Genomic DNA, 56,537 nt, shown 5'->3' with positions numbered 1-56,537 from the left:
AGAACATCTCCATTTCTGGCGGCGGCCTCGTCCATCAACCGCATTATGCGGATCTGCTTGCCTTCATGCAGGCAGCGGACTGATCGATGCCCAAAACCCGCATTCGGACCAGGAAGCTTCTACCGGGCAGTCCGATGGAAGTATCTGATAGCCAACCGGCCGCCGGCAACTTTGTAGGTCTCGAGGCTGGTCAATCTGACCGTGCCGCTATCGGTCTGAAGGTGATTGGCGACATAGGCGGCGCCTTCCGTTCCATTGACTATCACATCAAGAAGTTCGGTGGTGCATTTGCCCCCGTATTCCTTCCACATGGCGGCCATCGCGGTGGGGCCTTCGACTGCGGAGGATCCGACATATTCGATCGTGAAACCGTGGGGCCCGAGCGAGCGAAAAAGCGCATCGAGCTCTTCGCGCTTGCCTTCGTTCCACAACCGGTAGTTGTCCCTGATCGCCTGCTCAAGATCCGGAGTGATTGCGTCGCCCATTTGCGTGGCCTCCATTGGCTGCGGATATTCCGCCCCGCCGCATTCGCATCCGGGCAGCGGGCGACGCACCCATCTTTGGCAAGGGTTGCCACTTTCCGTTGAGCTCTGGAGAATACCATGACTTCACTCGCCAAATCTTCGCTCCCCGCCCATGTTCCGGCCGAATTGGCGTTCACGCTGCCTCTCTTTGCGCGCAAGGTCGTCTATGAAAATCCGCAGGAAGTTCTGATCCCGGCAATGCACGCCGAGCTTCCGCCCGTCTCTTACGTCACTAACATTTTTCCGGGGGATCAACCCGGCTGGCTGCTGAAAAACGCCGAAGATGTTCAGGCAATGCTCCGCGATCCGGACAACTTCACCAAAAACGGCATGGGAAAATGGGCTCAGAATATTGGTGAAGACTGGCTCGTGATCCCAACGGAAGCCGATCCGCCGATCCATACCCAGTACCGCAAGGCGCTGAACGGCCATTTCGCGCCGCAGAAGATGTTTGCAATGAAGGAACAGGTCCGTGAACGCGCGCGGTCTCTCATCGGCGCCTTGCGAGAGCGGGGACAATGCGACTTCATTGCCGACTTCTCGGAGAAGTTTCCCATCTACATCGTCCTCGACCTTTTGGGCCTGCCGCAGGGACGAATGACCGAGTTCCTGAAATGGGAAAAGGAACTGCTCCATTCCAACGACTGGGAAGTGCGCGGAAATGCCGTGCGAAAGGTAAAGGCCTACCTGCTCGAGGAAATTGCAGCGAGGCGTGAGCAGCCACGCGACGATTACATCACCAAGGTGCTCGACTTCGAAGTAGACGGGCGGCCCTGGAATGATGACGAGGTCTTGGGGCACTGCTTCAACCTCTACATCGGCGGCCTGGATACGGTCACGTCTCTGCTGGGCAACATCTTCAACTATCTGGCATCGCATCCGGAAAAGCAGAACGAACTCCGAGCCGATCCTTCGCTCATTGTTTTGGCTGTTGAGGAGTTCCTGCGCGCCTTCGCACCTGTCACCGTGTTTCGCATCGCGACCAAGGAGATCGAAATTCACGGCCAAAAGATCATGCCTGGAGACTATGTGGCCTTCAGTTCGCCGGTCGTGGGTCGCGATCCGGTATTTTACGATGAACCGCAGGAAATCCGGTTCGACCGCAAGGCGGCGCACATGTCATTGGGAAGCGGCATCCACAAATGCCTGGGCATGCATCTCGCCCGACTGGAGTTGCAGATAGCAGTGGAGGAGTTTGTGACGACGCTGCCCGAATTCAGAATCAAGGACGGCTTCAAAGTCCCCTATTACGTCGGCAACATCTTGCACGTGCCCGATCTTCAACTTCAATGGGATAGCGCGGCCTGACAGTTGAGCGTCCGGGAAGCCCTGTTGGGCCTCCCGGACGCTCAGGAGTATCAGCCATAAAGCCTAATACTCTGCGCGTTCCGATAGCGAATTTTCCAGCCTAGAACGGTTGATCCGACTGCATCGGATCAACCGCTCTAGGCTGTAGACTCATAAACGCGAAGCCACAGCCGTATTGAAGCGAGTTGAACCATGGCAAGGAAGTTCTCGGCCAGTTTGTCGTAGCGGGTTGCGACGCGTCTGAAGTGCTTCAGCTTGGAGAAGAAGCGCTCGATGAGGTTGCGCTCGCGATAGAGCCATGTGCTGAAGTAAGGTTTCGAGCGCCGATTGACCTTGGGTGGGATGTTGGCGAACGCGCCTTTGTCGCGGAGCGATCCGCGGATGCGATCGGAGTCATAGGCCTTGTCCGCCAGCATGATCGTTCCAGCCCCGACATGATCAAGTAGATCGTCAGCGGCTTGGCCGTCATGGCTTTGCCCTGCAGTCAGGCTCAGCCGGATCGGGAGGCCTTGCCCATCGACGACCGCATGGATTTTCGTCGTGAGTCCGCCTCGGGAACGACCGAGACAATGATCTCGATCCCCCTTTTTGCGGTCGCAGCCTGTTGATGGGCGCGAACGGAGGTGCTGTCGATCATCTGGAGTTCGCTATCATGTGCGGCGGTGATGGCGTCCATCATTCGGTCCCAGACGCCCGCTTTTCGCCACCGCGCAAAGCGATTGTAGCAGGTAGTGCGCGGGCCGTAACGCTCGGGCAGGTCGCGCCATGGAGCGCCAGATCGCAGCACCCAGAATATCCCGTTCAGAACGCGTCGATCATCGACGCGCGGCACGCCCCGCGGCTTGTTGGGTAACAACGGTTCGATCACGCGCCATTCAAAGTCGGTCAAATCATATCGGCTCATGCTGACGCTGAATCAGAGTAGACGCTGAAATGGAATGGGAAATCGCCGAAATCAGTCTTCCCAGATCAAGAACGTCACCGTCGCAGCCTGATCTGTCCAATCCACTTTATGGGAGACGTGGAAGCCTTCATAGATCGAAGCCTGTAGCCAGCGAAATCCTTGATCTCGGCCCACAGGCTCCCACCCCGGAATGCGAAAACTTACGGCTTTGGCCGACGAAAGCTCGCCCCCGAGCGTGTCGCGGTACTGTTCCCAGCGCGCTTGAACTGTCGGTTGTTCCATACTTGCCTGAACATGCCCGCAGGCTGCGCCATCGACAACCATTTATGGGTTCACGGCCTAAACTTCTGGTTTGGCGCGTTTTCCGAGTCATCAGGTGGTTCCACGTGATTAGAAAACGCTCTAGCGACCGATTGGGTAGAACACGGATTTCTGGTTCTGGTATTCGTGCAGCCAATCCGGACCATACTCGCGGCCGATACCTGACCTTTTGTAACCCCCGATCGGCGCATAAGTCATCCGCCCGGTCCCGCCATTCAGCATGACGCTGCCTGCGCGAATCTGCATTGCCATCTCATACCCTTTGGCAGCGTCAGCCGTCTCGATGCCGCCGTTGAGACCGTATCTGGAATCGTTGGCGATGCGGATGGCCTCGTCATCACTGTCAAAACCGATCACGCAGCCGACGGGCCCGAAGACTTCCTCCTGCGCGATGTTCATCTGGTTGTCGACATCATCGAAGATCGTGATCTCCGTAAAATAGCCCTTGTCGAGCCCCGCCGGCCGTCCGCCGCCGTGAACGAGCCTTGCGCCTTGATCGCGGGCCTGGGCGATCATGTGTTCGACCTTGCTGCGCTGGCTCTCGCGGATCAGCGGGCCCATCGTCACCGTTGGATCGCTGGGGTCGCCGATCCTGAACTCGCGGGCGACAGCGCAGACGGCCTCGACGAATTTGGCCCGCACACTGTTGTGCACCAGAAGCCGCGTCAGCAGAGCGCATCCTTGTCCAGCATTGACCGACAAGACAGCGGCGGCCATTGCCGCGGTTCGGGCAATATCGGCATCATGCCTGACGATCAGCGCCGACTTGCCGCCTAGTTCCAGATGAACGCGCTTCAAGGTCGGGGCCGCCTGCGCCATGATCGCAGCGCCCACGGTTTCTGATCCCGTGAAACTGACAAGATCGACGCGCGGGTCGGTAGTCAACAGCGACCCCACGTCTGGTCCGCCGGTAACGATATTCAGCACGCCCTTGGGCAACCCGATTTCTTGCGCGATCTCACCGAACAGCAGAGCGGAAAAGGGCGTAAATGGGGACGGCTTGAGCACCAGCGTGTTGCCTGCCAGCAAGGCAGGTACGATTTTCGCCAGGTTGAGCAGGAAAGGGAAATTGTAGCCGGTAATCCCTGCAACGACGCCAACCGGTTCGCGGACTACCGTCGTGCCGCCGATTTTCTTTGGGCCCTGGGGATCAAATGGATCGGGGGTCACGTCGATCGGTAACCGGACACTATCGTCCCGTGCCGAGTGGTTCAGCGCAGCAAGCAGATGGTCGAGCGGGTTGCCGACCTGCATCGTATGGGTGACGCCTTGCGAACAGCCGACCTCTGCCACGATTAGCGTCGCGATCTGGGCTCGCCGACCATCCAATGCGGCATGCATCTTGCGAAGGTATTCCGCGCGCTCGGCCATCGCCAAGCGAGGCCAGACACCGTTATCGAATGCATCTCGCGCTGCGGCGATGGCTGCGTGTGCCGCGATGCTATCGCCCACGGGTGCCCGGCCGATTACCGCCTCGGTTGCCGGATTGAGGATGTCGTCCCGATCGCCGGCGGCTTCGGCCCAGGCGCCGTCGATGTAAAGACCATCGAAACTGGTGAAGGGAATAGTCAAAGTCCATCATCCTGCTGGGGCCGCAAAATCATTTCCGCGGCGTTGAGAGCGATCGCCATGGCCGGCGCGTTGGTATTGCCCGACACAATGGTCGGCATGATCGATGTGTCCACGACCCGTAGACCGGTGACGCCGCGAACGCGCAGCTGCGGGTCGAGCACCGCACCCGTATCGCTTCCCATCCGGCAGGTCCCGCAGATGTGGAACGATGTGCCGCCAAGCCCGATGGCATTCGCGAGGATGTCCTCGTCGGTTTCGAGGCCCGCCGTGGCGCCGGTTTCCTCGACGATCCAATCCCGTAAGGCCGGCTGCCGGGCAAGGTTGCGCAGCCACCTGAACAGAGCCAGGAACCGCTCACGATCGTTGACGGTCGCAAGGTGATTGGCATCGATGGCAGGCGCAGCATCGGGATCTGCCGAGGTAATCCTCACTTCGCCCAGACTGTCGGGCCTCATGTAGTAGGCGATCACCGTCAGGCCGGGGAATGGGTCGAGAACGACCGCGCCCTTTTCATCGGTATGAAACGAATAGAGACCCATGCCCACTTGTGCGTCGGGCCGCTCGAGCTGCGGTTCTGTCTTGATGAAGCCGCCAACTTCGTGTGCCGAATGGGTGAGGGGACCGTTCGAGGCGAACAGGTAGCGAAGGAACGATGCGACCAGACCAGCGCCCGACAGTCGCTGGTTCAGACTCTGGCCGCGAACCTGGAAAGTGAAACCCAGATAGCGGTGCTCTTGCAGGTTCGCGCCCACCCCGGGTGCATCGACCAGGACCGGAATACCCAGCTCCTCCAACAGGCGGCGTGGGCCGATACCCGAGAGCTGCAGAAGTTTCGGACTCTGGATCGCACCCGCACATACGATTACTTCGCGCCGTGCCCGCACCTCGAAAGTCTGGCCGGCCTTGCGCGCGACAATCCCGCAGGCCCGTTTGCCTTCAAACAGGATGCGCAGGACATCGGTGCTGGGCGTAACGTCGAGATTGCCTCTCCCACGCACGGGTTTCAGAAATGCGCGCGCAGCCGAGAAGCGTTTGCCATTATGCGTCGTGGTCGGCTGATAACCCATACCGCCTTCGGTGACCGAAGGGATGTCGTTCATGTCTGCGACCCGAGGAATTCCGGCTTGCTCACTGGCGTCCAGGAACGCTTCGCAAAGTGGATCGCCCGCGGGATGAACACTGACCTTCAGTGGACCGCCGGTGCCGCGCCATTCATTGGCACCAAGCGCGTGGTCCTCGAGTTCGACGAAATGCCGGCCCATTTCCGACCAGCCCCAGCCATGACAGCCCGCCCGCTCCCACGCATCATAGTCGGCCGGAGCGCCCCGGACATAGACCATACCGTTGACGGAACTTGAACCGCCAATCGCTCGGCCCTTGAGCCACACTTCGTGTAATGCGTTCCCGCCCGGGGATACCTGATAGTCCCAGACATGCGGGTTTCCCGGGGCAAGCAGTTTGCCGATGCCGCGCGGCATCTTGATCAGAGGACTCTTGTCGTCAGGGCCCGCCTCGACCAGCAGCACCGAAACGTCTGGATCGGCAGACAGCCTGTTTGCCAGAACGCAGCCGGAGGATCCGGCGCCGACAATGATGTAATCAAAGATTTTTTGCTGCATGCTGCGGAGTGAACATGCTGGCACGCTACGCCCACCTGTCTGAAGGAAGGTCGGCGCACCTTCTGTCCAAGAAGCTGAACGGTTGCGGGCTAATTTCCTGGCAGTCGCCATATCGGGGCGTCTACATTGGCGTAAGTCGCCTCCCGCCGCCAAAGTGGAGAGGGCTGGGCCGGGCAACATGTTCCAGGCCACGATCCTGCATTGGCATTCGCGGGAAATCTGACGAAATGGGGTGCACACCGATTCCCTGCGCCAGTGCGCAGGTCACGGTCTGAACGGCCCAAGTGGCTGGTTTAAAACGGCTATCAAACACTGACCGGAATGGCAATATAGGCCATTCCGGTTTGCTGCAGTTCGCATGCGTTGCGTCAGCTTGAGGCGGGCTTCGTAACTGGAACGGGTTCCACGCCCCGATAGTGCGTCAAGAACGCACAGCGTCTCTTAGTCCCACTGAAGTTCGAGGCGGGGCACGAAAGTGATATTGCCCACGAAATATTTCGGTTCGAAACCGTCTTTGAATCGAAATTGCGGAATTTCTTTCAGAAACAGTTCCAAGGCAGTCTGCAGTTCGAGCCGGGCGAGATGCATGCCGAGGCACTTGTGGATACCACCGCCGAGCGCCACATGCGCGGCCTTGCGATCGAAACGGACCTCCGCTGGGTCTTCATGGATCTTCGGATCCTGGTTCACGACGGGCGTGCTGACCGAAACATATTCGCCCGGCATGATCTTCTGCCCGTGAATCTCGATTTCGCGCGAAGCGATACGGAATGCCGTAACCGGCCCGTAGACCCGAAGAAACTCCTCGACCGCCAGGACCATTCGATCCGGATTGTCGCGCAGTTCCTGCTGCTGATCAGGATGGCGTGCGAGATGTGCGAAGATATTGCCCAGCATGGTCGTGACCGTGTCGAGACCGCCGAGAAAAAGATTGAAGCAATGGCCAAGGACCTCTTCGTTATTCCACTTGCGGCCGTCTTCGGCTTCGAAGTCGAATATCTTGGTGATGTAGTCGTCCTGAGGAGTACGGCGGCGAGCATCGATCTCGGACTGCAGATACGCCACGACCTGGCGCACCGCGTTGCTGCGCACCTGCCAGTCATTGGTGTGCAACATCTCCTTCTCCCAGACCAGAAATTCGGCCATCCGTTCCTGCGGAAGTCCCAGGAGGTCGAGAACGATGAAGATCGGGTAGCGTTCGGAAAATTCGTTCACGAAATCGCAGTGGCCGCGGTCTTTGAATGCCGCGATGAGGTCGCTTGCGCGCCGCCGCAGCTCGTCTTTCATCGCGGCCATCTTCTGCGGCGAGAATTGGGGGTTCAGGGCCTTGCGGTAGAAACTGTGCATCGGAGGGTCAACCTCGGTGGGCACGACCAACCAGTCTGCGCCGATGCTCTGGGACCACTGGCCCATGCCGTTCTTGGTGAAATTGTCGGGATCGCGCAGCATGGCCATGGTGTCATCATAGCCGGTGAGCAGCCAGCCGGGCTTGTCTCCGGGGAAGATGTTGGTGACATACGTAATGGGTCCCAGGGTGCGGTGCATCTCGGGAATGAGCGTTTCCTGAGGGCAGTCCTTCACTTCCTCACGAGCGAAATAGGGCAACCACTTTGCCATCTCGGCCGGTACGTGGGGAGGAATTTCCTGTGTGGGTGCGCTCGCCATCAAATCTTCTCCGAATCCTCTTTGCCCCGCTGGCCAGACCGCTCGCCTGTGCGCTGCCATTCTGGTTTACCGAAGCGTCTAGTCCTGTTTCGCGCTGCGATCAGACGATGGGAAATGCGTCAACGCCTGGCCTGCGCAACCTTCCATAAGATAGGCGCCGGGCCGCCGTTCGCTGCCAACCGGCGCCTTGTCGCGTCGCAGTCACGTCAGAGCGGTTTGGCCGGTTGTTGAGGTAATACCGCCGGCTCGCATTCACAGGGGTCGTCGATGAAAGACATTGGCCGCGCCCCTGGTGGCCGAGGGTACCTGCGCGGCGGCGCCGGACGAAATCTGCGAAAGCATCTCGCTTCACTGCTTCCGGCGCCTTGCGTGTCGGCACTTCGGCTACCCCTATCAGACCGCGCGACGACTATGGCGAATGGGCTGAGCCATATCCGATTGGTCGCCCGCGGCCTGGTTAGGGACACTCAGGCGCCGATTGGTTGGCCGAGCGGATATTCCAGTCCTGATGTGGAAGCGGCGTTCTCCCGGATCAGTTCTACCATGGGAAGACGGACGCCGAAGCGAGCCGCCTCGGCAATCGCGACCTCCAGATCCTTCACCATGAGCATCTGGAAATATTCGCGTAGCTTCGTCTCGTCGGCATTCCCAGCCGCTTCGGGACGTTTCGCCATGGCAAGGGCGCCCTCAAGCCCGCCGCCAGCGGTCGGGTCGCCTGACAACGCGAGAGTAAGCTGATCGAGGCTGACGCCATAATTGCGCGCAATAACTGCCCCTTCATAACCCGCTCTCATGCAGCCGAAGTACGTGGTGTTGCGAGCGATCTTGGCGGCCATGCCGGCACCCGGGCCGCCCATGTGAAGGACCTGCTGCGCGAATCCGTCGAATACGGGTTTGGCGGCCGCTAGATCACCGTCTTCGCCGCCGGCCATACAAATAAGGCCGTTTTCGGCAGATTTCGGTCCGTTCGTGACCCCGCAGTCGATGAGGATAACGCCGGCATCCTTGCACATCGCCTGCGCTCCGGCGAGATCTGCCATATTGATCGTCGACAACAGAATGACCGTCTGGCCGGGTTTGTTTGCCGCGAGCACTCCGTCCGGTCCGGAGAGGACTGCAAGGGTCTGCTCCCCGTTGAGGACCGCAATCAGCACGCAGTCCGAAGCCTCGGCCAAGGCACGGGGGTTAGAGGAAATTGGGGGCGCACCCTTAACGCGATCCGCAGCTGCCGCATGAACGTCATAGATTGCTGCAAGCTGGCCGGATCGCTGAAGGCATATGGCGACGCCTCCGCCAATCGATCCCAACCCGATAACGCCGCCGGTCTTCATCACTATTCTCCTGTATCGGAAAAACACTGGTGCTGCCGAGGGGGGCTCGACGCTTCCAGGATAATTCAAAGTCAAAAAGGGGCGGATCGCCTCCGCCCCTTCATGGTTGTTCTGGCTATCAGAACCTGTAGGTCGCCTCGACGCCCCAGGTGCGCGGAGGGCCGAGATAGAGGCTGTTATATGGGGCATTCGGCAAAATGACCGAAACGCCCGCCTGATATTGAACGTCAAACAGGTTCTTGACGTAGAAGCCCAGGTCCAGCCCCGTGCCGGCAATTCCCTTGACATCGATACGCCCGTTGGCGAGGGAATAGCCCTTCAGCTGGTAGCCTTGCTGGCCGCCGTAATCGGCGGTCATGTAAAGATCGCCGCTGATGATGACATCTGCATTTGCCGGATGGACAGGCGTAATCCAGCTGGCCGTGACGGTACCGGAAAATGTCGGTGTCAGCCTGTTGATCTGATCTGCGCCGAAGGATCCTACATTTGGTCCGAGTTCGCCATTCGTATTGATGGGAAGCAGCTTTGCCACGTCCGTTTTTGTGATGGCGCCGTTAAAGCCCAGAGTCAGGTTGCGATCAGGCGACACACTGGCATCGATTTCCACACCGTAGATGTTGAGATCGGCTGCATTGATGATGATCGAGGAGGGCGGCGCGTCCAGGGTTCCGCGAGGAAACAGGAAGTTGCCGGAATTCGACAGGAACTGTGTGGCATTGTCGTAGCGCGAATAAAACGCCGCGACATTGAGCCGTCCTTGTGCACCGGCCACATTGAAGCTCAGCTTCTCGCCGATCTCGACATCGGTTACCCGTTCCTGCTTGATCGTCTGGTACCCACGCAGATCCACGCAGGACATCGAGTACGCTTGGGATGGGCAGGTCACCGGAGGAGACTCGAACAGCGGGAAATTGAGGTTCTTGGGGCGAACGCCGCGGCGGCTCGTGATATAGACCATGAAATCCGGGCTGATCTTGTAGTCAAACCCAACGGTCCATGTCGGATAGTTGTCTTTGACCGATGCCTGTCCGAAACCGTCGCTGAATTCGGTCGGCGTTCCCACCCGATCGGCGATATTCTGCTTGCACTGCGAGAAGTCAACAGATGCGAAGGTGGCCGTATTGCCAGGATTGTAGCAAAATTCCGACTTGTCCCAGCTGTAGCGACCGCCGATGTTGAAATTCAGCTTATCCGTGAGCGGAATGCCAAATTGCCCGTATACCGCGAGACTCTGGTTTTTCACATGGGTAGTCGTGGGCGGGACGCGGCCAAGCGAAGAGAACACGGTAAATTGGTCGCCGGAGGGCCCTGCCGGGCCGTCCACACTGTAGTAGACGCCGAGAATACCGTTCAGTCCGCCCGAACCCTTGTAGATGAACTGGAAGTCGTTATCGATATAGTCGCGAACATAGCGTTGTTCGGCGTAGTAGGTAATGAACGGCTGGGTAACAAGGCCGCCCAGGAACGGATTCGCTACGCCTCCCTGATCCAGCACCGGCACGGCAGCAGTGTTGATCGACTGGTCATTCGTATTCTTGCGATAGCCGAAAATGTTCCGGAGAGAGAAGCTGTCGCTCAGCTCAACGTCGGTCGTGTTGACGACCGCGATCGACTTTCGATAAGCCCGGCCTCCGTCGATCCCGCCGTCGAACGCGCCGCGAGGATGCGCCTGCGCGTAAGCCTCGGCGAGGCTTGCAAGCTGGACGGCGGTGGCAGCCCGACTGGCGCTGCCAAGGAGCGGCAGGAAAACGGCCGACTGGAGTGGCGCGAAATCTGCCTTGTAAAGGTAGAGACCGGATGCCAGTTCGTCGGCCTTGAAATATTCGGCGACCGTCGTGTTCGTGATCCCCTCGGTCGGGGCGATTGTAAGCGACACACGAACGCTGTCGTTCTTGATGTTCTCGAAGCCGGGATAGCTGTTGGCTTTCGGATCCGTAGCGCCCAGAGCCTTCACTTCAGGCAGCGCGAAGAAGTCTGCGTCAAGAGAGCGGATCCTGGGGTCCTGGCGCCGTATCTGGCCAGCAATGCGCAACGCGATCTTTTCCGACACGATCGGGACGTTGACCGCCCCTTCGATCGCCCAGTAGTTCCAGCGGCCATACGTGCCTTTCACGTAGCCTCCGAAATCGTACAGGTCCGGTTGAACGGTATTGACGAGGATCGCGCCGCCGAGCGTCGATTTACCGAACAGAGTGCCCTGCGGTCCCTTGAGAACCTGCACATTCGCGATGTCGTAGGTAGGAATGCTCGACCCAAGGCTGGGAATCGCGATGTTGTTGAAATAGGTTACAACGCCTGGGGTCGTAAGCCCAACGGGAAGCTGGCCTACGCCGCGCAAGCTCACATTCGTCGTGCTTTTCCCGCCCTCCGAATTGAAGTTCAGGCCGGAGGCGATTGTCCTGACATCCGAGAGTTCCTGTACGGTCGAGCGCTGGAGAGCGCTGCTGTCAAATGCCGCGACCGCAACCGGAACATCCTGCAATCGCTCGGCGGTTCGCCGAGCCGTAACGATAATTTCCCCGGTACTTTGTGCGCCGGCGGTGTTTGCCGGAGCATTGTCTTCTTCCGCCCAGGCCTGGCCCGAACAGATCATCAGGGCGCTCGAGCCGAGCAATACCCTACAAATGCCCTTTTTCATTTCCATCTCCCTGCCGACTCCGATTTTCTTGCAGTCTACTGGCGGTCCGCCGCAGGGCTACCTATCGAAGGGTGGGGCGGTCCTGTTTCCATTTAGGTTGTGCAAGATCTCCGACCTGAAAATACGCAATAGGTGAGGTGTCACTAGACTGCCGCAATGTGTTTGGGAATCCGAAGCGCGGGGCACATTTTCGCTGTTTCCGGCGTGCTAGTCTTCCAGTCGCAAGGCGATCACGGGCCGTGCGTGAGCACGCCGGACAAATGTGTCGAAGCGGTCTCTCTCATACGAATGGTTGAAAACACCTCGGGTGCAATATGGCGGATCGATGCTCCGATGGCATTTAGCAAATGGTCCTTCAGAAGCACCGCCTTCCGCAGGTGAAAGCCGTCTCATCCGACAAACCCTATCCTCGGGTGGGTGCTCTTCGCATGGGCGCTACTCACGATCCAGGAGAACAAATCCGGGGAGGGGTGATGGGTAGCCAGAGCACGACAATGAAGCTGTGCACTTACATGGGCGCGATTGCAGGAACAATGATGTTCCTGGGAATCTGGCCGGTTGCACACCTCTTTCCGCCGCTCGCGCCTTCAATGCCACATGCTCAAGTAGCCCAATACTATCGCGAGCATCAGGTCGGGATATTGGTCGGTGGCATTCTTATAACCTCGGCATCGGTCCTGTTTTTCCCATTTCTCGGCGCCTTGGCGACATTCATGAAGAAAATTGAGGGTCCAGTGTCTCCGCTGACCTGGTCGTTCGTGATGATCGTTGCTTATGGGTTTGTAACACTGTTTTTCGCGGGGCTTTTCTTCACCGTCGCGGCCTATCGGCTGGATCGGCCAGACACCGAAATCGTCATGCTGAGCGACATTGCGTTCTTTCTGTTCGTCATGCCCGCCGTCCCGGCGTTCGTGCAGAACATTGTCACCGGTATCGTGATCCTTCAGGATCGGAAGACGGCCCCGACGCTTCCGCGATGGCTGGGTTACCTGAACCTGTGGACTGGTGTCCTGTTTCTCCCCGGCCTCGCGGTCGGCTTGTTCAAGTCGGGTCCTTTTGCGTGGAACGGCGTTCTTGCTTTTTGGCTTCCAGCTGTCGTTTTCGGCATATGGTTCAATGTGATGATCTTCGCCATGCTGGCGGCGATCAAGCGCGGTGCATTGGCCGGCGAATGACGGACAAGCAACAAACAACACCTGCGATCAAGACTCCCGCCGGTCGTATACCGGGGGAGGAAGGCGTGTGGGTCTTCATTGGCGGCGACCTCATAGTCTTCGCTGTATTTTTTATAACCTACGCTGTCGCACACCGGCAAGAATCGGCCCTCTTCGAGACATCCCAGCGATTGCTTGATCGCCACCTCGGCTTGCTCAACACGCTACTGCTGCTGACCAGCAGTCTTTGCGTAGCGCAAGCCGTCACGGCTGTCCGAAAAGGCGATCGGCGCGCGCGCCACTTCCTGCTTGGCGCGATTGCACTCGGTATGGGTTTTGTCGCGGTGAAGGCTGTCGAGTACTCGGCAAAAATCGCTGAGGGCTTTACGCTCAATACCAACGCATTTTCGATATATTATTACATGTTTACCGGTATTCATCTGGTCCACGTCGTGATTGGCATCGGTGTACTGTGTTTTGCCGCATCGCAGATCGAATCGTCCGGTCAGATGCGCGGGAGCGTGGCCCTCATTGAGGGGAGCGGCGTGTTTTGGCACATGGTCGATCTCCTGTGGATCATTCTCTTCGCGTTGCTCTACTTGTTGTGAGGGGAGCCTTGATGCCTTCAGTTGTGCAAAATCGCGCAATCATTGTCTGGACGATCTTGGTCGCTGCGACCCTCCTTTCGTTCGAAACGATGGTCGTGGGGCGTGATGGAGCCGCCCGCTGCGTGATCCTTATCGTCGCGTTCGCCAAGGTGACTCTAGTCGGGCGTGAGTTCATGGAGCTCAGGCACGCACCGAAGTATCTCCTCTGGCCGTTTCAAATATGGGTTGCGGTCCTCGGCGTGGCGCTCGTCGTCTTGTTCCTGGCTTGATCCAGAATCCGGGCCGGACATCTTGTTCATCTGACGCCCGTTATCGGCCCCGTCCCTAGGGAATTACGGCATTGTGCGGCATTGATGAATTACGGTCTCAATATGATTGTATTGCCGCCACTAAATTGAAAAATCGCCGGATAGAAAAATAAAACTTCGATAAAAATTAAAAAAGTGCGGGAAAGGATTTGTATGTTGATGGTTCGCTTAAGTGTCAGTTTAAGTTTGTTAACCGTTATTCCAAATTCGACTTGTGCTGAACGATCCGATTTCGTTCTGACGTCGCTTGAGCGGCCGGATTTGCCGCGAGCTTACGCGTCGTACGCACCCACTTGCAATAGTCCGTGTGGCTGGGCGGCGCTCCCCTTCACGCGCTAAGTTCCGTATAGGCTGTCGGTGTCGGTCGTATCGCAGTGGGAACTTTGATGGGCAATGAACTTCGCCGCTGTCCGGCTGGCGGTGGTGATAAAACCCCATGAGTGAGCGCGTTGAAGGAAGTGCCTTGCGGGGCAGGTGGATGAGACATCGTCTCAAGCCATGGAATGCAGGCCGGGCATGTTCGGGAGAGATGTGAGGCATCGAAATTTATTCGCGCGCTCTAATGGCATCATCAATAGCGCTGACGAGCTCGTCGCTGGGGATTTGCTGCATTGCGTAATGTGGAGGGTGATTGAACGATACGTACGCGCTTTGCCCTACTGATTTTTCGGCGGTCGAATAATTTTTCTATCCATTCCAAGTTAGGCATCAATTGGATGGCGTCCGGAAGGTGGCGGGATACGGCCAATCTGGTGTTTTAGGCAGTGTGTGAATTGTGTCGATCATGCCACATATGACAAAGTTGTAATTTCGTTCTTGAAGATCGTCTCGCATATAGTACCTTTTGCAAGCATCGTTCTTTTGTTCGATGCCGAGGCGTGAGAACCTCACAAGTGAATAGGGATAGTCTCGCCTTGCGGGAATAGACCGGATGGCTGATGCATATGTCCAGGACCCTTTGCGGTCTAAACGCGTCGGCGCATGTGCTTGCATGTTCTCAACATCCGGTTCCTACCGGCTCCGCCTCGCTAGTCGAGCGGAGCCGGTAGATGTTTTCCATGCCTAATCTTCGTTTACCTGGCGGCAAGTCATGCGATTTGCCTTAGGGTTTGGTAGCGTCCCGCTCGGTGACGATGACCCTCTTCCCCCTGATGACGACCAGGTTTGCGCGGCTAGCGAGACGCTCGACCGAATTTACCGCGTCGAGCGCTCGGGGTTGCTGCGTTTCGTGATGCGCCGATCGCGTCGGGAAATTGCGGAAGATGTCGTCCAGCAAGCCTTCGCGCGATTTGCGGCACGCGGTAATGTGCATCAGATTGAGAACCCGGGAGGCTATCTGCGGCAATCGGCGGTCAACCTGCTGCGTGACAACGCCCGGCTGGCAATGCGCAATCCGGCGCCGTGTTCCGAGGTCATGGACGTTGCGGAAATTCCCGATTGCGATCCTGTGGCGGCACTCGAGGCCCGTGACCGTCTTCGCCGCATCGAAGCCGCGGTGGGCAAGCTCAAGCCTCTGACACGGCAGATATTTCTGGCGCGAAGGGTCTATGGTTATAGTCTCGCCGAAATCTCGAAGCAGACGGGTCTGAGTCAAAAGGGGGTCGAAAGGCACATGGGCATTGCGATCAAGAAGCTCGGCCAGCACTTGTGTAGCCATGACTGACCGGCCTCCGTACTCGCTCCCGGAGCGGCTTTACGAAGAAGCGAACCGATGGGCTGAGCGCTGCGATGCGGGTGAGCCTGGCGTAACGGAAAGCCTCGCGGCCTGGCTCGCCTCCGATCCACGCCACCGTCAGGCCTATGAGGAAAGCAGGGCCTTGCTGGGCGAAGCGCGGATCGTCCCCAAAGGTGTCGGTGGTTTTGATGGAAACCTGACGAAGGCGCCGTTCTACGCACGCCAAAGTACCCGCATCGCGCTAGGGACTGCGGCGGCGGTCTTCCTTGTCGGTTTAGCGACCGTTTGGGCCAGCGGCCATCATCTCTTGCCCCAATTGGTGACCCCGGCCGAGGCGGCGACTTACGAGACCGGTATCGGGGAAATCAGGACCTTCCGCCTCGCCGATGCGAGCGCGATCACCCTCGATACCGATACCCGAATCTCGGTTTCACTTTCCGGAGGGGTTCGTGACATCGTTATTTCGAGGGGACGGATCAGGGTGGAAAGCGGGGCGGGTTACATTCCTTATGCCGTGAGCGCGGGCAGGAACAGAGCGACAGTCCAGGGCGGTGTCTTCGATGCCTTACTGACAGGTGCAGCTCTGCGAATTGCCGCTCCGCATGGGGCGGTCCAACTGAACGCGGCCGAGCCGCCAACCGGCGCCCCCCGGCAAATCGCTGCAGGCTCGCAGATCGAGATCGGATCGCTGGCAAGCACCGCCGCTGTTCCGGGGCCCGACCTTGAATGGGTTTCCGGAATGCTCGCGCTCAACGGTACCCGGCTCGATCAGGCTGTGGAGACGATCAACCGCTACAACCGTGCCAAGATCCGTCTTGGCGCCGAAGACCTGGGCTCGCGCAAGCTCAGCGGCGCTTTTGCAGTAGGCGATCCCGTGGGGTTTGCCGAGGCGGTCGGCAAGATGCTGGATCTGCATGTCGATCTGTCAAATCCTGCTCTTATTGTTCTATCGAAACAGTAAGAATTAGTTTTCGAAAAATGCGATGAGAAAAGTGTAGGGCAAAATCTCGACCCATCGTTCCCCTCATGACCGGCCAATTCGTGGCGGAGGGGAAACAAGAAAATGGAAAAGAGAGCTTATTCGGCCACGCTTTGGCTGGCGTCGACGTCACTTGTCGCATTTGTAGCCTGCCCTTCGGTCGCAATAGCGCAGCAAACTGCGCAACTAACCGTCGATTTGCCAGAGCAGCGCCTGGCGGATTCGCTTAGGGCTCTTGCGCTGCTCTCGGGCCGGACGGTCCTTGCGGATGACGGGAGCGTTGCCGCGAGGCGCGCTCCCGCTCTGCATGGAACCTTCACGCTCGAGCAAGCTCTTGACCGTCTTCTCGCAGGTTCAGGTCTGAAAGCGGAGGTTGCGGGCAACGGTTATGTCGTCCGCGGCGCGGCGCGCGGCGGCAAGGAAAGTGCTGCTGGAGGCGATGATATTGTCGTGACCGGTACGAGACTGCGCGGAACCGAGGTGGCTTCCCAGGTCATCGTGCTTGGCAACCAGACACTTCAGGATTCCGGCTTCGGCGACCTTGGCGATGCTGCGCGGAATATTCCACAGAGTTTCGGCGGCGGGCAAAACCCGGGGATCGGGCTTAACGTACCGGCATCGGCGGGGGCAAATGCCGGCGGCGGTTCGACCGTCAACCTGAGAGGGCTTGGCAGCGACGCGACGCTGACCATCCTCAACGGCAGGCGGCTTCCCTACGATACCGCGCTTCAGGGCGTCGATATCTCGGCCATTCCGCTCGCGGCGGTGGACCGTATCGAAGTCGTCGCCGATGGATCTTCGGCGATCTACGGGTCCGATGCCGTCGGCGGCGTCGTGAACGTGATCCTGCGGCAGGACTACGAAGGCCTGCAGACCCGCGCCCGCATTGGCGGCGCAACCGAGGGCGGTGACTTCCAGCAGCTCTACGGCGTGCTCGCAGGACATCGCTGGAACGGCGGCGGCATGTTCGTGACCTACGAATACAACCGCAACACCGAGCTCAATTCGAACCAGCGCGACAGTACGGTATCGCACCCCAACATGACGTTGCTGCCCGCAAGCCAGCGCCACGCCGTAGCAGCGCACCTGCATCAGGATCTGGTGACCGGCCTCACGTTCGAAGGCGACATTCTCTACAACGAGCGAACGGGTTCGCTCACCTATCCGCTCAATGCGGCCTCCGATCCGCATGTCAGCCGCGTCGACCAGTCCTACAATTCCTACTCGCTCGCGCTTGCCGGTGCGCTGCACTACCGGCTCGGCCGCTGGGAAGTATCGGCAGCCGGGACATACGGCAAAGGGCGCAACGACCTTCTGGCCGAATACGTCTACAGCGATGTCACGGGACTCACGTCCGCAAAGCGCTACCGCAACCGTTCGACCACCGGCGAACTCGCGGCCTCGGGTCCTGTATTCCACTTGCCCGGCGGCGATGCCCGGATCGCGGCGGGGCTGGGCATCCGAGACAACGGTTTCGAGATCTATGCGGGGCCCGGAAATTACCAGAACGCGAAACCGAGCGAGACGGCCCGCTATGTCTTCGGCGAGCTCAACCTGCCGCTGATCAGTCCCGATCTTGGCGTTCCCCTGGTTCGCAAGCTGTCACTGAGCGGAGCGCTGCGTCACGAGGATTACGATACGGTCGGCCAGATCACGACGCCCAAGCTGGGGCTTATCTATGCGCCGGTGGACGCGCTCGAGCTCAAGGCGACATGGGGGCGCTCGTTCCGCGCGCCGAGCTTCTATGACCAGTACGGTGCCCAGACCGCCAGCCTTTACGCAGCCTCGCGTCTGGGCGGGATCGGCTATCCGGCGAGTGCGACCGCCATCCTGCTCGGTGGCGGCAGTCAGGACCTGAAGCCCGAACGGGCGAGGAGCTGGTCAGCGACGGCCTCGTTCCATCCCGCCGCGCTCGCAGGCGCGACCTTCGAAGTGACCTACTTCTCCACGAACTACGTGAACCGCGTCGTCATCCCGATCACATTGACGGCGCAATCGCTGTCCAATCCGATTTACGCGCAGCAAGTCAGCTTGAACCCGAGCGCGTCCCAGCAGGCGGGCATCATTTCCGGTGTGGACCAGTTCTACAACTTCACTACGGGGGCCTACGATCCCTCGCAGGTCGTTGCCATCATCGACAACCGCAAGGTCAATGCGGGCCGCCAAACCGTTCACGGCATCGACGCGCTGGCGCAGTATTCGGCCAAGCTGGCCGGAGGCACAGCCTCGTTCGATCTCAACGCCACCTATCTTGTCAGTGAGCGACAACTCTCGGACGGGCAGCCGATAGAGACGCTCGCAGGCTATCTCTACAATCCGCCGCACTGGCGCGGACGGGCAGCGGCAAGCTGGGACGACGGATCGTGGCGCCTGACGGGAACGCTCAGCTATATCGGCGGGGTCGTCGATACGCGCGCAAGTCCGCCGGACAAGGTGCACGGCATGACCACGCTCGACCTCTCGGCGCGCTATCGCTTCATTCGCGAAGGCAGCGTGCTCGATGGTCTCGAAGTCGGGGTGTCGGCGAACAACCTCTTCAACACGATGCCGGCTCAGATCACCACCACGACCTGGGCCGATACACCTTACGATTCGACCAACTATTCGCCCGTAGGGCGCTTTCTGGCTCTCGAGGTCGTCAAAAAATGGTAACGACGACTTCTTCCGTGCTCGCGTTGGCGAGCGCTATGCTCGGGCTTTCGATCGCCACCCCGGCTGCCGCGGCGGACCGCTGTTCGGATCTGCTGCCGCCCGTGGTGCGGTCTGCCGTGCCCAAGCGCGACATCACGCCCGAGGACCTGGTCCGGCTCCGGCAGATCGGGCCGCTCGAGGCCGTAGTTCCTGCCCCGTCGGCACTTGCCGTCTCGCCGGACGGTCGCCAGCTGGCTTTCGTCATCACGCGCGCCGATCCCGCAACCAACAGCCATTGTGTCGGGCTTGCGGTCGTGGATGTGGCGGGGCGAAGTGCGCCCCGGCTTCTCGACCAGGGAGGCCAGCTCGCGCTTGTCTCCAACGAGTACCGAAAGCGGATCTGGGGTATCGGATATCCGCTGACGATCACGCCGCATTGGTCGCCTGACGGCAAGTCGATTGCCTGGCTTCGCCGGGACAATGACGTCACGCAAGTCTGGGTCGCCGATGCCGCTTCGGGACAAGCTCGGCAGGTCACGCATTCGCCGGTGGATGTCGAAGCCCTGGCATGGAGCACCGATGGCAAGACGATCGTCTATGCCGGCCGCCGAGGGCAAGTGGAGGAGAGGGCGGCCTTTGCGAAGGAGGGGCTGTCCGGATTTCACTACGATACCCGCTACGTGCCGATCATGTCGAACAAGCCGATGCCCGACGCGGCCATTCCCTGGACCGCCTATGTCGTCGATCCGCTCACGGGCGAAGAGCATCCGGCCAGTCAGGATGAGGCGGCGCTGCTTCCGCCCGACATGATCGGCAAGGTCGAGCCGCCGCCTCGAGCAGCAAGCGCCGATGGGCGGCTGGCGGAGACGCACCGGAGTTCTGGCAATCCGGTCAGTCCGCTGCTTCTCTCGGTGCATACACCCGGCGGCGCCACGATCGATTGCAACGCCGATGCTTGTCGCGGTTCGCTCGACAGCATGTGGTGGACTGAAGACGGGAAGGCTTTGATCTATCTCCGGCGCGAAGGCTGGGCGCGCGGCGACAGTGCGCTCTATCGCTGGGTGCCGGGCGAGGGCGCGCCGCATCAACTGCTCAAAACGCGAGATCTTGTCAGCAACTGTGCGATGGCGCCGGACGGACTTGTCTGCCTCTACGAGCGGGCGACAGCACCGCAGAGGGTCGTCAGGATCAATCCGGCGACCGGCATGATGCGCGACGTTTTCGATCCGAATCCGGAGTTCCTGGGCATCCGGTTCGGGCAGGTCCAGCGTCTCGAATGGCGCAACGACCAGGGCGCCGAGGTGCGCGGTGATCTCGTGTTGCCGCCCGATTATCGCCCCGGAACGCGGCTGCCGCTCATCGTTACCACCTATATGAGCAACGGCTTCCTGCGCGGCGCGATGGGCGACGAATATCCCATCCATACCTTCGCGGCAGCGGGGTTTGCGGTGCTGAGCTTCAACAAGCCGCGCGCCGTCGCCGACGACAATCCCAGCCTCGATACGATCAAGAAAGTACAGGGTGACGGGATACGGAACTGGGCCTGGCGGCGCGAGGTCCAGTCGGCCATCGACCGCGGCGTCGAGAAGGTGATCGCCATGGGCATCGCCGATCCGAAGCGGATCGGCATCAGTGGGCTAAGCGACGGATCGAGCACCGTGCAATTCGCGATGATCAACAGCCATGAGTTCGCCGCCGCTTCGATGAGCACCTGTTGTCTAGAGCCGTGGGCGGTCAATGTGGGTTACGGACCGGCATTTGCGGCGCATATGCAGGCGCAGGGCTGGGGCGCGCTCACTGCTGACGACCGCACGTTTTGGGCACCGGGCTCGATTGTGCAGAGCGCGACCGGCACCGACACCCCGCTGCTGATGCAGGTGGCCGATCGTGAATACCTTGGCGGGATCGACGTCTTTGCCGCGCTCCGGGAGCAGCACAAAGCCGTCGACATGTTCGTTTTCCCGGACGCCTATCACTTCAAGTATCAGCCCGCGCAGCGGCTGGCCGTCTATCGGCGCAATCTCGACTGGTTTGCATTCTGGCTCCAGGGCAGGATCGATCCCGATCCCGCCAAGGCCGGACAATATGCGCACTGGCAGGAACTCGCCAAGGAGAGGGAGGCAGCCCAGCGCCCTCAGGATTGAGGGTGCCGGGCTGCAAGCCAGGCCTCGACCTGTGAGAGTTGGAGCAGACGCCTGTGGGCGGTGTCCATGATTGGCCCCGTGTCGCTTGTGGCGCGTTCGACCGCATCGCTATCGATGAGGCCGAGCCGCCGCAGGTGACCGTCGAGCAGCATCGATCGTACGGTTTCGCGGTTCTTGCAGTAGACATCGGCGACGAAGCTTTCGGGCGATCCCTTCGACTGCCGCATGACGATCTCCCTCGGTAAGCGGTCGGCGAAAGCGTCCCGGGCGATGATCCGGCTGCGGCCATCGCGGAACCACCACCAGCTTGGAACCCGAAGGCATGCCTCGACGACCGGCTGGCTCGCGAGCGGACTGATATGCCGGACCGGGCTGAGCAGGTCGCAATCTTCCGCCCATCCTTGGGCGGCGGCGATGACCGCCACGTGGGCGGCTGCGCCATGCTCTGCCTTGCCGGGGGCGCGGAGCCATGCGTGCGGTGCCTGTGATGCCAGATTGGCGATTGCATCAGGGGCAAGAAGGGCAAGGTCAGGCCGCCACCCAAACGTGGCGGATTGCCGGAACCGGCGGCGTGCAGCGCGCCACAGGACTTCGAGCGCGCTGGCCTGTCCTAGCGCGGCGACCGTCTTCGCGCACGACCACACCGTCTCGTACGTATTGGCGTGTCGCAAGGCGTCGGTGACAGGTGCAACCGAATTGAGGGCAAAGAACACGTTGTCGCCGCCCCCGCCATCGAGAGTGAGATCGGCGCCGAGTGCGGTCGCTGCGCTCGCGAGCGCTGCATTCGTTCCCTGCATGAAGACCCGCGAGCCGGGGGATGGTAGCTCCGCGCTTTCGGACCGCGTGACGTCGACAGCGCTCAGCGGAAAATCCAGTTCATCAAGCTGGCAGCCGAGGTGCCGCGCGACCATCCGTGCCCAGTTGCGCTCGTCGCCGGAGCTGTCCTCGTGGACGAAGTTGACGCAGCGATATTCGCCTCCAAGCGATGATAGGCAAGCGGCGAGGATCGAGGAGTCGATCCCGCCCGAGAGCATGAGGAGCGTCTTCGCCGCATCTCCCCTGAGAGCGCGGAGCGCCTGGTAAATCGCGCTGCGAACTTCATGCTGTGCCTGCTCCGTCGTCTCGTACCACTGGGCGCGCTCAGCATGGGGCCAGGGGGACCAGGCTTCTTCCGTGGATGCTCCACCGGGCCCGATTAGCAGTGTTGCGCCGCCCGGCAGGTTGCCGACCCCCGTCAGGCACGTGCCCTGTCCAGGGAGACCGGGAAACGCCAGCCGCTCAGCAAGTGCGCGGGCGTCAGGCTTACCCACGCCAACGCCGGCAATTGCGAGCGCGGCGACATCAGATGCCGCTATCGTCATCCCGTCGTTGAAGCCATAGAGGCAAGGCAGTTTGCCGAACGGCGCGCGAAGGACCGTGATCTCGCCGCTTCCGGGTGCGCGCAGCAATGCGACGTAGTTGCCCCAGAACCGGGTGACGAGGCGGTCCGCATCGACCGGCCGCTCCGCCAGCATACGACCGATGCTTTCTGCCGAGCTGGCGAGGTTGGTGCCGCGCGAGAAGACCTCGCCAATCACGATGCCGCGATCCTCGCCGAGATGATGATGAGCCAGTGCCGGCGAGACCGCAACAAAGAGGCCCGCGTCGCTGTGGCAGATTTCCAGACCGGCTGCGCGCGCGCCCTCGGCAATCGCCTCGCGATCGGGAATCGGCCGGTCCGGCGTGCCAATCACAGCGAGATAGCGTCCCATCATACAACCAGGATCGGGACATAGGGAGCGACGGTTCCGGCATCCTCGCACACGAGGGCGGAACCCACTTCCACCCAGCAATGTGCACTGAATGGCCCCAACTGCACACCCATGACCATCCGGGCGCAAACGCCGGCTTTGGCAAGATCGCTCATCAGGGCCATCGAGGTCGGAAGGCAGCGCCCTCGGGCCGACCGGATGAGGCCGGCGTGGCGATAAGCGCCGGCAACACCTTGCAGCGCGGCGGCCTCATCACGTGCGGGCTGCAGGTTTTCGCGTCTGCTGATGACGTCCGCGATGTTTGCGGCAAGGGCTCTCGTACGGACCCGTCGGTCCCACAGGGACCTGTTTGCAAGCGCCCGCGCGGCGGCCAGCGGCGCAAGGCGCGAAACGGATGAAGACGCACCATCCTGAGCCTGCGCACTTGCAGTGATGGGGGAGCGACGTGTGCAGGCAGTCAGCGGATAGCCATGCCCCATCGACAGAACGCCGATGCGTTGCAGCGCCTGCCTGACCGGGGCCTCAGCCTCGCCAGTTTCGGCAAGCTGGTGAAACTGGCGGTCGAGAGGCTGGGGCAGGCAGAAGTAGCGATCCGCCTCGAGATCGAGGAATATGTATCGCTCGCCAATGGCGCAGAAGCTCACGCCGCGGCGGAGTCCGTGACCCGACATGATCGTCTCCAGACACGTTTCCCGATGATCTCAGAGGAGTGGCGCGCAGCCCGAGCTGCGCGCCACCCTGGGCTCAGTCGTCCGACAGGCCCGCCTGCGGGCTGCCGATGCCGACATCGAGATCGTTGGGCTGCACGCCCTTGGTTTCGGTGCTGGCGGTGCCGAGTTCGATCGGCGTGTTATCACGGTCCATCGTCTTTGCTCCTTCAACAAGCTGCCGGGATTGACAGCAGAAGAAGCCTACGAATGAGCTAGCGATATACGAACTATATAGTGACTCTATATCAAGAATATATCGACTCTTACACGTTAATTGCGTTTTATTGACTGTCGGAATATCGATCTTCGTGAATGCAAGTGTTGCTATTCGTATGGTTTAAAGCGTCGCCATCGACGAATGAGCTCAAAAGCCGAGCGATGGCGGCGCTGATGATAAGACTTCAAAACTTTGCCGATCGAGTCTCCCGGAACCTCGGTAAGCGCAATCTTGAGTTCTTCGAATTCCCCGTCGACGTCTTCCAGCAGGTCAGACTCGATATGGCGAATCGCATGAAGGTTTGCATTGAGGCGGCGCATGGCGATGCGGTATTGCGTGTTGTTCGAGCTGTAGACGAGGTCCGTGAGAAGGCTTGCCACGCGATCCGGATAATCGTCGCCCCGCCCGAGCCTTGCGGGATCGCGTCCGGCGAGCGTTCCGGATCGCAGCGATAGACCGATGAGCGTGCGTGACCAGGAATAGAGATCGCGCAACGCCGGCTCATCGAGGGTGATGACGAAGAAGCCGCCTGGGACCAATGTTTCCACCATGCCCTCGCCGACGAGGCGATTGAGCGCCTCGCGAACCGGTGTGGCGCTGGCCTCCAGATCCTTGGCGATCGCCTTGGGGTCGAGGCGGAAACCGGGCCGCATGTCGCGGCGGGTTATGAGAAACCGGATGTGCTCGTAGATCCGGTCCGATGTCGCGCCTGCGTTCATGACACACCTCCCTGCACGGCGATGCGATTCTCGATCAGCGCTTGCTGATCGGGCCGAAGCGCGTCGATCGCGGCGAGCGGTCGGTCGGGATCGTAGTCCTCATCCAGCAGGATCGAGGGACACTGGCCTTCGTAGTTGCCGAGGTTGGGCCGGTGCTGGCGATAGCCCACCAATGCGGCAAGTTCGGGATCGAACCTGCGAGCGATGCCGGGCGGATAGGCAAGCCACTGCGCTTCGTACGGTTTGAGCCAGCCGAGCGAATAGCCGACGACGATACCGCGACGAACCTGGTGGGTACGGTTGCTGCCTGCGCCGTGCAGCGTCGAGCCGAGGAATAGGAGTGCGGAGCCCGGCGGGATTTCGACGGCAACCGGGTGGCCGCTCGGTTCCGGATCGAGAGCGGCGCTGCCATGGCTTTGCGGCCAGACCAACGTCGCGCCGTTCTCGGCCGTGAACGGTGTAAGTGGCCACATCACATTGACAAGGTACTCGGCCGTGCCCTTGGCTGCGGACCACATGTCCTGGTCACGGTGCGGCAGTTGTGCGGGCGCACCGCCGTGGACAGCGATCGCCTGCGTCGTATTGAGCTGGATGCAATCACACCAGGGGAGCAGGATCTGCTCGACGATCGCGACGATGAGGCTGTGGCGCACTAGCGTTTCGGCGTGCGGCGAGCGCGCGAGGAGCCGGCCGAACCGTTTGGTCGTCGCGCCGTAGAATCCGCCCTCACAGAACGGCGTGCGATGGAAGCGGGGCGCGATGTCGTCATCGAGCGCGGCAATGGTCTCGGCGGGAAGCGCGTTCTCGATCACGCAATAGCCGTGCTCGCTGAGATCGGCGGTGTAGCGGGCGACTTCGGAGAAAAGATCCATGATCGCGGTCTCCTCAATTCGCCCCGCGGTCGGAGCCGCGGTGGTTCGTGGTGATGCCGGCTGCCGCCAGTTTGTGAGGTGTGTCGCGGTCGATATCGATACGGATCGCTGCGAGCATTTCATTTCCACTGAAACGGGGAGGGCCGAGCGGACGGCAGTCCCATCCAAACTGCAGCACCTGTTTGAACCAGCCGGCGGATGCGATTGCGGTGTATGTGGTGATCCCGTTGATGAGCGCGTGGTCGACGAGAGCGCAGATCAGCGCATCGCGCGCTTCGCGGCGTTCGGCTGCGCACAGACGCCGATCAAGGCAGAAGCGCGTAATCTCCTTGATCGCGGGCCCGCGTGGCACTTCGTTCTCGCAAAACTCGGCGTAGAAACTGTCGAGGATATGCGGCCGTGTCGTCGGCAATAGCCTGGCCGAAGCATAATGTTCGCAATCGGGCCCGGCCAGAATGACGTAACGGGCGTAAGGGTCGTCGAACTGATCGAGTTCATACCGCTCGGCAAGTACCGGCAGGTCCCATTTCAAAAGGTCGACGAAGACGGATTTGCGAGCCGCCCACATGGCGCGCAGCGCCTCGTCGGGAGCCTCGCGATTTTCGTAGCTTTGGACGTTGAGCATGGGGTCATTCCCTGGCCGTGACCATTCGCGGTCACGTGCCAAGGGTCATCCGGAACGGCCGTTCCAGGCCATACCGGAAAAGGGGTATGTTACCGCCGCAGGATATCGGTGAAGGTCAGGTTTCCATCGAGCAGAGCCCGGATAACCGCCAATGTCCGTTTGTTCACTCCATATCGTCCGCAAACATTCCTGACATGAAGCGCGATCGTTTCCTCGCTACGGCCGAGATATTTCGCGATCTCGCGATCGTTCATGCCCCAGGCGACAAGGACCAGGATCTCGCGCTGCCGATCGGTGAGCCTGGCGGGTTCGATCAGGCGGCTTGCCCCGCGTCCGAGCCACAGTCCTCTCGCCGCATCGAACGCGAAGAGGGCGATCGACTGGACGATCGGCAGGATAGGATCGTAGATCGGAACGGAGACCGAGTTCACGAAGGAAAGCGATCCGCGCCATTCGCCCGGAACATAGCCCGGAACCGTGTAGCCGTGGACTATTCCCTGTTCGCGCGCCATCGCAAGAACGCGCCGATCCCCCTCCGTCATCGGGATCAGATGGGGAATGCGTTCCCAGCGGAAACCCAGGTTCGTGACGTTGCTCGCCCGGTGGACGGGGTCATTGAGACCAAGACCGAATTGGTCGTAGAACTCGGCCCACTGATCGGGATAATTGTGAATCCGAAAAGTCTCGCCCGCGGGATCCAGAAATCCCCCGTGGTGCGAGAGCGCAAAGCGCTGAAAACCCAGTTCCTCTGTCGCTTCGCTCATAGCTTCGGTCAGATCGTCTATGCTGCCGATAGTTTCGAAGATGCTCACGAGGTGCGTCATGAGCGCCAGAATTCGTGTGCCCAAGGTTCGACTTCGCGATCGTCGGCGGCGTTGCTTGTCACCGTCGGTCCGGCGATCGCCCTTCCTGCTTCGTGGCCGTCCAGCGGGTTCTCAATCCGCCATCGGGCAGGTTGTGTCGCAAAAGTGTCATATCACTCCATGCGCTCACTCTGGAATGGTCTAATTCGGACAGAATGTCCGTATATCGGTGAAAATTTGTTAATTGCCTACGAACACGTTTCTAAATTCATCTCGGATGCCTTGTTCAAATGAGGGTGGGTGTTTCTGCCAATTGGCAAGATGCTGAGTCCTATGCATATCTAAAGAAGGCTGATCGTACGGGTTTGATGTGGGAATGGCTCCGCAGGGATCCAGCTTATCTTGCATGGCACGCCAAAGCTTCTCTCCTCACCGGCGGACATTCGTCAGAGCCGTTGAATTGGGGGCTTCACTTTCGCGGAAGAGCCGGACCGGGATTGTCTCTCGGCCCGGATAATCTGGCATGCCCATCATGATCCATCGACACTGAGCGTCGAGGCAGGGCCAGGAACGCCCGGCGATGCCGGATGCCTCGATGTCGAGAGGATCAGACCGTGGCTGACTGCGATTCCAACCGCTTCAGGAGGCGAACACGCGGTATTGTCCGACGGGAGTCATCATATCAGGCTGGACGTGATCGCGGGATCCCTGAGCCGGCATTCCACCGTCCGGTTGCGCTTTTGCTTCGATGGTGTGACCCGGGCCGAACCAGGCGTGCTCTCGCTCCAGCGACTCCTGGCACTCCATCGCCACGGTCGGTTTGGAAAGATGCTCTACCCCCGCGACCCTGCTATCGCGCGAGGTGTCGTGTTGCTGCGCGTCCATGACGCATTGAGCGATGGTGCCAGCCTTCGCGATCTCGCCTGCGCCATGGTCGGCGGGAATGTCGTCGAACAGGACTGGGGTGATCCCTCCGATTCCCTGCGCTCGCGCATTCGCCGGCTCGCGCGGCAAGCACGCGAGATGGCGCTGGGGGGATACAAGGAACTCCTGCTTCGCAAATGAGACCCCGCCGAAAGATACGCAGGAAATGAGCGCGGCTCTTAGCGGGACTTGGTCGATCCGGGTACCAGACGCGCGGCTGCGAGAGCGCCGATCATGTACGGACCATCGTCACGCTTGCCGCTGCGGATTTCCCTTAGAAACTTGCGGTTGTCGAGACCCCGGCTTTCAAGTTCGCTTGCGACTGCGTCGCGGATCTGATCGATGCTGTCCATATGCTCCGTCCTTGAGGTCGGAACATATATAGAACAAAATTGAACCGATCAAGTCCGGCGCGGACGCCCCCGCTTCTTCGCGGGAGGGGCAAGCATCAGGTCGACGAGCTCGATGCTCCGAACCGCGATCGGCTGATCTTTCGAAATCTGCACCGGCTCGCCGCCATTTAAGTAGATGTCCTCCCAGTAGGTGATGCGCCGGACGAACTCACTTCGTAACTGTTTGGCGAGGTCCCGCTGGGACTCGCGGGACCCGAATTGCGTGCTGAGGACGGCGTACTTGGCGGCATAATCGGCAGCAATCTTGACGACATCGAGCGGCGTGAAGGCGATGCCGGCGGCCGACAATGCGTCCTGCGCTGACTCCGCCGCCTGGATGACCTGCTCGCGGGCGAGAGTCCGGGTTGATTTGGCCATAGGAACGATCTCTCAGGAATTGTCATCGTCCGTAAGCTGACAAATGCGACCGCTTCGCGGACGCTCCTGTCCTCTATTCGGCGACGTCTCGATAATCCCTCTCGATCCCGGCGCTTCCCGGGTTGGGAGACTTTCCGCGCGATTTGTGCATGGTCGCTTCAGTTTTTGGAGCCGTTGATCCTGGTCTCGGAGGTGCCGGACGCCGCAGGGAGACTATACCGGTAATCTGCGCGGGGGATCTGCAGGACGCCGCCCGAGCGCCTCGCTATGAAAGCCGCCTTGCTGTCGGTGACGAGCGTGATGCCTTCGATGGCGTCCGGACCATAGAGTGCGCAAAGGCAGTTGTCGGATTTCAGAGTCTTCCGTTCATTCTTTGCGCGCTGGGCGCCAAGGTCCCGCGCGGCTGCAGGGAAAGTGAACATCGCCGCATTCAGCGCGATACCAACGGTGATAATGGTGACGAAGAGAAAGGTCATGGCGTAGACTTCGCGCAGCGAGGGCTCCATGTGGAAGAACTTGCGCGCGCGTTCCGGATCCGAGCTGTACTTTTCGATGAGATGCTTGATGAAGCCATACACGATCAGCACCATCAAGATCGCAGGGACCGCCAGCGCGTAGAACTTGGCGCTCTCGGCCGATGCAAGCACGATTTCCAGCCCTTTTGTCGCCAATCTCGTACTTGGCAGGCTGAATGTTCCTTCGGGAATTCCGAACCCCTGTCCGTAGCTGTCGTAGTACTGCACGCCGAGATAACTCAGCCAGGCATAACCCGTACCACCCAGGAGGAGGTGGATCGCGCCTAGGACCAGGGCCGTGAGTGTCAGCTCCTGAAGTCCCAGAAGACTGGTCAGGGAGAACGGCGCTTTTGTGTCGCTCGGAGCGGGTGTTGTGGGGGCAGACATCTGTAGCTTCCGGTTTTGGTGCAGTTGGTGCGCACCGCTTCTGGAAAGTCATGCCTTTGATGCAATAGGAAAAATTTACCCGCCGATGGATTTGGCCATCGGTAGGCGCAGTTCGGTTCCGGTTGGCGCCTGGAGTGCGGGAGCAAAGTACTGCGGCCCGCACTCCAGATGAGGTACGCGCCGTTATTCGGACGGCACCGCATTGGCTGCCGACTTCGGCTTTCTCGCAGTCTTGCCGCCGGTGGCCGCCTTTTTCGCGGGGACTTTCTTTGTCGGAGCCTTATCGGCCGGCACGCTCGCGGAAGGCGCAGTAGCGACTGCGGGCGTGTCGCTGGGAACGGGGGCGGAGTCGGGTGACGCATCGGCGACTGCGGAATGTGCCTTCTTGGCCTTGACCTTCACGCCCTTCTTGCGCCCGAGGCCGATCTCCTTTGCAAGCGCCCGCCGGCGCTCGGCATAGTCCGCCGCGACGAACGGATAGCTCGCAGGTAGATTCCAGCGCGCCCGGTAATCTTCGACCGAAAGCTGGTGGTCGGTGGTGAGATGCCGTTTGATCGTCTTAAACTTTCTACCGCACTCGAGGCAGACGATGCCATCCGGCTTTACCGAAGCACGCACGGAGACTGCGGGTGTAAGCGATTCCGGCTGCGGCGCAGGAGCTTGTCCAAGGGACGCCAGCGATCCGTAAACCGCCTCGATCAACTGGGGAAGCTGCGCTGCGGGAATCGAATTATTGCTGACATGCGCGCTGACGATGTCAGCCGCCAGCGTAAGTAGAGCTTGGTCTGCCATGACGTATTTACGTACCCGAATTTCTTTTTGTGGGCGTTTCGTTTCGTTCATTGTCATCGCGGGCGCAAGCGGGATTGCAGGCAATGCGGATCAATTCTTTCGCTCGCCGTGATCCCTTCCCGTACCGTTTCCCAAACCGCTCATGTGGCCCGGCATTGAAAGCGGTGTGATCGGACAGTGGTTCTCCCGAAGTCCAGACGGCCGCCAATACGCCGCTGCCGCTTCCGGGAATGAGGCCACGATATCGATTGCCCGCCGTCCGCCACTATCGCGCGTGCTCCCGGCGTGCTCGTCCTTTTGGGCGGCTTGCAGGCAAGCGTCACGAATTGGGCTAGGGACTACGGGCGGTGACCGGCGTCTTCGGCGCCGCCGCCCATATACGCTACTGCCGCAGGCATGATAGGTTTGAGTGCCGGGCGGGTCATTGGGCAGGCTTGGTCGGTACGGGCAACAGCCACGGCAGAGGAGAGGGCCGCCATGTGCAATCGAGCCAGAATGCGGGGGGAGCCGGAAACCCTGTTCGGCTCGGCCGCCCAGCTGTTCACCGATCGTCCGCGTGACAATCGCTTCGACCCGCAGGAATTGCGGCCGAAAGGACGCAGTTATGTGATCCGCGAAGAGGGCGAGATGCGCGGATGGGATATCATGACCTGGGACGTGCTCGGCGGAAAGGCGGCCTGGCCGATGACCAATGTGCGCCAGCTCTCGCTGCCGCAATGGCGCCGGCTCGCGGAGAAGCCGGAAAACCGCTGCATCGTGCCGCTTACCGAATTCTGCGAGTTTACGCCGGAAAAGCACGATCTCGGTGATGGCAAGCCGCCGCTTAAAGGCGAAATGTGGTTTGCAGTCACCGACCAGCCGACCTTTGCCGTTGGAGGTTTCTGGCAAAGGAGCGAGACCGGCAACGGCTTCACCATGGTGACCTGCGATGCCAATGCACTGGTCGCGCCTATCCACCCGAAGGCCATGGTGACCATCCTCGATCCAGGTGACGTGACGACCTGGCTGCGCGGCAGCTACGACGAGATCGTTTCGCTGCAGCGGCCCTACGATCCGGCAAGGATGGTCGTGAGAGGGCCGATATTCCCGACGCGGCAACCCCAAGCGGAAATCTGAAAAGCGTGATTTGACAGCGGGTTGATCGGTTTACCCGTCGAAATCGCTCCGTCGTCATTTTCTTATGTTCCCAATATGTTCCGAATCGCGTTATTGGGATGGCATGTCTTCCGGCTTTGCCTTGCCCCCTTCGATTCCTCTGCCGCTTGGCGAACTGCCGCGCGAGTGGAGCCTTCGCGTTATCGGCGCAGCCGGCGCTGGCTTTCCCTCGCCTGCGCAGGACTGGGAAGAATCCGCGATCAATCTCGTAGAGCTGCTCCGGCTCGATCGCGCTGCCAGCTTCGTATTCCGGGTGAGCGGGCAGTCCATGGTCGATGCGGGGTTGTTCGATTCCGATGTCGTTGTGGTCGACAGGGATGCCAAGCCCGTGAACGGGCGCATCGTCATTGCCGTGGTCGATGGCGGTTTTGTTGTTCGCCAACTCTGCTTTCGCCACGGTGTCCCGATGCTCGAGGCGCGCAATAGCCGCATGCACTACGAGCCGGTCGTGGCGGACGAGACAGTGGAAGTCTGGGGCGTCGTGCGCGCGAGCGTGCGCAACCTTCAGGCTTAGCCCATGACCTGGGCCATCCTCGACATCGAGAACTTCTACTGCAGCGCTGAGCGCGTCTTCGATCCTTCGCTGCGCGGTGTGCCGCTCATCGTGCTGTCGAACGGTGACGGCTGCGCCATCGCGCGCTCGGCCGAAGCCAAGGCGCTCCACATTCGCATGGGCGCGCCCATGTTCCAGATCCGCGATGTGGTGGCGAGGCATGGCATCCAGTGCCGCTCCTCCTCCTACGAGCTCTACGCGGACATGAACCGGCGTTTCAATGCGGTGATTGCCGAGTTCACCGATACGGTCGAAATCTACTCGATCGACGAATCCTTCTTTCGTCTGTCGGTATTGCCTAGCGGCCTCGGCGACGTCGAGATGGCGCACCGTGTCCGCGCGGCGGTCAAACGCTCGGTGGGCCTCCCTACCCGCATTGGCCTCGGGCCGACCCGGACACTCAGCAAAGTGGCAAACGCCCTCGCCAAGGCATCCGAAAAGGTATGGGGCGGGGTCGTCGATCTGCATGACGAAGGCCTGCGGCGGCGGCTCTTGGCGGCCTGGCCGGTCGAGGAAGTCTGGGGCATCGGACCTGCATTGGCGAAGCGCCTGCGGCCGCTCGGCGTCCGGACGACTGCCGAGCTTGCTGCACTGCCCGCAGAAGTGGCGCGCGACGTGGGAACGGTCGTGCTCGAGCGGCTGGTGCGCGAACTCAACGGCATCGAATGCACCGATTTCGAGCCGGAGCCGGCTGCGCTAAAGTCCACGGCGGTCACGCGCAACTTTGGCGAACCAGTTCGGGACGTCGAGGCGCTGCGCGAAGCCATGGTGCGGCGCGCTGTACGCGCGGCCGAGAAAATCCGTAACCAGCGGTTGCAGGCGAGCCGCCTGATTGCCTTCGCGCATGGCAGCCGCTTCAAGCCGAACGCGCCATCGGCTTCGCGCGTCGGGCGGCTTTCGCCTGCCAGCAACGATCCGCGCGTCATTGCCGGCATGGCCGGCAGGATGGCCGAGGCCATGTTCGAGGTCGGCGCAGTCTACACCAAGTGCGGTGTGATGCTCGAGGGGCTGGAGCAGGAGGTGCGCGGGCAGCTCGACATGTTCTCCGCCCCGGATCCCCGGTCGCCGAAGCTGCTGGCCGCGCTCGACGAGATCAACACAAGGTTCGGGCGGCAGACCTTGCGGCTGGGTTCTGAAGGGATGGGCGTGAAGGCCTATGATACCAAGCGTGCCTTGAAGAGTCCCTCCTGGACTACACGGATCGATCAGGTTCCAGTAGCGCGCTGACGGGGCCTGGCGAAGCGTCTCGCAAAGTCGCGCCGGCGGCGCCGGTCAACGCGGGCTTTCCGGAGCAGGTGCGATTGTTACGTCGCGTGCGGTCGACGTCGATGATCCCGGTGACGGCATACCCTGAGCTGCGCGCAGTTCCTTCACGAAATCCCTGAAGGAGAATTGCAGGTCCTGCGGCAGGTCCTTGACCACTTCCTCTGCCGCCACTTCGTAGTGGGTAAGGAACTGGCCGATCCGGTGCACAAGCGGGGAGCTGGTGGAATAGTCTGACGCAATGGCGCCCGAGAAGAATGAGCCAGCGAACGCCGTCGCCCCGATTACCAGATTTCGGGCCGATAGCTTGACCCAGCCCCCCGCCTTCTCGCCCTGAAAATCGCCGCGACCGACTGTATCGCGTAAATGCTCCAGGAGCTCGGCCGTCTCGGTGGTTACGAGCTTATGTTCCTTCGCGGCCTTGATGACTTCGAATGTGGGCTTGAGGTCTGCAGTCTTGACGAGGAACCGCCCCGCTTCCTCGTCGGCCTCTCGTATACTGGGAAACGCGCGTAGCCACGGTGCCAGTGTGCGTACGAGATCACCGAGCGGTCTTTGGACTTCCGGATCGAGCGGCGCGGCGTAGGAAACAACGCCGGCCGATAATTGCTGGTCAAGTTCGACGAACGACCCAAGCTCGAGCGCGTTTGGATAGAGCAGTCCAAGCACGTCGGCGATATCTTCTGCAGGGCGATCGAGCAGCGAGGCCAGCGTTGCGGCGGCTCGGCCGATACCTGTCCATCCCGGCTGATTGTCGAGACGGGCAGTGAGCCCCGCGAAGGCGCGCGCCTTCTCGAGCAAGGCCCTCTGCATCTGCCGGTTCATTGGCTTCAGGGCGGCAATCCTGTCCCCGTCGTCTCCCGCCGTGACCATGGCAAGATGGTCGCCTTCCGGTTCGAACGTGGCGCCGCCCTTCGACTGCTTGAGCTGCGCGACGCGGGCGGCAGCGGCCACCTCATAGCGGGCATCGGATAGATCGATGGTCGTCTCGTGCCGGAAATCCATTCCGAGACGGAGGCCGTGCGCGAAAAGGCCCGCCTTTACGTCCTTTAGCGCCTCGCGACCAAAGCCAGGCGCACGCAAGAGTTGTGCTTCTGTGAGGGTAACGAGATCGCCGATGAGAATCAGGCCCATCTTTCCAAGCTGCGTCTTCGTCCGCTTGGCAAGCGGCAGCGAGGCAACAGGTTCGAGGAGGTCTAATGATAGAATGGGAAGCTCATTGGGTTCGTAACTGTATTCAACCATAAGCCGGCGCGCGATCCGCCTGAACGCGGCGATGTTGGAGTCGAACTGCCGCGCGTGAAGTTCCACGACAGCGGTTTTAGGGAACTCGTTCTCCGGCATTCCAAGATCGGTATCGATCACCAGCAGGAAGTTTATAGTCGCGAGGCGCATAAGCGCGTTGTAAGTGGCCCTGAATGCCGGTGATTTACGCATGTTCGCGGACATCACTAGGATGAATATTCCGGCGAAGTTGCTGATCACATCTGTTGCGCTCTGCAAGTCGAGAACGTCGAAGTCGAGCGTTGGTTCGACCGCAGTAAGCATGTGCTCAAGTTCAGTGGCCAACGGGAGATCCGCAGAGTCGGCTAGAATAATTGCGGAATGACCTTCGAGACGCATGACCTTTGGCTAGTTGTCAGCGACGGGGGACGCAAGCGCGCTGCGTGCCGGCTGTGGGAAATCATCGCAAGGCACACATGCGAAGGCGGTTTGCGGCTCCTAATCCGGCCCGCGGCAATCTCGATGGCCTTGTCGTCATTTTGTTTGAACTCTTCGGCATAGCCTGATTGCCTCACTGGCGCCTCGTGCCGTACGGCACGACCGCGCTCCATGCCGTGCGCAGGCGGGCTGACCGCCCTTCGGCCCTGCGCGCAGGCACCGAGCCCCATGGGGTCTCGGCCTCCCGGTCAGGATCGCTGGCGCGTTAGGGCGAGCACGCTCACCCTCATGTGGGCGCGCGCTTCGCAAGCGCGCGGCGTTCTTTGTGAGCCTCTCCCGGGCAAAGCCGGGGATGGGCTCGACGCCCGTCTAGGCCCGCCGCCGGCCCCTGCAAGCCGCTCGTTCCTCGCGGGCTCCTCCACTCCGTTACGGCCCTTGCCACCCCGATCCTGCGGATCGAGGCCCCGGCTGCGGGTGCAGGCGCCGCCTGGACGCGGGCCTTGTCGGTCGTCCGGGCCGCCCACCCCCGTCTTTTCCGGGGAGGCCATGGTGGTTTTTGGGCAGGCTTGGAGGTGAGACATGCGCAGCAATCGCAAGGCCTCGCAATGCGCGAGGTCGCAAGTTCGGGTTCTCAGTGAAACCGGTTCCGGCCAAGGCAGCTCAACTGGTCGTGCCCGGCCAAAGCAGCCGGGGACATCGGAGCGCGGGCGGCCCGGCGATGTGGACAAGCCGGTTCATAACTGCCGGGACAAGCTTGGGGGTAACTCTGCTGTCAACCGTTCCCGGGATCGGCAGGCCGGGCAGGAAAGCGAGGCAAAATCCCGATCCTCGCTTTACGACGAGGTCACCGAGCGGATCGTGGCGGAACTGGAGGAGGGACGTTTCCCTTGGGTGCAGCCGTGGAGTAGTGCAGCTTGCGGAAGCGATCTCGGGGGCGGCGGGGTGCCCTGCCTGCCGCGCAATGCGCTGACCTTGCGAACATACTCGGGCATCAACATTCTCCTGCTTTGGGCATCGGCGCTTGCCCACGGCTGGGAGCGCCCCGGCTGGCTGACCTTTCGGCAGGCGCTCGCGGCGGGCGGGAATGTGCGCAAGGGCGAGCAGGGGACGCAGGTCGTCTATGCCGATCGCTTCACGCCCGAAGGCGAAAAGGAACGCGCGCGGGCGAGCGGTGACGAGGCCAAGTCGGTTGCCTTCCTCAAGCGCTTCACCGTTTTCAATGTGGCGCAGTGCGATGGATTGCCGGATGATCTCGTTCCCCCGCCGGTCGCCTTGCCCGAACGCGAGATCGTTCCGGTGGGCGAGGCGGTCATCGCCGCAAGCGGGATCGATTTTCGTATAGGCGGCGACAAGGCGTTCTATTCGCCGGGGCGGGACTTCGTGCAGGTGCCCCCGCAGCAGGCTTTCCACGATCAGGTGAACTTCTATCGGACGGCGCTGCACGAATTGACGCACGGCGTCGGCCATAGTTCGCGGCTCAATCGGAACCTGACCGGCGCATTCGGTTCGAAAGACTACGCACGCGAGGAATTGATTGCGGAATTGGGTTCGGCGTTCCTTTGCGCGGCGCTCGGGATCGTGCCGACGGTGCGCCACGCCGACTATCTGGGGGCGTGGCTTGAAGTCCTGCGCGAAGACAATCGCGCAATCTTCCGGGCCGCCAGCAGGGCGAGCAAGGCAGCGGATTGGCTGCTCGCGCGCCATGCCGCCGCAGATGCGGAAGTGGCGGCCGATCTCGCTGAGGAAATCGGGGCTGCGCGAATCGGCGCGCCAGCATGCGCGCGCCGAACCGATGCCGTGCCCGCAGATGAGGGGAGGGCCGGGGCATGACGATCATTTCCCAATCCACCCGCGCTATGCTGAGCGCCAACTTCGAGCATAGCATCAAGAATCCCAAGTTCGATCCGCTGCCGCTGGTCCGCCTGTTCAACCCGATGGGCCGCGCGGTCTGGCTTGCGACCGAACTCTATGCCGACGACGACACGCTCTACGGGCTTGCCGATCTCGGCTTCGGGACTCCGGAACTCGGCATCTTCTCGCTTCGCGAGATCGAGGCCATCCGCCTGCCGCTCGGCATCCGGATCGCCCGCGACCTCGGATTTGCCACCCGGCATCGTCTGTCGATCTGGGCCGAGGCGGCGCGCCTCGCAGGGGCCATACCCGACGCCGCTGATCTCCTGAGCCGCCTTACCCGCGAGGATCCCGGCGCAATCAGACTTCTGCCCCGCTGAGGGGCCGATGACGCAGGCGGTCGGTGCAATCCCGCTCGGGCGCCTCAACCTAAGCCGGTCCACCTTATCCCATCACGAACTCGGTGGACCGGCACTAACAATCAGGAGTGCTTTCCATGAAACTCGAATTCATTGCCTTGGGCAACCTTGCCGTCAGCAAATCCAATATGCGTTACGCCCGCAAGGCCCCCGACGTGTCCGACATTCTTCCGACCGTCCGCGCGCGCGGCGTAATCCAGCCGATCCTCGTCCGGCCGAACTGCCAGCCGGGCCACTACGAGATCGTTGCGGGCGCGCGCCGCTTTCACGCTGCGCGGATCGTTGCCGACGACACCCGAGCGAATGCCGCGAAAAGGGAGGGGGCACGACCGGACGATGGCGGCGACGAGGCCGAGGCGATGATGCTTCCCTGCGCCATTCTCGATGAGGGCGACGACGCCGATGCCATCGAGGCATCGCTGATCGAGAACATCGCCCGGCTCGATCCCGACGAAATGACGCAGTGGGAATGCTTCACCCGCCTTATCCGCGAAGGCCGCAAGGTCGAGGAAATCGCGATTACGTTCGGGCTGCCCTACCTTGCCGTCCGGCGCGTACTGGCGCTCGGCAATCTACTGCCGCGCATCCGCGACCTCTATCGCCGCGAGGAAATCGACGTTGCGACCGTCCGGCAATTGACACTCGCCTCCAAGAGCCAGCAGCGTGATTGGCTCGCGCTGCGCGACGAACCCAATGCCTATGCTCCCTGCGGCTATCAGCTAAAGGCATGGCTGTTCGGCGGTCAATCGATCGCCGTAAGTCATGCGCTCTTCCCGGTCGAAGGCAGTGGCCTTTCCACGGTATCGGACTTGTTCGGCAGCGAGACCTATTTTGCCTGCGGCAAGACATTCTGGCCGCTCCAGAATGCCGCCATCGAGGCGCGCTCTCGGCAATATCTGGAGCAAGGCTGGGTTGATGCAGTCGTGATCGGACCCGAGGTCAACTTCCACTCGTGGGAATACGAGAAGACGCCCAAGCGCAAGGGCGGCCGCGTCTATCTCGATGTGCGCGCGAATGGCGAAGTGGTGATCCATGAAGGCTACCTCTCGCGCAAGGAAGCGGCCAAACTGGCCCGCAGCGAGGCCGAGGGAGCAGGGCAGAAACCCGTGCGACCAGAAGCAACGGCCATTACCGGGACCTATGTGGACTTGCACCGCCATGCCGCCGTGCGCGCGGCGCTTATCGGGCATTCCGGCCTCGCGCTGCGCATGATGGTCGCTCATGCTATTGCCGGGTCTCCGCTGTGGCGCATCGTGCCCGAGGCACAGAGCGTCAGGAACGATGCCGTCAAGGAAAGCGTCGAGAACTGCCGCGCCGAGGCTGTGTTCGACGAGCGGCGGCGCGCGGTTCTGGCGCTGTTGAAGCTGCCCGACGACGAACCCACGGTGATCGGTGGAACCGGCTACGGCATGCGTGGTTCAGGGAGGGAATTGTGCAGGCTGTTCGCCCGCCTCGTCGAACTTCCCGATGGCGTTGTCATGGAAGTTTTGACCATCGTCATGGGAGAGGCGCTGGCCGCTGGCAGTCCGGCGGTGGAGACGCTCGGTGTCGAGATGGGGGTTTCCATGGCCGATTGGTGGGAAGCGGACGCCGCTTTTCTCGAGACGCTGCGCGACCGCGAAGTGCTTCTGGCAATGGTTCGTGAAATCGCCGGCGATGTCGTGGCCGAGGCCAATGCCGGGCAAAAGGGCAAGACGCTCAAGGGGATTGTCCGCGATCATCTGGCCGGAAACGGCGGTCGGGAAAAGCGCGAGGGCTGGGTGCCGCGCTGGATGACCTTCCCGCCTTCCGCCTATACGGCGCGGGGCGGTGTGGGCACCGTCGAGGCGCATGTGCGCGCCATGCGTGCGCCGGGGCCTGACGAGGATTACGGTGAAGGGGAAGGGGCCGAAGCGGAATCGCCGAACGACGATTTCGTTGCCGAGGAAGGCTGCGAAGTCGGGACTGGCGAGGACCGGGAACCTGCGTGAAATAATCGGGCGGAGGCGGATTTCCCGCCTCCGCCCGATCCCCTTGCGAGGGCTCGAAATTTTTGCGGCGGGGCCGCGCCCTGAAAGGCGCGGCCCCGCCGCCTATACCAAATGTTCATTGCCCGGAGCCATTCGCGGCGGCACGGTTTATCCAAATCCGGGCGCCGGACCGGCGATCATAAAGGGCAGGACCATGACCGAACTTCACGTTATCGAAAAGCTGGTCAGCCGCCTTTCGCCCGCGCCGGTCTGCGACGATTGTATCGCGCAGACGCTGGCGCTTCCTCCATCCGAGAACGCGGAGCAGGCAGTCCGCGAACTTGTCGGTTCGAACGGCTTCGAGAGGATAAAGGATATATGCAGCCTGTGCGGTGAGACACGCCCGGTTACTCGGCTGAAGTAACCTTGCGCCTGCCTGTTTCACGGATGGGCGGCAGGCAAGGTCAAGGCCTCCGCTCAGCGCCGCACGGGGCCGGCACTTGCAAATATACGCGCTGCAATCGGCGGACGAACCGGCAGAGCGCAGAGCGTCCCGGAAGACTTTGCCGACTTCAGGGACGATGCCTGACCAACCGGCATCGCCGAACCTCAAGAATGATCGATTTCATAGCCGGAGATCGCCTTTCGATCAGCGTCGCGGCCTGCCCTAACGATCCGGCCCGGCGCACCTCAACCGTACTTGCCGGAACCGGCCAAGGCATGACGACGATAGGCTTCCACGCTCTCCGATAGTTTCGCAGCGCGCGCGGTACGTGGCTCGCGAAACTGCCATTGCGCCGCCTAATGGCGTTTCGGAGAGTCCCTGCCGTCGACCGCCGCCTGCACGGAAACCGCCCAGGCCCTCAGATAATGCGCGCGGGTCTTGTACTCGTCGCCGGCCTTGAGATGCACCATGGCGGCCCGGCCCAGCGACTGCGAAATCTCGGTGGCGGTACACACACCCTTTTCCTCAAGGAGCCCCGCAATCGCGGCGATTGCACTCCCGAAGGCGAACACGGCATCTTCGTCCATGGCGTCTCTCCCGGCACCGACTGGCGCCGCTCCAGTCTGCCTTGTCCCGCAAGACAAAGCCAGCGTCGGGAGCGAAGCCGGATGGGCGTCGCCGGGCTCGGGTTTGGCGTGTAAGCTCTCGAAATCGGGCGTTCATCTGCATCGTCCGTGATCTGCCTGAACCTGCCGTTACTCAGGGTGGACCGCCGAGCGGGAAGTCATCTCGCAGGCGCATCGTACCCGACCAAATCCGGGTCGCGGGGCATCGACCTGGGACAGGCGCGACATTCCCGAAACCATCGCGGATCCGAACTATTTCCCCGCCCGCCAAGGCGGGCTCCTCGCGGCCGCTGCGCTTCAAATAGGTCGGCCCGCTCCGGTCCTCTGCTGCGCGTCGGCCTGACGGTTCGGAAAGATCGCTGAGCCCGTCCCTCAAGGTCTGCCCATCGCCCGGAAATGGTTCGGGCGGACTTTGGCAGGAGATGAAAAATGCCCGCAATCGGATATGTCACTCGCGACGGCCGCAGCTTCAAGGGCCAGCTTCGCACCCTCTCGATCCGCGCGGATATCGAGATCATGCCCAACCCGCGGAAGACCAGCGACGCCCAGCCGGACTATCGGGTTTCCTCAGGCGGCGTCGAGGTGGGAGCCGGCTGGCTGCGGCGCAGCGAAAGCTCGGGGAACGACTACGTTTCGCTCAGCCTCGCCGCTCCGGAATTCGGACCCCGGCGGCTTTACGCCAACCTCGGGCGTGCGGCCGGTCAGGACGACGAAGACGCTTTCGCAATCATCTGGAATCCCGCCGACTAAATGCCCGTTCCGCCCTAGCATCCGGCCCCGCATCCTGACGGATGCGGGGCCCCCACGGCGCTCCGTACCGAGGCGATCGGTTACGTTCCGGGCACCACTTCGGAAGGCTTTCAAGGCACGACGGCGGGTTGGATCGGCGCGGGTGCGCTGGCGCAGATCGTTTGGCGATTGGAGGCACCGGCCAGGGGGGCGAAATTGCGCAGGTCGATTTTCGCCCCTGCCGCATCGTGTCCATGGCCGTCATCACCCCATCAGGCGGCTCATCCGGGACGCCGGAAGGGAGCGAAATCATGATGGATAGTCGCGATCGCAAGGCGTGCGCCGCGGGCCATGGAAGACCTCAAAATCTGCGGCCAAGAATGTCGTCCACGAGGGCGAAATCCAATGTCGAGATACGCGCCCGCGAAGCCCGGGAGACCTGTCCGTTTCTGACCACAAAGGAGGCTGCCTTCTTCCTCTGCCTGGCCGTCGTCACGCTTGCGGCAATGCGCCGGAAGGGCACCGGGCCCAAGTGCCGCAGACATGGACGGGACTGGCGCTATCACATCGACGACCTCGAGGCATGGTCGCTCTCCGACACAGTGGGAGGCGCGCATGACTGACGCCCGCAATCTGCCGCTCTTTGCCTGGGGCGAGGCACTTCGCAGCGCCCGCGCGCGCCGCCGCCTGCTTCGTCGGCGTGCGGCCTTGATCGGCGCCGGGATCGCGGCGCTCATCGCCACGCTGGCCTTTCCCCCAGTCCCCCGCCTGGTGTGGAACCACAGCGCCAGCGCGCCGATTGGCCTCTACCTCGTCACGCCCGGCGCTCCGCTCGCTCGCGGCGATATGGTCGTTGCCTGGCCGCCCGAGCCGGCGCGCACGCTGGCCGCGCATCGCCATTATCTGCCTGCTGGCGTGCCGCTCGTGAAGCGCGTGGCTGCAGCGGCCGGGGATAACATTTGCGCCCATGGCGACATGGTGACGGCGAACGGGCAAACCATTGCGCGCCGGCTTGGCTCCGACCCTTCCGGCCGTCCGTTGCCGCGCTGGGAAGGGTGCATCCGGCTGCGGCAGGGAGCCTACTTTCTGTTGATGACGATGCGGCCGGACAGCTTCGATGGCCGCTACTTCGGCGCCACCCGGGAACGCGATATCCTCGGCAAGGCGCGTCCGCTGTGGTTGCCCTGATGCGTGCGCACAGGGGTGATGCAAGGCCCATATCGTCGGCTTTCCGGCTCAAACGATGGGTTCGGTTGCCTACAGCGATACTGGTGCTCCCGGCGTTATTGATGGGGCCGGTATGTTCGTCGCCGACGCAGGCGAACGAAGCCGACGCCGTCTTCCGTTGGCGCGCGGAGATCGGGGAAGCATCCGCCCGCTTCGGGATCCCCACGATCTGGGTCGAGCGGGTGATGCGCTCTGAAAGCCGGGGGCATACAATGCTGGACGGCAGGCCTATCACCTCGCGCGCCGGGGCAATGGGGCTCATGCAACTGATGCCGGATACCTGGGCCGAGCTGCGACGGCGGCTCGGTCTCGGGAGCGACCCGCACGCGCCGCGAGACAACATCCTGGCGGGAACGGCCTATCTTCGGGACATGTACGATCGCTTCGGATATCCGGGTCTCTTTGCCGCCTATAATGCGGGGCCCGCGCGCTATGCAGCATCGCTTGCGAACGGCCGCTCGCTTCCGGCCGAGACGCAGGCCTATCTGGCCTCGGTCACTGGCGGCGACAATGGATTTTCGCGCCGGGATAGCGGCGAGGGTCCGCAAACGATCCTCGCGCCATCCTCGCCTTCAGGCCCCATCCGGCAGTCGATCTTCGTCGTGAGGTCCTCGGCAAATGCCGAGGCCTCACCTGACGCAGCAACGGACCGCCGCGCGCGATCCCAGTCTGGCGGGGCGGCCAAGATCGACCCCCTTTTCGCTGTCCGCATTCTCGGGGCCGGACCGGCCCGCTGACAAACGCGCTCGCAGCATCGCCGCGGGAGAGAAGCGGCACCTGACTGCGGGTGTCGGGCGAGGACGAGAGGTAGACAGCCCTCCTCGGATCTGCCGAGCGTGACGGCCTCTGCGGCGGCTGTAAAGGCCGGCGGCACCTCCAATTTTGCCGCAGAAATAGAGCGCGCTGCGCGCGCGAGTTTGTTTGTTTTCCTGGGGCAAAATCGGCTCCTCCGCCGCCGCTTCGCGGCGCACCGGCAAGCCGGCGCGGCCCTGACAGCCACCGCGCCGACCGTCGGGCGACAAGGGTCCTCGAAGGTCGGGGACGCTCTAGCGAAGGAGGCTGTTATGGTTGCTCAGGTAAGCATCGGCGTTGCGGTGCAGCGGGTCATGGAAAAGCTGGTGGCAGGGCTCGAGATCGAGTTTGGACACGGAGCGGGCGCGGCGTTGGCAGCGCGGTTCATGGAGGCGGAGGAGAGCGATTTCGTGTGGGACGCACGGGTGTGCGAGCGTTGGCTCGGCACGTTGATGTGCGATGGTGATTGCGGATCGGTTTGCGATTGCAAGGGACCGGATGGCGAGTGGTTCGAACTCGACCGGGTTGCGATCGTGGGGTGCCTGGATGGGGCTTGGTACGCGGCGGTTAGCATCGTCGACGGCGATGGCCGGGCGCACGGATTGATGGCGCGGCGGGCATGCGCGAGCGAAGGCGAAGCACGCGAAGCCTATGCCGCATTGCGATGAGAGGGAGGTCGGTTTCCAGCCGGGATGTGGATGCACTTCGGTGCCTCGCACCCCGGCTTTTTTGTGCTCACCAGGAAAGCGGGGCTGGGCGTCGGTGCGGGTGAGGCGGAGGGAGCAGGGGAGGGCGGGATATGCGGCTGAGAGGTTAGGGGCGCGTAAGGCAAGATAAAGGCATGGCACTCCCTGTGCCATAACCTATTGTCTGCACATCGTTTTTGGCGATTTTATATGGCACTGGCCGCGATTCGGCAGTGCCATGAGGGGCTTCATGTCCGTGTTTCCGCGGCCTTGGACGGCACCGGTTTTCAGAAATCCGCTGGGGCCGCATGATTGCCGCGATTTTCCTGTCGCGAGCATTGCCATGATCGATGATGACGACTTCATGCCTCGTCTGGGCCGCCAGAAGGCGAAGGGAAGCAGGGGTGTAAAGCGCTATCTCGGGCAGGTGCTCGCGGCTGCAAATCTGGCGCGCGGCGGCGCGCGGCGGCCGTCCGGAAAATCGGGATTTTCCGGGAGCAAAATCGGGCGCGGTGCAGGCGTGGGACGCATGCTTGCCAGCAGGGGCGGAACGGCGGGCAGTCACCGTCGCCGTGTGGTGGTAAAAGCGAGCATTGTCAGGCTGAGCGGCAAGGGCGTTGCGGCGGCCGCCGCGCACCTTCGTTACTTGCAGCGCGACGGGACTACCCGAGAGGGCGAGCGTGGCTCACTCTACGGGCGTGATCTCGATACCGTGGACGGCAAGGCTTTCCTCGAAAAGGGGACCGGCGATCGCCACCAGTTCCGTTTCATTGTCTCGCCCGAGGATGGGACGCGCTACGAAGACTTGAAGCCGCTGACGCGGCGGCTTATGGCGCAGATGGAAAAGGATCTCGGCACCGAGCTCGAGTGGGTGGCTGTCGATCACTTCAATACCGCCCATCCACACACGCATATCGTCGTGCGGGGGAAGGATGTAGAGGGCAAGGACCTGGTGATAGCCCGCGAATATCTCACCAGCGGGATACGCGAGCGTGCGGCCGACCTCGTCGAGCTCGATTTAGGGTTCCGGTCGGACCGGGAAATCGTCGACGGTCTTCGCGCGGAAATAGGCCAGGAGCGTTTGACCTCGATTGACCGGCTGCTGATAGGCGAGGCAGGGCAGGATCACGAGGTTGCTGCCAGATCGCACGATCCCCTCCAGCAATCTGTCAGGGCCGGGCGTCTCGCCCATCTTTCGCGGATGGGTCTGGCAGAACATCTGGGCGGCGATCGTTATCGCCTCGCCGCCGATCTCGAAGATACGCTGCGCAGCATGGGCGAGCGGGGCGATGTAATCCGTACGATGCAGCGCGAATTCACCAGGCTGAAGGTCGAGCGGGCAATGGGGGATCAGGTGATCTATGACCCGTCAGTGGAGCATGCTCGGCCGCTTATGGGGCGGGTGCTTTCGCGCGGGCTCGCCGACGAATTCGAGGACCACCATTACCTGATTGTCGACGGGACGGACGGACGCAGCCACTATGTCGCGATCGGCAAGGCCGGGCAGAGCGCTCTTGGCGCTGGGGTAGACGAGGCCAGTTCGCTCGCGGGTTCCATCGTCAGAATAGAGCCGTTGCGTCCTAGCGTACGCGAGATCGACCGGACGATCGCGGCTGTCGCGGCAGCAAATGGTGGCCATTACCAAATCGACCTTCACTTGCGGCACGATCCCAACGCGACCCAGACTTACGCCGAGACCCATGTCCGTCGCCTCGAAGCGATGCGGCGTGAGAGCGGTCTTGTAGCCCGCGAACCCTCTGGGCGCTGGACGATTTCTGCCGACCATCTGGAGCGCGTTGTCACGTGGCAACAGGGGCGGATCAGGGACCGACCAGTGGCCGTTGAATTGCTGACCCGCGAGCCGCTGGGGAAGCTGGTACAGATGGACGCGGCAACCTGGATCGATCGAGACCTGACTTCGGGCGCGCCGGAACCGGCGCGCGAGGCGGGATTCGGACAGGAACTGTGCGACGCCCGTAACCGAAGGCGACAATGGCTTCTGGCCCAGGGTTTTGCGGAAGAAGTCCGGGGCAGGACCGTGTTCGCAGACGGCATGATGGACGCACTGCGTCGCCGCGAGTTGCTACGGATGGCGGGCGGCCTGGAAGAGGAGTTCGAACGGCCTTACCGCGAGGCCCGCCAAGGCGAACGAATTGAGGGTGTCTATCGCCGGTCGGTCGATCTCGTCAGCGGCAAGCATGCGCTGATCGAGCGGAGCCGGGATTTCACGCTGGTTCCATGGCGGCCGGCGCTGGAGAAGCAGGTCGGGAAGACCGTGTCCGGCCTGATGCGGACGGACGGTATTAATTGGACGCTAGGTCGCGGGCGCAGCGGGCCAGGAATTACCTGACAGTTCGGGCGCTGGATGAATGGAATTGCAATCCATTGCACAGGCTAGCTTCTGATCCGTGGCTCGAGTTGGAGATTAGAAAATACATTACGCGATTTGACGTTTCTAATAAAATGAGATCAAATTCACTCGCGACAAATATGGCGGGGCGAATGGCGGCGCCTGCTGAAAGACAAGGCTTGGCTATGCAGAAGAGGTTAGCGTTTATAATGGTCGGCGCTTTGGCGCTTGCCGGCTGCGGTCAAAATGGCAGCCAGTTTCTTGGCACGTGGGTTAGCATCAAGCAGGCCAAGAGTACCATGACTATCGAGCGGAATGGGGATGCTTTCCTCGTGCGGCGTGAAATTCCGCAGATGATTGGTGGTCCAACGAAGGATTCCTACCCTGCGACGGTCCAAGACGGCATGCTCCATATGAATGTTGGTATCGGGGTAATCGATTTCGCGATCGACAAGTCAACGGGCCATCTCGTCGGCGGCGGGGCGGATTATTCGAAAGCGCCGTAATTGACTTGTTTCGATTGAACTTGGTCCCGACGAGAATAAAAACCGTGTGAAAGTTGCAAAACACGCTTCTCAGCGCTGATCCCTCCCAATACCAATATGGCGAAGGGGGATTCATGAAGATCGAGCGCATCACATTGAGCAATTTCCGCTGTTTTGGTGGGAGCGATGTTGTCATTGCCATTGACCGACACGTGACGGCGTTGGTCGGTAACAATGGCTCCGGAAAGACGGCTGTGCTTTCGGCGCTCGGAAAAATGTTCGGGACATCGGTTGCGCAGCGGTCAATTCGGAAATCGGATTTTCATGTTCCGTCAACCGAAACACAGATCGAAAGCGGTGCTACGCTCGTTATTGATTGCGTCTTGGGCTTCCCTGAGCTTGCGGAGGGCGGTGAAGATGAGGCGGTTCCGGAGGTCTTCCGACACATGTCTGTCTCCGGCGAAGACGACCCCCTGCAAATTCGGGTTCAGCTTCGTGCCAAATGGACAGATAACGGCACTCCTGATGGAGTCGTCGAAGACGAACTTCGTTGGATCGGTACCCTCGACGAAGATTTCAAATGGGACGATTGCAAGCGTGTTTCCGCTATTGAGCGAGGGTTCATCCAGCTTGTTTATGTTCCCGCTAGTCGGAACGCGGCAGATCAGGTCACGAGCTTGCTCAAAGGTCGTCTTTGGCGGGCCGCGAAGTGGTCGAAGGATTTTCGAGACGAAGTGGCCACCGGAGCAACTACACTTCAGGATTTGTTTGAGAAAGAGGCGCCCGCTGCATTTATCGCCAAGCGGTTGGTTAAGCGTTGGGCTCAGGTCCATCAAGGCGACACCGATTCCAAGCCGATATTGCGTTTGCTGGAGGGAAGTTTCGACGATCTCGTCAAGCGGGCCGAGTTTGGCTTCTTCCCAGATGAAGCTCGGCAAATCCGAAGTCTCGACAATCTCAGCGATGGCCAACGTTCGCTTTTCCATATCGCATTGACCGCTGCGACGTTGGAAATTGAACGAGATGCCCTTGCTGAAAAAGCGGCAGACTGCGCCTTCGATCAGGAAGGATTGCGTCGAACCTACCTAACGATATTGGCGATTGAGGAACCAGAAAACAGCCTTTCGCCGTTCTTCCTTTCTCGGATCATGGCGCAGGCCCGCGAGATCGGGGCGATGGCCGGTGCGCAGGTTATCGTTTCAAGCCACAGCGCCAGCATATTGAGTCGCGTGGAGCCGGAGGAAGTGCGCTACACCCGTATGAACGACAAAAGTCGTACTTCGACCGTGAGGCCGCTTGATTTGCCAAAGAAGGTGGATGAGGCGCGTGCCTATGTCCGGTTGGCTGTTCGCGCTTATCCGGAGCTCTATTTCGCTCGATTTGTCATTCTTGCGGAGGGTGAATCCGAATCTATCGTTTTGCCTCGTGTTGCCGAAGCAATGGACTTTCCGATCGATCGCTCGTTTGTTCCAATCGTTCCGCTTGGTGGAAGGTTTGTACATCATTTCTGGCGGCTGCTTTCCGGTCTTGGCATCCCTTACGTCACGCTGCTCGATCTCGATGCCGGGCGCTCCGGGGGTGGCAAAGGTCGAATTCAGTACGCGGTGGATGAACTGGCCGCGATCGGAAATGATCTAACCGAAAATATCCATTACATGACGGATGAAATCGAACCCGAAGACGTTCACGAAATAGACGAGTCGGAACTGCTTGAGGATGATGTTAATCACGTTTGGCTGAAGGCCCTCCGAGAGGAGGGGGTTTACTTTTCATCTCCACTAGACCTCGATTTTTCAATGATGGCCCTTTTTAGGGATTATTATTTTCAAGCGAGGCCTGGTGGGTATGGGCCTAAAGGGAGTGTGGAGGAAAAGAAAAAGGCTACTTTGAAAGCGGGTGGTGACGGTTCTCTTTATGGCGACAACTGGGATGACCTATTTCTTTGGTATCCGTATCACTTTATCGGGTCGAGCAAGCCTGAAGCGCATCTCGCTGCTTTATCTAAGATAGATAGTTCGCATTTGGTCGAAAATGCACCTGATGAATTGCGCCTACTTCTGGACCACGTAAAAAGGGCTGTAATCAATGATGATTGATCCGGCTCATTGGAAGCCGGCTGGAGTTGTCGATCTTGAGGGCCGTGCTTGGCAGGCGCTTCGGGAGACCCGCCGAAGCGTTTGCGTTACGGCAGGTGCGGGTGCCGGTAAGACCGAGTTCCTGGCACAGAAGGCGGCTTACCTGCTGCAGACAGGTTTGTGCCCGACGCCAAAACGGATCCTTGCGATTAGCTTTAAGCGGGATGCGGCGGATACTTTATCGAAGCGTGTGCGGTTGCGCTGCGGTGATGATCTAGCAAGACGCTTTGTTTCAATGACTTTCGATGCCTTCACGAAAGGGCTTGTTGACCAGTTCAGGAATGGGCTGCCGAAGGAGTATCGTCCGTCTTTTGATTACGAGTTGAGTTTCACGACGGATAATCAGCTCAATGATCTAATGCAACGCGCCGGCATATATGGCCTCAATCCCGGGCGTTTATCATCGGCAATCGCGGAGACCCGCCTCCCTGTGGTGGAGCAGGACATAGTTGATGCCCTGAAGCAGGGGGTCGACGCATACTGGCTCGACCAGTATCGCGATCCTAAACGAACCTTTCTGACATTCCCAATGATAAACCGGTTGGCAGAATATCTTGTGCGAAGGAACGCACACATAAGGTCTGCACTCCGTAGTACCTACTCCGCTGTCTTTCTTGACGAGTTCCAAGACACGACGGGATCGCAATTTGATTTTTTAATGAGCGCGTTTGGTGCTGTTGGTACTGTCTATACGGCTGTTGGAGATGATAAACAGCGAATAATGGGATGGGCAGGCGCGATGAAGGATGCATTCGCCGAATTTACGAATGTATGTGAAGCCCGATCGATATCACTGCTCTCGAATTGGCGATCTCACGAGGACCTTGTCACGCTTCAGCATGTTATAGCTCAGCGGCTTGATCCCGGTGTCGAGCCAGTAATTGCCAGGCGAGAGCGAACTGCCGATGGCGATGTCTGCGCGATTTGGTCCTATGACACTCGCGAAGAAGAGCTCGACGGGGTGGCTAGCTGGCTCAAACAGGAAGTCGATAGTGGCCTGCAGCCGGAGCGTTTCGCGATCCTCATCAGAATGAAGGCCGATGCTGCCGAAGCTGAGTTAGCTCCGGCGCTGGCGAAAAAAAGTCTGGTATTGCGTAATCTCGCTCGAAGCCTCGGAGAGATTTCAATTCAGGAGCTTCTTGTTGAAGAATTGACCGGTGCCGTACTGCCGTTCTTGCAGCTTGGCTGCTCACGTAAAAATTCTGAAGCATGGTCCAATGCACTTGCGAAGATCAGGCAACTGGAGGGCACGAGAGATGACGACGAAATTGAACTTCAAAGGCTGAATTCACACGCCGAGCGGATTGTTAAAGCCGTAAGAATATACATGGTTGAAAATATACCGTCGCCAGAATCCGCCGTGAAATTACTCACCATGTTAATTGGCGAAATTGGCGAAGCTACGATCCGGCGCGCAAGCTCGAGTTATCAACGGCAGGTCGATTATGATCGGGTCAGGATTGGCTTGGGTCTTTTGCTCGGAGAGTGCGCCGATGGAGCCGCAGGCTGGTCGGAGACCCTTTCGAAACTTGCTGGCGATGGCCAGATCCCTTTGATGACAATTCACAAGAGCAAGGGGATGGAATTCCACACGATGGTCTTTCTAGGCTTGGATCAGGGATGGTGGAGCCTCAAGCCAGGTAAAGATGAAGAGCTGAGCTCATTTTTTGTCGCTTTTACCCGAGCCGAGCAGCGAGCGTTTTTCACAAGCTGTCGCCAGCGAGGGGGCGGAATTAAGTGGCTTGAGGATCTGCTGGGCGACGGGGTTCCGCGAGAGATCGGTCCGCTCGATCTTTGATGACGACGGCTGCAAACCTTCCGTCAATGAGGGGTTGCCATCTTGTCCAGTTGATACGAGAATCCGGATAATGCGCAAAGATATCGATCATCTTCCTCCCGTTCAGCAGGCCGAACTTGAACGCGTTCGTCATATCTTGATGACTGAATTTGACGTTGCGATTTCACGCGCGACGCAGCCTTGGAAGAAAAACGGCCGGATCCAGAAGATCGTGCTTTTCGGGAGCTACGCTCGAACTGACTGGGTCGATGAGCCGCTGAACGGCTACCAGTCAGATTTCGACCTCTTGGTTATCGTCAATCATCCGAAGCTTACGGATGTTGCCGAATATTGGCATGTCGCGGACGACAAGATTGATAGAGATTCCTCGATCGAGCGTCAGGTGAACTTCATTGTACACACGATAGATGAAGTCAATCAGGGGCTAAACCGCGGCGAGTACTTTTGGGTAGACATCGCTCGCGATGGAATTGCGTTGTACGAGCTGCCGGGCTGCACTTTCGTTGCGCCAAAGCCGTTAACGCCTAGCGATGCTTATGAAATGGCAGATCAATATTTTTCTGTCCAATCGAAATCGGTGCAGCAATGGATCGATTTGGCGGAATTCTCGCTACAGAAAACGCGATCTGATCCTGACTGGGGGCGGAAAGCGGCGTTCCATCTGCATCAGGCAGTCGAGACTTGCTACATCTGCTTTCTTCTTGTTCGAACGCACTATTTTCCGCGATCACACAACATCAAGTTTTTGCGATCCATTGCGGAGGGCAAGGAGCCTCGTTTGGTCGATGCCTGGCCGCGAGAAGCGAAAGTTGATCGCAGGCGCTTCGAACTGCTCAAGCGTGCTTATGTCGAGGCTCGGTACTCAACAAGTTACGAGATCAGCATCGAAAATCTTGAGGCGATAGCGGAACGCGTTCATATGCTCCGGGACCTTGTAGACCTCGTGTGCCAAGAACGAATCGCACAACTGAGCGAAACAGCGCGCCACGATATCGGCGGTAATTCACGCGGTGCGTGACCGGCAATATCCTGCAATATCCAATAAACGCTAATTAGCGCCGTTTAGTTTTTTCTCTTCATCGCGGATTCTTTCTCCGCCCGGATCGCAATGGACGACCGGGCTGGAGAAGCCCCGTGACGCCCACCAAACTCCTCATTGGTCAAATTTTCGTTGTCTTCGCGATCATGTTCGCAGGGCTGTGGGCGTCGACGCAGTGGGCGGCGGCCATGCTGGGCTACCAGCCTGAACTTGGCACAGCGTCGTTCCATGTGTTTGGCGTGCCGTGGTACCGGCCATGGGCCCTGTTCGGTTGGTGGTATCATTTCGATGCCTATGCGCCCGATGTCTTCGACAGGGCGGGCCTCCTGGCGGGCGCCAGCGGTTTCCTGGGCTGCGGATCGGCGGTAGCCGGTTCGCTTTGGCGGGCTCGCCAGAAGGGCAGGGTCACCACCTATGGATCCGCCCGCTGGGCCAGCCACAGCGAAGTGGTCCGCGCGGGCTTGCTCGGCGATGCCGGTCTCATGCTGGGCAAGCTCGGCCGCGAATACCTTCGCCATAATGGCCCCGAACATGTCCTCGCTTTCGCGCCAACCCGTTCCGGCAAGGGCGTCGGCCTCGTGGTGCCGACCTTGCTCACCTGGACGGGCTCGGCCGTCATCCATGACATCAAGGGCGAGAACTGGACGCTGACGGCCGGATGGCGTGCGCGGTTCTCACACTGCCTGCTGTTTAACCCCACCGATGCGGCATCGGCGCACTACAATCCGTTGCTTGAAGTGCGCCGCGGCGCCAATGAGGTCCGCGACGTCCAGAACATCGCCGACATCCTCGTCGATCCCGAAGGGGCGCTCGAACGCCGCAATCATTGGGAAAAGACCAGCCATTCGCTGCTGGTCGGCGCAATCCTCCACATCCTCTACGCCGAGGAACAGAAGACGCTCGCCCGCGTCGCCACGTTCCTCTCCGACCCTCAGCGCTCGTTCGCCGCCACGCTGCGCGGCATGCTCACCACCAACCACCTTGGCAGCGACGAAGCCCCGCGTGTCCATCCGGTAGTCGCTTCAGCCGCGCGGGAGCTTCTCAACAAGAGCGAGAATGAACGCTCGGGCGTGCTCTCGACCGCCATGTCGTTCCTCGGCCTCTATCGCGATCCGACGATCGCGGAGGTGACCTCGCGCTGTGATTGGCGAATTGCCGATCTCGTCGATGCCGAACAGCCGTGTTCGCTCTACCTCGTCATTCCCCCGTCGGACATCAGCCGCACCAAGCCGCTGGTGCGTCTGGTGCTGAACCAGATCGGGCGGCGCCTGACCGAACAGCTTGATGGCCTCGGTGGCGCCGGCCGCAGGCACCAGCTGCTGATGATGCTCGACGAGTTTCCCGCGCTCGGCCGGCTCGATTTCTTCGAAACCAGCCTCGCATTCATGGCGGGCTACGGGATCCGGGCATTTCTCATCGCCCAGAGCCTCAACCAGATCGAGAAGGCCTACGGTGAGCACAATTCGATTCTCGACAACTGCCACGTCCGCGTTGCCTTCGCGGCGAACGATGAACGCACCGCCAAGCGCATTTCCGACGCCCTCGGCACCGCCACCGAGCAACGCGCTATGCGCAATTACGCCGGTCACCGCCTCGCGCCCTGGCTCGCACACGTCATGGTCAGCCGCCAGGAAACCGCGCGCCAGCTCCTGACCCCCGGCGAGGTCATGCAACTCTCCCCGGACGAGGAGCTGGTGCTGCTGTCGGGCATGGCGCCCCTACGCGCCCGCAAATTGCGCTATTTTCGCGACCGCAATTTCACCGACCGTCGGCTTCCTCCTCCGACCGTTTCCTGCGGCACCTATGTTGATCGGCCGGCACCACGACCTGACGACTGGCAAGGCACTGCACGGGCCCAAGACGTAAGGCTTGCCGCGCTCATGGCCCAGGCGGACGCTGATGATGAAAGCGGACAGCAACAGCAACGGACGCCCGGGCAAGGTGGCGGTCAGCCGATCGCACGCGACGAGCCCGAAGTCACGGAGCCCGATCTCGCGAACGACGATGACGGCAATACCGTCGCGGATAAGCGGGCGATGGAACAGGCACAGACCCTGACGCCCGTCGCGCGCGGGTTCGCCTTTGACGACAGCCAGCACATTCGCGACCTTGGACTGTGAGGGAGCCCATGAAAATCCGCCAGAACCTCTACCTCGACCGCGACGTCACCGTGGCGCTAGACCGCCTGGCCGCCGGCACGCGCGGCAACAAGAGCCGCCTCGTCAACGATGCGCTAAAGGCATGGATCGCGCGCCAAGGCTCGAATGAGATCGACGATCTGCTGCGTCTGCGCTTCGATCGCCTCTCGCGGGAGATCACCGCGAGCCGGCGCGATATCGATGTCGTGCTGGAAAGCCTGGCGCTCTTCATCCGCTACCAGCTCTCGGTGACAGCGCCGTTGCCCGAGGCTGACGCGGCCGCCCGCGCGGTTGGCCGGGAGCGTTTCGAGGCGTTCGTCGCGCAGGTCGGCCGCCAGATCGCTACCGGCAAGCGGACGCTTCCCGAGCGCAAGTCGGGAGAGGGCGCATGACGGACTCTCTTGACGCCGTTTCGGCCGAGCGCCGCCGTGCCATGCTGCGGACCGCCATGGGCCCGGCCATTCGCGCCGCGCTCGAAGATCCGCGCATCATCGAGATTATGGTCAACCCGGACGGTGCCCTGCGTGTCGATGTGCTGGGGGAAGGGCGGGTCGATACCGACGTCCGGTTCGAGCCGGCCCAGGTCGAACGCATTGTCCGGCTGGTGGCATCGCATATTCGCGCTGAAGTCCATGCCGACGCCCCGATCGTCTCAGCCGAACTTCCGGCCCATAGGGCCGGTGCGGGCGAGCGCTTCGAAGGTTTGCTGCCACCGGTTGCCACGGCGCCGTGCTTTTCGATCCGCAAGCCTGCGGCGCAGATCCACACGCTCGCCGACTACGTGCGCGATGGGATCATGACGCTGGAACAGGCGGGCTTCCTCTCGCGTGCCGTCGTCGAGCGGGCAAACATCCTCGTCGCTGGCGGCACCAGTTCAGGCAAGACCACGCTCGCCAATGCACTGCTGGCGGAAATGGCCAGTCTCGATGAGCGCGTCATCCTGATCGAGGACACACGCGAGCTGCAATCGCCTGCGGCCGATACGGTGGCGCTGCGCACGAGGGCTGGCAAGGTTTCGATGACCGATCTCGTTCGCTCGACGCTGCGACTGCGGCCCGACCGGATTATTGTCGGCGAAGTGCGCGGGCCGGAAGCGCTCGACATGCTGAAGGCGTGGAACACCGGACATCCCGGCGGCATCGCCACTGTCCACGCCAACAATGCGCGGGCCGCCCTCTACCGGATCGACGGACTGGTGCAGGAAGCGGTCACCACCGTTCCGCGCCGGCTGATCGCCGAAGCCATCGACATGATCGTCTTCATCGCTGGCCGGGGTGCCGGCCGCCGGATCGAAACGATCGCCCGCGTCGCCGGGCTGGATGAGCGCGGTGAGTACCGCGTCATCGATGCCTTTCGAACTCCCAGCACCTCCAACAACGCCCAACCTGAAGGAGAAGACTAATGCATAGCATCAAACTTGCCGCCAACCGCGCGCGCCGCGATCTGAGCGGTCTCGTAATTTTCGCTGTCGCTGCGGCCCTGGCGTCGCCGGTTCTTGCCAGCGGATCCGGCATGCCCTGGGAAGACCCGCTCGAGAAAGTCCTGGAATCGGTCCAGGGGCCGGTGGCCAAGATCGTGGCGGTGCTGATCATCATCACCACCGGCCTCGCACTGGCGTTCGGCGAGACCGCCGGCGGCTTTCGGAAGCTGATCCAGATCGTCTTCGGTCTCTCGATCGCCTTTGCTGCCTCGTCCTTCTTCCTCTCCTTCTTCAGCTTCGGCGGAGGGGCGCTGGTCTCGTGAGCCATATCGAGGGCTTCGAGACACCGATCCACGCGAGCCTCGTCCAGCCCATTTTGATGGGCGGGGCTCCGCGCGGGATCGCGATCGTCAACGGGACGCTCGCCGCCGCGCTTGGGCTCGGCCTCCAGCAGTGGCCGGTCGGGATCGCGCTCTGGGCGATCGGGCACAGCCTCGCGGTTTTCGCCGCCCGGCGCGATCCCGAATTCGCGAACGTCCTCATCCGCCACCTCCGGCAAAAAGGATACCTGGCATGCTGAACCTTGCCGAATATCGCTCCCGCTTCGACCGGCTTGCCGATCACCTGCCCTGGGCCGCGCTGGTCGCTCCCGGCGTGGTGCTCAACAAGGACGGCAGCTTCCAGCGCAGCTTCGCCTTCCGCGGCCCCGACCTCGAAAGCTCCACCGAAGCGGAACTTGTCGGTGCCTGTGCCCGCGCCAACAATGTCCTGCGCCGGCTCGGGTCGGGCTGGGCGATATTCTTCGAGGCCCATCGCCGCGAGATTTCAAGCTATCCGCAAAGCCAGTTTCCCGATGCGGCATCCTGGTTGATCGACGAGGAACGGCGCGCCGCCTTTGAAACTCACGGCCATCACTTCGAAAGCGTGTTCACCGGCACGCTGCTCTGGCTGCCGCCTGCGGATTCGAGCGATGCTGCCGGTCGTTCGCTGATCGAGCGCCCCGACGCGGATGGCGACGAGCGGGGCGGGCGCGATTGGCGCGCGGCGCTTGCCGGCTTCGTTGCCGAGACCGACCGTGTCCTCGATCTCTTCGCCGGCTTCATGCCTGAAGTTCGCGGGCTGTCGAGCGCCGAGACCCTCTCCTACCTCCACGACACGGTATCGGACCGGCCCGTCCGTCTCGCGATCCCAGAGACGCCGGTCTACCTAGACGCCATTCTCGCCGACACGCCGTTCATCGGCGGACTGGAGCCGAAGCTGGGACGCCATTACGTCCGCACGCTGACCTTGCCGGGCTTTCCCAACGTGAGTCGACCCGGCCTGCTCGATGCGCTCAATCATCAAGGCTT

At 61.1% G+C, this 56,537-nt stretch carries 54 protein-coding genes and 1 pseudogene (2 of these 55 cut by a window edge); 34 read left to right on the top strand and 21 right to left on the bottom strand.

Annotation, left to right across the window (positions count from 1 at the left end; genetic code table 11):
* Window positions 1-83, top strand: the final stretch of a protein-coding gene (locus AC1VVK_RS17415) for an SDR family NAD(P)-dependent oxidoreductase (protein WP_482906082.1). 718 nt of this gene lie to the left of the window's left edge; the window shows 83 of its 801 coding nt (coding positions 719-801); its start codon lies beyond the left edge, outside the window; its stop codon occupies window positions 81-83.
* A 36-nt stretch (window positions 84-119) separates the two neighbouring features.
* Here AC1VVK_RS17415 and AC1VVK_RS17410 read toward each other — a convergent pair whose 3' ends face one another.
* Entirely contained in the window at window positions 120-485 is a 366-nt protein-coding gene (locus AC1VVK_RS17410; RefSeq protein ID WP_482906081.1) for a nuclear transport factor 2 family protein, read from the bottom strand.
* Between the two features lie 117 nt (window positions 486-602).
* Between AC1VVK_RS17410 and AC1VVK_RS17405 the strand changes: the two genes are divergently transcribed.
* Entirely contained in the window at window positions 603-1,832 is a 1,230-nt protein-coding gene (locus AC1VVK_RS17405) for a cytochrome P450 (protein WP_482906080.1), read from the top strand.
* A 137-nt stretch (window positions 1,833-1,969) separates the two neighbouring features.
* On the opposite strand, the pseudogene AC1VVK_RS17400 reads toward AC1VVK_RS17405, so the two are convergent.
* From AC1VVK_RS17400 to AC1VVK_RS17370, 7 genes and pseudogenes are all read right to left on the bottom strand, one after another.
* A pseudogene (locus AC1VVK_RS17400) lies at window positions 1,970-2,736 on the bottom strand (IS5 family transposase).
* 51 nt (window positions 2,737-2,787) lie between these two features.
* Window positions 2,788-3,060, bottom strand: coding sequence for a hypothetical protein (locus AC1VVK_RS17395; RefSeq protein ID WP_132393029.1), 273 nt, complete (start codon window positions 3,058-3,060; stop codon window positions 2,788-2,790).
* Window positions 3,061-3,138: 78 nt separating this feature from the next.
* Complete coding sequence (locus tag AC1VVK_RS17390; RefSeq protein WP_482906079.1) at window positions 3,139-4,629, bottom strand: aldehyde dehydrogenase family protein; 1,491 nt, start codon at window positions 4,627-4,629, stop codon at window positions 3,139-3,141.
* Window positions 4,626-6,248, bottom strand: a complete 1,623-nt coding sequence (locus AC1VVK_RS17385) for a GMC family oxidoreductase (protein WP_482906078.1) — start codon at window positions 6,246-6,248, stop codon at window positions 4,626-4,628. The genes AC1VVK_RS17390 and AC1VVK_RS17385 overlap by 4 nt, the downstream gene beginning before the upstream one ends.
* A 441-nt stretch (window positions 6,249-6,689) precedes the next feature.
* Complete coding sequence (locus tag AC1VVK_RS17380; protein WP_482906077.1) at window positions 6,690-7,913, bottom strand: cytochrome P450; 1,224 nt, start codon at window positions 7,911-7,913, stop codon at window positions 6,690-6,692.
* Between the two features lie 467 nt (window positions 7,914-8,380).
* Window positions 8,381-9,244, bottom strand: a complete 864-nt coding sequence (locus tag AC1VVK_RS17375) for an NAD(P)-dependent oxidoreductase (protein WP_482906076.1) — start codon at window positions 9,242-9,244, stop codon at window positions 8,381-8,383.
* A 118-nt stretch (window positions 9,245-9,362) separates the two neighbouring features.
* Entirely contained in the window at window positions 9,363-11,882 is a 2,520-nt protein-coding gene (locus AC1VVK_RS17370) for a TonB-dependent receptor (RefSeq protein ID WP_482906075.1), read from the bottom strand.
* Window positions 11,883-12,355: 473 nt separating this feature from the next.
* On the opposite strand from AC1VVK_RS17370, the gene AC1VVK_RS17365 reads away from it, so the two are divergent.
* The 7 genes from AC1VVK_RS17365 (at window position 12,356) to AC1VVK_RS17335 (ending at window position 21,381) form a co-directional block, all read left to right on the top strand.
* Entirely contained in the window at window positions 12,356-13,057 is a 702-nt protein-coding gene (locus AC1VVK_RS17365; RefSeq protein ID WP_482906074.1) for a hypothetical protein, read from the top strand.
* Window positions 13,054-13,644: a cytochrome c oxidase subunit 3 gene (locus tag AC1VVK_RS17360; RefSeq protein ID WP_395335181.1), complete on the top strand. Its 591-nt coding sequence runs from the start codon at window positions 13,054-13,056 to the stop codon at window positions 13,642-13,644. The genes AC1VVK_RS17365 and AC1VVK_RS17360 overlap by 4 nt, the downstream gene beginning before the upstream one ends.
* 11 nt (window positions 13,645-13,655) lie before the next feature.
* Window positions 13,656-13,913, top strand: coding sequence for a cytochrome C oxidase subunit IV family protein (locus AC1VVK_RS17355; protein ID WP_482906073.1), 258 nt, complete (start codon window positions 13,656-13,658; stop codon window positions 13,911-13,913).
* A 1,129-nt stretch (window positions 13,914-15,042) separates the two neighbouring features.
* Complete coding sequence (locus AC1VVK_RS17350) at window positions 15,043-15,615, top strand: RNA polymerase sigma factor (RefSeq protein WP_482906072.1); 573 nt, start codon at window positions 15,043-15,045, stop codon at window positions 15,613-15,615.
* A complete protein-coding gene (locus AC1VVK_RS17345) occupies window positions 15,608-16,588 on the top strand; it encodes a FecR domain-containing protein (RefSeq protein WP_482906071.1) in 981 nt (326 codons plus the stop codon). The genes AC1VVK_RS17350 and AC1VVK_RS17345 overlap by 8 nt, the downstream gene beginning before the upstream one ends.
* Window positions 16,589-16,690: 102 nt before the next feature.
* Complete coding sequence (locus AC1VVK_RS17340; protein ID WP_482906070.1) at window positions 16,691-19,258, top strand: TonB-dependent receptor domain-containing protein; 2,568 nt, start codon at window positions 16,691-16,693, stop codon at window positions 19,256-19,258.
* 35 nt (window positions 19,259-19,293) lie between these two features.
* The gene (locus tag AC1VVK_RS17335; protein ID WP_482906069.1) at window positions 19,294-21,381 is read left to right on the top strand and encodes an Atxe2 family lasso peptide isopeptidase; all 2,088 of its coding nucleotides are present in this window, start codon (window positions 19,294-19,296) and stop codon (window positions 21,379-21,381) included.
* On the opposite strand, the gene AC1VVK_RS17330 is transcribed toward AC1VVK_RS17335, so the two are convergent.
* The 7 genes from AC1VVK_RS17330 to AC1VVK_RS17300 all read right to left on the bottom strand — a co-directional run bounded on the left by AC1VVK_RS17330 (window position 21,372) and on the right by AC1VVK_RS17300 (window position 27,087).
* Entirely contained in the window at window positions 21,372-23,135 is a 1,764-nt protein-coding gene (locus AC1VVK_RS17330) for an asparagine synthase-related protein (RefSeq protein WP_482906068.1), read from the bottom strand. The two genes, AC1VVK_RS17335 and AC1VVK_RS17330, sit on opposite strands and share 10 nt — an antisense overlap.
* Window positions 23,132-23,803 (bottom strand): lasso peptide biosynthesis B2 protein, encoded by a 672-nt coding sequence (locus AC1VVK_RS17325; protein WP_482906067.1) that lies wholly within the window; start codon window positions 23,801-23,803, stop codon window positions 23,132-23,134. The genes AC1VVK_RS17330 and AC1VVK_RS17325 overlap by 4 nt, the downstream gene beginning before the upstream one ends.
* A gap of 73 nt (window positions 23,804-23,876) precedes the next feature.
* Window positions 23,877-23,996, bottom strand: coding sequence for a benenodin family lasso peptide (locus AC1VVK_RS17320; protein WP_482906066.1), 120 nt, complete (start codon window positions 23,994-23,996; stop codon window positions 23,877-23,879).
* Window positions 23,997-24,166: 170 nt separating this feature from the next.
* Window positions 24,167-24,778 (bottom strand): GntR family transcriptional regulator, encoded by a 612-nt coding sequence (locus tag AC1VVK_RS17315; RefSeq protein ID WP_482906065.1) that lies wholly within the window; start codon window positions 24,776-24,778, stop codon window positions 24,167-24,169.
* Window positions 24,775-25,650, bottom strand: coding sequence for a phytanoyl-CoA dioxygenase family protein (locus tag AC1VVK_RS17310; protein WP_482906064.1), 876 nt, complete (start codon window positions 25,648-25,650; stop codon window positions 24,775-24,777). The genes AC1VVK_RS17315 and AC1VVK_RS17310 overlap by 4 nt, the downstream gene beginning before the upstream one ends.
* A 13-nt stretch (window positions 25,651-25,663) precedes the next feature.
* Window positions 25,664-26,275, bottom strand: a complete 612-nt coding sequence (locus tag AC1VVK_RS17305; protein ID WP_482906779.1) for an acyl-homoserine-lactone synthase — start codon at window positions 26,273-26,275, stop codon at window positions 25,664-25,666.
* Window positions 26,276-26,364: 89 nt separating this feature from the next.
* Entirely contained in the window at window positions 26,365-27,087 is a 723-nt protein-coding gene (locus AC1VVK_RS17300; RefSeq protein WP_482906063.1) for a LuxR family transcriptional regulator, read from the bottom strand.
* Between the two features lie 281 nt (window positions 27,088-27,368).
* Here AC1VVK_RS17300 and AC1VVK_RS17295 point away from each other — a divergent pair, with 281 nt between their 5' ends.
* Window positions 27,369-27,614 carry a transcriptional regulator domain-containing protein gene (locus tag AC1VVK_RS17295; protein WP_482906062.1) on the top strand — a complete coding sequence of 82 codons (246 nt, stop codon included), beginning with the start codon at window positions 27,369-27,371 and terminating at the stop codon, window positions 27,612-27,614.
* Window positions 27,615-27,906: 292 nt separating this feature from the next.
* Window positions 27,907-28,143 (top strand): DNA -binding domain-containing protein, encoded by a 237-nt coding sequence (locus tag AC1VVK_RS17290; RefSeq protein ID WP_482906061.1) that lies wholly within the window; start codon window positions 27,907-27,909, stop codon window positions 28,141-28,143.
* 38 nt (window positions 28,144-28,181) lie between these two features.
* On the opposite strand, the gene AC1VVK_RS17285 is transcribed toward AC1VVK_RS17290, so the two are convergent.
* From AC1VVK_RS17285 to AC1VVK_RS17270, 4 genes are all read right to left on the bottom strand, one after another.
* Window positions 28,182-28,355, bottom strand: a complete 174-nt coding sequence (locus tag AC1VVK_RS17285; protein ID WP_395335146.1) for a hypothetical protein — start codon at window positions 28,353-28,355, stop codon at window positions 28,182-28,184.
* 48 nt (window positions 28,356-28,403) lie between these two features.
* A complete protein-coding gene (locus AC1VVK_RS17280) occupies window positions 28,404-28,772 on the bottom strand; it encodes a hypothetical protein (RefSeq protein ID WP_482906060.1) in 369 nt (122 codons plus the stop codon).
* Between the two features lie 158 nt (window positions 28,773-28,930).
* Entirely contained in the window at window positions 28,931-29,674 is a 744-nt protein-coding gene (locus AC1VVK_RS17275) for a hypothetical protein (RefSeq protein ID WP_482906059.1), read from the bottom strand.
* A gap of 183 nt (window positions 29,675-29,857) precedes the next feature.
* Window positions 29,858-30,517 (bottom strand): Ros/MucR family transcriptional regulator, encoded by a 660-nt coding sequence (locus tag AC1VVK_RS17270; RefSeq protein WP_482906058.1) that lies wholly within the window; start codon window positions 30,515-30,517, stop codon window positions 29,858-29,860.
* Window positions 30,518-30,943: 426 nt separating this feature from the next.
* On the opposite strand from AC1VVK_RS17270, the gene AC1VVK_RS17265 reads away from it, so the two are divergent.
* From AC1VVK_RS17265 to AC1VVK_RS17255, 3 genes are all read left to right on the top strand, one after another.
* Window positions 30,944-31,582, top strand: coding sequence for an SOS response-associated peptidase family protein (locus tag AC1VVK_RS17265; protein WP_482906778.1), 639 nt, complete (start codon window positions 30,944-30,946; stop codon window positions 31,580-31,582).
* 103 nt (window positions 31,583-31,685) lie between these two features.
* Window positions 31,686-32,135, top strand: coding sequence for a LexA family protein (locus AC1VVK_RS17260; protein WP_482906057.1), 450 nt, complete (start codon window positions 31,686-31,688; stop codon window positions 32,133-32,135).
* A gap of 3 nt (window positions 32,136-32,138) precedes the next feature.
* Window positions 32,139-33,401 (top strand): Y-family DNA polymerase, encoded by a 1,263-nt coding sequence (locus AC1VVK_RS17255; protein WP_482906056.1) that lies wholly within the window; start codon window positions 32,139-32,141, stop codon window positions 33,399-33,401.
* Between the two features lie 45 nt (window positions 33,402-33,446).
* On the opposite strand, the gene AC1VVK_RS17250 is transcribed toward AC1VVK_RS17255, so the two are convergent.
* Window positions 33,447-35,006 carry a hypothetical protein gene (locus tag AC1VVK_RS17250; RefSeq protein ID WP_482906055.1) on the bottom strand — a complete coding sequence of 520 codons (1,560 nt, stop codon included), beginning with the start codon at window positions 35,004-35,006 and terminating at the stop codon, window positions 33,447-33,449.
* Window positions 35,007-35,819: 813 nt separating this feature from the next.
* Here AC1VVK_RS17250 and AC1VVK_RS17245 point away from each other — a divergent pair.
* From AC1VVK_RS17245 to AC1VVK_RS17230, 4 genes are all read left to right on the top strand, one after another.
* The gene (locus tag AC1VVK_RS17245) at window positions 35,820-36,929 is read left to right on the top strand and encodes an ArdC family protein (RefSeq protein WP_482906054.1); all 1,110 of its coding nucleotides are present in this window, start codon (window positions 35,820-35,822) and stop codon (window positions 36,927-36,929) included.
* Entirely contained in the window at window positions 36,926-37,330 is a 405-nt protein-coding gene (locus AC1VVK_RS17240) for a DUF2958 domain-containing protein (RefSeq protein WP_482906053.1), read from the top strand. The genes AC1VVK_RS17245 and AC1VVK_RS17240 overlap by 4 nt, the downstream gene beginning before the upstream one ends.
* Window positions 37,331-37,446: 116 nt before the next feature.
* Window positions 37,447-39,339 carry a ParB/RepB/Spo0J family partition protein gene (locus tag AC1VVK_RS17235; RefSeq protein WP_482906052.1) on the top strand — a complete coding sequence of 631 codons (1,893 nt, stop codon included), beginning with the start codon at window positions 37,447-37,449 and terminating at the stop codon, window positions 39,337-39,339.
* 193 nt (window positions 39,340-39,532) lie between these two features.
* Window positions 39,533-39,742: a hypothetical protein gene (locus AC1VVK_RS17230; protein WP_482906051.1), complete on the top strand. Its 210-nt coding sequence runs from the start codon at window positions 39,533-39,535 to the stop codon at window positions 39,740-39,742.
* A gap of 377 nt (window positions 39,743-40,119) precedes the next feature.
* Here AC1VVK_RS17230 and AC1VVK_RS17225 read toward each other — a convergent pair whose 3' ends face one another.
* Window positions 40,120-40,350, bottom strand: coding sequence for a hypothetical protein (locus AC1VVK_RS17225; protein ID WP_482906050.1), 231 nt, complete (start codon window positions 40,348-40,350; stop codon window positions 40,120-40,122).
* A gap of 468 nt (window positions 40,351-40,818) precedes the next feature.
* On the opposite strand from AC1VVK_RS17225, the gene AC1VVK_RS17220 reads away from it, so the two are divergent.
* The 16 genes from AC1VVK_RS17220 to trbE all read left to right on the top strand — a co-directional run.
* Window positions 40,819-41,139 carry a DUF736 domain-containing protein gene (locus tag AC1VVK_RS17220; protein ID WP_482906049.1) on the top strand — a complete coding sequence of 107 codons (321 nt, stop codon included), beginning with the start codon at window positions 40,819-40,821 and terminating at the stop codon, window positions 41,137-41,139.
* A gap of 233 nt (window positions 41,140-41,372) precedes the next feature.
* Entirely contained in the window at window positions 41,373-41,741 is a 369-nt protein-coding gene (locus tag AC1VVK_RS17215) for a helix-turn-helix domain-containing protein (protein ID WP_482906048.1), read from the top strand.
* Complete coding sequence (locus AC1VVK_RS17210; RefSeq protein WP_482906047.1) at window positions 41,734-42,306, top strand: S26 family signal peptidase; 573 nt, start codon at window positions 41,734-41,736, stop codon at window positions 42,304-42,306. Before AC1VVK_RS17215 ends, AC1VVK_RS17210 begins: the two co-directional genes overlap by 8 nt.
* Window positions 42,306-43,082: a lytic transglycosylase domain-containing protein gene (locus AC1VVK_RS17205; protein ID WP_482906046.1), complete on the top strand. Its 777-nt coding sequence runs from the start codon at window positions 42,306-42,308 to the stop codon at window positions 43,080-43,082. Before AC1VVK_RS17210 ends, AC1VVK_RS17205 begins: the two co-directional genes overlap by 1 nt.
* 327 nt (window positions 43,083-43,409) lie before the next feature.
* Complete coding sequence (locus AC1VVK_RS17200; protein WP_482906045.1) at window positions 43,410-43,805, top strand: hypothetical protein; 396 nt, start codon at window positions 43,410-43,412, stop codon at window positions 43,803-43,805.
* A gap of 361 nt (window positions 43,806-44,166) precedes the next feature.
* On the top strand, window positions 44,167-46,173 hold the full coding sequence (gene rlxS, locus AC1VVK_RS17195; RefSeq protein ID WP_482906044.1) for a relaxase/mobilization nuclease RlxS: 2,007 nt from the start codon (window positions 44,167-44,169) through the stop codon (window positions 46,171-46,173).
* Between the two features lie 152 nt (window positions 46,174-46,325).
* Window positions 46,326-46,679, top strand: coding sequence for a hypothetical protein (locus AC1VVK_RS17190; protein WP_482906043.1), 354 nt, complete (start codon window positions 46,326-46,328; stop codon window positions 46,677-46,679).
* A gap of 113 nt (window positions 46,680-46,792) precedes the next feature.
* Entirely contained in the window at window positions 46,793-48,754 is a 1,962-nt protein-coding gene (locus AC1VVK_RS17185) for an ATP-dependent nuclease (RefSeq protein WP_482906042.1), read from the top strand.
* Complete coding sequence (locus AC1VVK_RS17180; RefSeq protein WP_482906041.1) at window positions 48,744-50,591, top strand: UvrD-helicase domain-containing protein; 1,848 nt, start codon at window positions 48,744-48,746, stop codon at window positions 50,589-50,591. Before AC1VVK_RS17185 ends, AC1VVK_RS17180 begins: the two co-directional genes overlap by 11 nt.
* 70 nt (window positions 50,592-50,661) lie before the next feature.
* Window positions 50,662-51,609 (top strand): HEPN domain-containing protein, encoded by a 948-nt coding sequence (locus AC1VVK_RS17175; RefSeq protein ID WP_482906040.1) that lies wholly within the window; start codon window positions 50,662-50,664, stop codon window positions 51,607-51,609.
* 116 nt (window positions 51,610-51,725) lie between these two features.
* Window positions 51,726-53,750 (top strand): conjugal transfer protein TraG, encoded by a 2,025-nt coding sequence (locus AC1VVK_RS17170; RefSeq protein ID WP_482906039.1) that lies wholly within the window; start codon window positions 51,726-51,728, stop codon window positions 53,748-53,750.
* A gap of 8 nt (window positions 53,751-53,758) precedes the next feature.
* Window positions 53,759-54,160: a CopG family transcriptional regulator gene (locus AC1VVK_RS17165; RefSeq protein ID WP_482906038.1), complete on the top strand. Its 402-nt coding sequence runs from the start codon at window positions 53,759-53,761 to the stop codon at window positions 54,158-54,160.
* Window positions 54,157-55,170, top strand: a complete 1,014-nt coding sequence (gene trbB, locus AC1VVK_RS17160; protein WP_482906037.1) for a P-type conjugative transfer ATPase TrbB — start codon at window positions 54,157-54,159, stop codon at window positions 55,168-55,170. The genes AC1VVK_RS17165 and trbB overlap by 4 nt, the downstream gene beginning before the upstream one ends.
* On the top strand, window positions 55,170-55,511 hold the full coding sequence (locus AC1VVK_RS17155; protein WP_482906036.1) for a TrbC/VirB2 family type IV secretion system protein: 342 nt from the start codon (window positions 55,170-55,172) through the stop codon (window positions 55,509-55,511). Before trbB ends, AC1VVK_RS17155 begins: the two co-directional genes overlap by 1 nt.
* Before the next feature lie 56 nt (window positions 55,512-55,567).
* Window positions 55,568-55,768: a VirB3 family type IV secretion system protein gene (locus AC1VVK_RS17150; RefSeq protein WP_231635456.1), complete on the top strand. Its 201-nt coding sequence runs from the start codon at window positions 55,568-55,570 to the stop codon at window positions 55,766-55,768.
* A protein-coding gene (gene trbE, locus AC1VVK_RS17145; protein ID WP_482906035.1) for a conjugal transfer protein TrbE crosses the window boundary here: on the top strand, window positions 55,762-56,537 show its 5' end (the start). The gene runs 1,672 nt beyond the window's last position; the window shows 776 of its 2,448 coding nt (coding positions 1-776); it begins with the start codon at window positions 55,762-55,764; the stop codon falls past the right edge of the window. The genes AC1VVK_RS17150 and trbE overlap by 7 nt, the downstream gene beginning before the upstream one ends.

Source organism: Novosphingobium sp. BL-S-32 (assembly GCF_056857055.1).
The sequence above is the reverse complement of the archived record's forward strand: the minus strand, read 5'-3'. Positions and strand labels throughout refer to the sequence as shown.

Bases quoted from the DNA above. Each gene is read 5' to 3' on its own strand.
- AC1VVK_RS17385 (WP_482906078.1), bottom strand. From the start codon at position 6,248: ATGCAGCAAAAAATCTTTGATTACATCATTGTCGGCGCCGGATCCTCC.
- AC1VVK_RS17315 (WP_482906065.1), bottom strand. From the start codon at position 24,778: ATGAACGCAGGCGCGACATCGGACCGGATCTACGAGCACATCCGGTTT.
- AC1VVK_RS17150 (WP_231635456.1), top strand. From the start codon at position 55,568: ATGGGCGGGGCTCCGCGCGGGATCGCGATCGTCAACGGGACGCTCGCC.
- AC1VVK_RS17190 (WP_482906043.1), top strand. From the start codon at position 46,326: ATGGCGGCGCCTGCTGAAAGACAAGGCTTGGCTATGCAGAAGAGGTTA.
- AC1VVK_RS17185 (WP_482906042.1), top strand. From the start codon at position 46,793: ATGAAGATCGAGCGCATCACATTGAGCAATTTCCGCTGTTTTGGTGGG.
- AC1VVK_RS17215 (WP_482906048.1), top strand. From the start codon at position 41,373: ATGGCCGTCATCACCCCATCAGGCGGCTCATCCGGGACGCCGGAAGGG.
- AC1VVK_RS17235 (WP_482906052.1), top strand. From the start codon at position 37,447: ATGAAACTCGAATTCATTGCCTTGGGCAACCTTGCCGTCAGCAAATCC.
- AC1VVK_RS17225 (WP_482906050.1), bottom strand. From the start codon at position 40,350: ATGGACGAAGATGCCGTGTTCGCCTTCGGGAGTGCAATCGCCGCGATT.
- AC1VVK_RS17375 (WP_482906076.1), bottom strand. From the start codon at position 9,244: ATGAAGACCGGCGGCGTTATCGGGTTGGGATCGATTGGCGGAGGCGTC.
- AC1VVK_RS17285 (WP_395335146.1), bottom strand. From the start codon at position 28,355: ATGGACAGCATCGATCAGATCCGCGACGCAGTCGCAAGCGAACTTGAA.
- AC1VVK_RS17340 (WP_482906070.1), top strand. From the start codon at position 16,691: ATGGAAAAGAGAGCTTATTCGGCCACGCTTTGGCTGGCGTCGACGTCA.
- AC1VVK_RS17255 (WP_482906056.1), top strand. From the start codon at position 32,139: ATGACCTGGGCCATCCTCGACATCGAGAACTTCTACTGCAGCGCTGAG.
- AC1VVK_RS17270 (WP_482906058.1), bottom strand. From the start codon at position 30,517: ATGAACGAAACGAAACGCCCACAAAAAGAAATTCGGGTACGTAAATAC.
- AC1VVK_RS17325 (WP_482906067.1), bottom strand. From the start codon at position 23,803: ATGTCGGGTCACGGACTCCGCCGCGGCGTGAGCTTCTGCGCCATTGGC.
- AC1VVK_RS17290 (WP_482906061.1), top strand. From the start codon at position 27,907: ATGCTCTACCCCCGCGACCCTGCTATCGCGCGAGGTGTCGTGTTGCTG.
- AC1VVK_RS17180 (WP_482906041.1), top strand. From the start codon at position 48,744: ATGATGATTGATCCGGCTCATTGGAAGCCGGCTGGAGTTGTCGATCTT.
- AC1VVK_RS17280 (WP_482906060.1), bottom strand. From the start codon at position 28,772: ATGGCCAAATCAACCCGGACTCTCGCCCGCGAGCAGGTCATCCAGGCG.
- AC1VVK_RS17230 (WP_482906051.1), top strand. From the start codon at position 39,533: ATGACCGAACTTCACGTTATCGAAAAGCTGGTCAGCCGCCTTTCGCCC.
- AC1VVK_RS17165 (WP_482906038.1), top strand. From the start codon at position 53,759: ATGAAAATCCGCCAGAACCTCTACCTCGACCGCGACGTCACCGTGGCG.
- AC1VVK_RS17335 (WP_482906069.1), top strand. From the start codon at position 19,294: ATGCTCGGGCTTTCGATCGCCACCCCGGCTGCCGCGGCGGACCGCTGT.
- AC1VVK_RS17265 (WP_482906778.1), top strand. From the start codon at position 30,944: ATGTGCAATCGAGCCAGAATGCGGGGGGAGCCGGAAACCCTGTTCGGC.
- AC1VVK_RS17310 (WP_482906064.1), bottom strand. From the start codon at position 25,650: ATGGATCTTTTCTCCGAAGTCGCCCGCTACACCGCCGATCTCAGCGAG.
- AC1VVK_RS17205 (WP_482906046.1), top strand. From the start codon at position 42,306: ATGCGTGCGCACAGGGGTGATGCAAGGCCCATATCGTCGGCTTTCCGG.
- AC1VVK_RS17320 (WP_482906066.1), bottom strand. From the start codon at position 23,996: ATGGACCGTGATAACACGCCGATCGAACTCGGCACCGCCAGCACCGAA.
- AC1VVK_RS17210 (WP_482906047.1), top strand. From the start codon at position 41,734: ATGACTGACGCCCGCAATCTGCCGCTCTTTGCCTGGGGCGAGGCACTT.
- AC1VVK_RS17240 (WP_482906053.1), top strand. From the start codon at position 36,926: ATGACGATCATTTCCCAATCCACCCGCGCTATGCTGAGCGCCAACTTC.
- AC1VVK_RS17380 (WP_482906077.1), bottom strand. From the start codon at position 7,913: ATGGCGAGCGCACCCACACAGGAAATTCCTCCCCACGTACCGGCCGAG.
- rlxS (WP_482906044.1), top strand. From the start codon at position 44,167: ATGATCGATGATGACGACTTCATGCCTCGTCTGGGCCGCCAGAAGGCG.
- AC1VVK_RS17365 (WP_482906074.1), top strand. From the start codon at position 12,356: ATGGGTAGCCAGAGCACGACAATGAAGCTGTGCACTTACATGGGCGCG.
- AC1VVK_RS17405 (WP_482906080.1), top strand. From the start codon at position 603: ATGACTTCACTCGCCAAATCTTCGCTCCCCGCCCATGTTCCGGCCGAA.
- AC1VVK_RS17370 (WP_482906075.1), bottom strand. From the start codon at position 11,882: ATGAAAAAGGGCATTTGTAGGGTATTGCTCGGCTCGAGCGCCCTGATG.
- trbB (WP_482906037.1), top strand. From the start codon at position 54,157: ATGACGGACTCTCTTGACGCCGTTTCGGCCGAGCGCCGCCGTGCCATG.
- AC1VVK_RS17410 (WP_482906081.1), bottom strand. From the start codon at position 485: ATGGGCGACGCAATCACTCCGGATCTTGAGCAGGCGATCAGGGACAAC.
- AC1VVK_RS17305 (WP_482906779.1), bottom strand. From the start codon at position 26,275: ATGCTCAACGTCCAAAGCTACGAAAATCGCGAGGCTCCCGACGAGGCG.
- AC1VVK_RS17360 (WP_395335181.1), top strand. From the start codon at position 13,054: ATGACGGACAAGCAACAAACAACACCTGCGATCAAGACTCCCGCCGGT.
- AC1VVK_RS17220 (WP_482906049.1), top strand. From the start codon at position 40,819: ATGCCCGCAATCGGATATGTCACTCGCGACGGCCGCAGCTTCAAGGGC.
- AC1VVK_RS17295 (WP_482906062.1), top strand. From the start codon at position 27,369: ATGAGGGTGGGTGTTTCTGCCAATTGGCAAGATGCTGAGTCCTATGCA.
- AC1VVK_RS17155 (WP_482906036.1), top strand. From the start codon at position 55,170: ATGCATAGCATCAAACTTGCCGCCAACCGCGCGCGCCGCGATCTGAGC.
- AC1VVK_RS17330 (WP_482906068.1), bottom strand. From the start codon at position 23,135: ATGATGGGACGCTATCTCGCTGTGATTGGCACGCCGGACCGGCCGATT.
- AC1VVK_RS17260 (WP_482906057.1), top strand. From the start codon at position 31,686: ATGTCTTCCGGCTTTGCCTTGCCCCCTTCGATTCCTCTGCCGCTTGGC.
- AC1VVK_RS17275 (WP_482906059.1), bottom strand. From the start codon at position 29,674: ATGTCTGCCCCCACAACACCCGCTCCGAGCGACACAAAAGCGCCGTTC.
- AC1VVK_RS17350 (WP_482906072.1), top strand. From the start codon at position 15,043: ATGCGATTTGCCTTAGGGTTTGGTAGCGTCCCGCTCGGTGACGATGAC.
- AC1VVK_RS17345 (WP_482906071.1), top strand. From the start codon at position 15,608: ATGACTGACCGGCCTCCGTACTCGCTCCCGGAGCGGCTTTACGAAGAA.
- AC1VVK_RS17395 (WP_132393029.1), bottom strand. From the start codon at position 3,060: ATGGTTGTCGATGGCGCAGCCTGCGGGCATGTTCAGGCAAGTATGGAA.
- AC1VVK_RS17200 (WP_482906045.1), top strand. From the start codon at position 43,410: ATGGTTGCTCAGGTAAGCATCGGCGTTGCGGTGCAGCGGGTCATGGAA.
- AC1VVK_RS17355 (WP_482906073.1), top strand. From the start codon at position 13,656: ATGCCTTCAGTTGTGCAAAATCGCGCAATCATTGTCTGGACGATCTTG.
- AC1VVK_RS17175 (WP_482906040.1), top strand. From the start codon at position 50,662: ATGCGCAAAGATATCGATCATCTTCCTCCCGTTCAGCAGGCCGAACTT.